This is a genomic window from Streptomyces sp. NPDC057702, from assembly GCF_042799315.1.
Classification (GTDB): Bacteria; Actinomycetota; Actinomycetes; order Streptomycetales; family Streptomycetaceae; genus Streptomyces.
The window spans coordinates 1-57,671 of the sequence record NZ_JBHVJC010000024.1 but is presented as its reverse complement, the minus strand read 5'-3'; the positions used below and the strand labels follow the sequence as shown (position 1 = coordinate 57,671).

Sequence of the window (57,671 nt, the reverse complement as noted above, 5' to 3'; positions counted from 1 at the left end):
CATCAGGTGGTGGGGGTCGGCACGGGGGGGCCGGCCACTCCCCGGCCCTGAGGTCCTCCCGCCTCGGGGTGGACGGCATCACCACGGTCGAGGTGGACCCGGGGTGTCGGCCCGCGCGGACGCCGCGCCGCGAGCGGCCGGCTCTCGACACGGGCCGTCACCGTGGGCGGCCCTCTCGGCCACCCCGCCGCGCACCGTACGGCCGCGTCACCGCCCTCCGCACGGACCCGCGCTCGGGCGGGCCGCCCGGACCCGCGCCGAGGGTGACGTGGCCCCGGCGGCGAGGCGCCCCGTACGGCTGCCGGTGACCGCGTGCCCGGGCGGGGTCCGACTCAGTCGGCGGCACGGGCGGGACGGGCCGTCCACACCTGGGTCATCAGGACGGCACCCGCGCCGAACAGCGCCACCCCGAGGGGCACATGGAGGGCGACATCACCGTTGCCACCGGCCACGAACTGGACACTGGTCAGCACGAGGAGCACGAGGGTGACGACCAGGTACCGCACGGTCCGGCGGTCCGCCCGCCAGACCAGGACGGCGGCGAGCGTCTGGAGTACCAGCGCGGCGGTGACGAGGGGGCCCGTGGCGTGGTGCAGGCTCTTGCCGTCCGCGCTGGACATGAGTTGACCCGCGGTGATGCCCTGCACCAGCAGACTGGTGGCCAGGAACGCCGTGGTCGCCTTCATCAGGCCGAAGAACCGGGGGGCCCGGCCCGGCCCCGGGCGGGCCGGGGCGGGCGGCGTGGTCGGTGATGACATGGACTGCTCCGTGAGAACTCGTGCGTACGGGGTGGGCGAGGCGGTGGCGGTCCCGCGGGGCCTTCGGCCGCCGAGCCACGGGTGCCCGGCGGCCGGGGCCCGCGACGCGGCTACCCGGGCTGGGCGTCGAGCCACTCCCGGAAGGTGGGGCCCGCCAGTCGGGCGTGCGGGCCGGGCAGGAAGGCGCCGGCCGCCGCGAGCTCCGCGTCGGGCAGGCCGGCACCGTCCACCTCGACGACCTTGACGCCGCGCCGCGCGCCGAGGAGCCCGACCGCCTCGGACATCAGCTCCCTGCGCGGCCCGGCGATCTCGGGAATCGGCGTTCCGGGCTCGGCCTGGGCGGGCACGTCCGGGTCGATGGCCAGGTCGACCAGCGTCTCGGCCACGGTGCGACAGGCCACGAGCTGGGTGGGCAGGGCCGGGGCGTAGGCGACGTCGCCCTGCCGCCAGTCCAGGAGCTGGCCGACGAACTCGTGGAACTGCGCGGCCCGTAGGAGGCGCGCGGGCAGCGGGCCGGACAGGTGGGCCTCCTCGTGCGCCTGCTGGGCGACGACGAACCCGGCGGTGGCCCGGTCGGCGCCGATGATGGACACGGCGGCGATCCGGGCGACCCCCGCCCGCCGGCCGACCTCGTGCAGGTTGCGGGTTGCGGTGCGGAAGAAGTCCGTGGCCGCCGCCTGGTCCGAGGCGTGCCAGGACGCGACGTCGAGGACGACGTCGACTCCGTCGAGCGCCTCCGCCAGTCCCTGACCGGTGATGATGTCCACACCGGTGGACCGGGACATGGGCACGGCCCGGTGTCCCCGTTCCGTGAGGACCTCGACGACGTGGCGTCCCAGTCGCCCGGTCGCTCCCGCGACGGCGAAGGTGTGGGTGGGTGTGTTCATGTGCTGGGCCTCTCTTCTGGCGGGGTGGCACGTACGGGTCGGCGTGAGGGGTACGGGGGCGGGCCGCTCCCGTGGACCGGGGGCGGCGCCAGCCGTCGGGCCGCGCCCCACCGGATCGCGGGCCGGCCGGCGCGGGCGGCGTCCGCCACCCCCGGACTCGACGTCCCGACGCACACGAGACGTCGCCGCCGAGCCGTCCGTAACGGTCGCGATCATGTGACGTAGGCCACCGGGAAGGCGTGTTACGCGAGCGGGCTGGCCGGCGTCTCGTGCGAGGAAGCGGGCTGAGTACGCACAGACAGGAGCCCCCTATGGAAGAGCGCGACGAACGGACCGCGAGCCCGGGCGCGTCACCGGACCACGCCGACCGGACACGGTCGGTGGACACCGCCACCGAGGTGTTCGTCGCCCACCGCAACCTGCTGTTCACCGTCGCCTACGAGATGCTCGGTTCGGCCGCCGACGCCGAGGACGTCCTCCAGGAGACCTGGCTGCGCTGGGTGGGTGTGGACCCGGCCACCGTGCGCGAGCGGCGCGCGTACCTGGTGCGGATCGTCACCCGGCAGTCGCTGGACCGGATGCGCGCGCTCGGCCGGCGCAAGGAGTCCTACGTCGGCCCGTGGCTGCCCGAACCGCTGCTCACCACGCCGGACGTCGCCGACGACGTGGAACTGGCCGACAGCGTCTCGATGGCGATGCTGCTCGTGTTGGAGACGCTCGCGCCGGTCGAGCGGGCGGTGTTCGTGTTGCGCGAGGTGTTCGACCTCGGATACGAGGAGATCGCCGAGGCCGTCGGCCGGAGCCCGGCGGCGGTGCGCCAACTCGCCTACCGGGCCCGGGCGCACGTCGCCGCGCGACGCCCGCGCGGCGCCGTGTCCCCGGCCCAGACCCGGGCCGCCCTCGGGGCCTTCCAACGCGCCGTGGAGACCGGTGAGCTGCAGGACCTGATCGACGTGCTCGCCCCGGGCGTGGTCGCCCTCAGCGACGGGGGCGGGGTCCGGCACGCCCTGCCACGCCCCATCGTGGGCGCCGACAAGGTGGCCCGCCTGTTGGCCGGCGGCTGGTGGCGCCGCGACGCGACACGGTCGGTCGAGCTGGTCCAGATCAACGGCGGCCCCGGCCTCCTGGTCCGGGTCGACGGGCGGATCGACGGCGTGGTGGCGGTCCGCGTCGAGGACGGCTACGTCACCGGGGCCTACCACGTCCGCAACCCCGAGAAGCTGTCGCGGGTGGCGCGGGAGACCACGGTCAGTCGCTGAGCCCCCGGCGCGGGGCGGCCCGGCGTCGTCCGCCACCAGGAGCCGGGGCGGCACCCCACGGCGGCGGGCCGGCGCCCGCCCGCGAGCGCCGCCCCGCCCGCGACACCACCCCCACCGGCGCGCCTCAGCCGCCCCGGCCCGGCCGCGTGCCACCATCCCCGCCGACCGGGCCACTCGGCTCGCCCCGGCCGACCATCAGCGCCGGAGCGACACCCACGGCGGCGCCGAGTCCCACCGCCAGGGCCGCGTCCGTGCCACACGCCTCCTCGGCGGTGACCCAGCGGCGGCGGTGCTGGCAGCCGCGCTCATGGGCGCACGGGCACGGTGGCACCTCGACGGCGTCGGCGTCCGTGCACCAGCCCCCGTCCACCAGCAGAACGGTCTCGGCGGGCAGGCCGGGCGCGGCCGGGCGTTCGTCCAAGGCCAGGACGCGGCGCACGTTCGGCAACACGATGCCCAGCGCGTCCGCGACGCGCGCCGCGGCCGCCGACACCGGCTCCCCCGGCCGTACGACCACGCCGGGCGGCTCCCACCGGGTCGCGTCGTCCGAGAGCTGCACCTGGAGGACGTACGGCAGGCCGGCCGTGGTCACGTCGCCCGGGTCGCTCTCGACGCGCGGCTTCCACAGCAGCAGCACCACGCGCAGCCGGTGCGCCGCGCTCACGCCGGGCCCCCGTGGTCGTCCCACAGGCGCCGCAGGCCGAGGCCGCACGCGTCGGGTGTCTGGCCGTTGGTGGTCATCACGCCCGAGTGCGCCTCCCCGTCCGACCAGAAGTAGCCGCCGGGCCCGGCGAGGGCGTCCAGCGCGACCTGGACGTGGCGGCTGTTGGCCCGCAGGTCGCCGCGTTCCATCGCCTCCCGGTCGAACAGGGAGTTCTCGTAGGCGTGTTGGAAGTCCCAGTCCAGCGCGGGCCGCCACACGCAGGCCGGATCGGACAGGTCCACGTCGGCGAGGAAGAACCGCAGCACGGCACCGGAGGCGGTCCGCACCTCGTGGTGGCCGGTCAGCACGTACCGCAGGTACGCGCCGCTCACCGGTCCGCCTCCACGCGGTGGCGCGGGCACCGGCACGGACCCCAGTCGGCGGACAGGAGTTGGGCCAGCAACCCACGGTCGGCGAAGGCGTCCGGTTCGACACGGACGGTGGTGACGGGCGTGAGCGGGGTCGGCTCGCCGCCTGGGCGCAGGCGGTAGACCCGGAGGGTCATCGTGTGGGGCATGGTGTCGGGTCCTTGACGTATCGGTCGACTGCTGCGCTCAGACAACTGCGGCATGCCTCGGTGCGGACCGGACTCTTTGAGGGCAGTAACCAACCAGTACCCGGACAGTTTTACTCACCAGTGGGGTGCGACGGAGCTGCCGTCGGCGTACACCGAGCACATGGGGGCGTCTGTTGGCCAGGACACGGAACCGGACGTTGGAAGCGCTACTGCGCGAGTACGGCTACACTCGCGATTCACTCGCGGCCGAGGTGAACCGGGTCGCTGAGCAGGTACTAGGCAAGCCGTCCGCCTGCACTGACAGACACGTGCGACGATGGCTAAGTGGCCAAGTGCGCTGGCCGTGGACGCGCTACCTTCTCCCTCTCCAAGAGATTTTCGGCCGCCCTCCAGAGGCCCTCGGCTTCGTCCCACGCAGCGCGTCCTCGGCCGCGCCCGCGCCGCCACAGCAACGCCTCTCTAAAGGCAGGGAGAACGGCCCCGAAGGCCAGCGTTCGTTCCTGGCCGACTCCGTCGTCGCTGTCTTGGGCCTGGACCAGCTTCCCGAGCACGGTCGGATCGGCGCAAGCGACATCGCTCGTATCGATAGCGCCCTCGCCCGGCTTGACAGCCACTTCAACGGCCTTGGGGGTGGTGCTGTCAGCGAGGCGGCAAGCGAACTCCTTATCCGGCTCCGTCGTACCGCCGCAGACTGCACCTACAGCTCCCGGATCGAAGCCGAGCTATACCGAACGATGAGCGCCGCCGCAGCCTGTGGCGGCTGGTCCTCGCACGACTGCGGCCGTCCCGAACGGGCCGCCCGCCTGCGTCACGATGCGCTCCAGGCCGCGCTGCTCTCGCGCGACCCCGCCGCAGTGACTCGGGCCTGGTCCGATCTCGCTGTCCAGGCCGAGCAGGAGCAACGCCCACGCGAGGCCGCCCGGATTGTCCAAACCGCGTTGGACGAGCGCCACCTGCGCCACGCACCCCAGCTCGCCGCGCTGCTGCACGCGCGACTCGCCGACTACCTCGCCGCTGATGACCCACGCGGCATGGGCCGTCACTTAGCTGCCGCCGACCGTGCCTACGATCGCGTCTCCGCTGCTGACGCAGCAAGCTGGCTGGCCTTCCTCACCCCCGCCGAGCTGCGCGGTCTAGGCGCTCTCGCGCACCAGAGCGCAGGCCAGTACGGACGCGCCGAGGCACTCACCGCCGAGGCAAGAGGCCTGCTGGGCAGCGGGTTTCCACGCAATCACGCGTACTACACGGTGCTACTGGGCGAGCTGCAACTCGCCCAGGGCAAACGAGATGCCGCCAAGGCCACCGCAGCGACGCTGCACTCCGCGCCCATCGACAGTGTCCGTATCACTAGTCGGCTCCACCAGCTGACCGCCGCGCTCGGCCAACCGCCAGGAGACATGCGATGAACGCCGCGCCGGCGATCCAGCACCACACCGCCGACCGCGCCGCGACCATCCGTGAGGAACTGCTCGACCTGCACGACGCGGTGTACGAGGGCAGCGGCGACCCTCTCGCCGCCCGGGACGCGTTCGCACCCTTCCTCGACCACTGGCTCGCCGCGCGCGACTTCGTCTGCACCGTGGCCCGCACTCCGAACGGCACGTTGGTCGGCTACGCCTACGGCGCTCCCCTCACGGCCCATACGAGTTGGTGGGACGGGGTCACCCCGCCCCTGGACACAGCGGCGACCGCCGAGAACGGCACACGCACCTTCGCGCTGTCCGAGCTGCTGGTCGGCAGGCGATGGCGCGGCACCGGCACCGCACGGCGCCTGCACGACGCGCTACTTCACGGCCGACCCGAGAGCCGGGTCACCCTGCTGACCCCCGCCGACCACGCGAAGGTCGTCGACCTGTACGAGAGTTGGGGATACCAGCGCGTGGGCGCGTGCGTCCCGTTCCCGGGAGCGCCCCGGCTGGCCGCCATGCTGCGGGAGCTGTCCGGCCCTACGCCCGCGCCCGCGTAGCGACGGGCGCGCCCGCGCCGCCGGGCGACTCGGCATCACGGTCTACGCTGGGATCTACGGCCACCGCGTGATCCTCGGTCGTCACCCACCGGCGATCGATGGTGGCCGCCCCCGTTTCCACAGCGCTCTCACCGCAGGCCGGGCCAGGAGGACACATGCGACACGGCGAAGTCTGGTGGGTCGAGTTCGACGAGCGACGGCCGGTCGTGCTGCTGTCGGGGGACGAGACGTCCGGGCTCCGGGCGATGCAGGTCGTCGCTCCGGCGGGCGTCGACATCAGCGGTCTGGCCATCGAGGTGACCGTGGGCGCCACGGAGGGACTGCCCTTCGACGGCGTGCTGCGGTTCGCGTTCCCGCGTCCGGGCCTCACCCCGTGCACGTGGCTGACCACCCTGTCCCGGGACGACCTGATCGAGCGGGCGGGCGTGCTGTCCGCCGCGAAGCTCAGCGAGATCGAGGACGCCCTCCGTGTCGCCGAACAGCCACGGGAGTGGACCGAGACGACAGCCGCGAAGCTCAGCGAGATGAGGGATGCCCTCCGCCTCGGTGGACCGGAGTAGCCGGACCCGGGGCGAACGCCACCGCCGGTGTGGGCGATCCCGTTACGATCACCACCGCCGGCCCTGTCCCCGGCGCCCCCACCAGCGGGGTCACGGTCTGCGGACGCGGCCACCACTGCCGTGTCGGAGCCGGTTGCGGAGGTGGCCGGCCGTTCCGGGGTGATGCGCCGGCCGACCCGGGGTGATGCGCCGGCCGTCCCGGGGCGATGTGCCGGACGTTTCGTCACCGCAGCCGGGTGCGTGGGGCGCGGCGCGGCTGCGGGGTGCCGGCGACAACCTGGCCGGCATCGCCCCCTTCCGTCGGCGGAGCGCACTACTGTGCCGGGGTACGCGGCCGACGGAGTGTGGGGAAGCGCGATGGACGAGGAGTCGCTGTCGGACTGGGCGGAGCGCCGGGACGCGAGGGTCGGGCGCCTTCGGGCGGTCCCGTTGGTGTCCGGTGGCAAGCCGAAGGGCTCGCACCTCAACCCGGACGCGCCCCGCGTCATCCAGCGGTGGAACGGCCACACATGGGAGCCCCACCTGATGGCGGCGAACCTCGCCGAGGCCCGGCAGCTCCTCTACCCGCCGGACTCGTCCCCGCCGGCGGCGCCCCCTCCGCCTCCGCTCGGCACGGGTCGGGGCAGGCACCGTAAGCCCGACCCCGACGGGTGAGGCCCCCGCCGCTCGGGCGAGCCGCCCCCGCACACCGGCGCCCCGCCGCGCGGCCGGGCGCGGGCTCATGCCGCCCTCGCTGGAGGTGAGTTGCCCGGCGGCGCGTAGCCAGGGGTTCGACTGCCGCGCGCGGGTTCCGGGGCCGGGCCCCGCACGCTGCCCGGGGGGTAACCCGACCATCGATCCGGATGATCACCCCAGCGCGCGGGCGCGTACCCGGCGGGCACAGTGGAGGCACGAGGCAGCGGGGCAGGAGACCGTGCGGCACCACACACCGCGGCCATGGCTTTCACACTGAGGACGTAGACGTGACGAAGCACAAGCGCGCGCTGGTCGGGGCACTCACACTCGCCGTGGCGATCGGGGTGGCGGGGGCCGCGCTGCCGGCCAGCGCCGCCACGACCAGCACGGCGCGCGCCACGGAGCGCGCGGCGGCCGACCACACCGGGGTGCGGGAGTACCTCCAGCGCTTGACCAGCGTCGACGGCGTACCCGGCGCACTGGCCGAGGTGCGGGACCGGCGCGGCAGCACGGTGTTGACCAGCGGCGTCGCGAACGTGACCAGCCGGGCCCCGGTGCATCGCGACAGCAGGTTCCGGATCGGCAGCATGACCAAGATGTTCACGGCGACCACCGTGCTGCAACTGGTGGAAGAGCGCCGCGTCGCACTGGACGCCCCGGTGGAGCGCTACCTGCCCGGCGTCGTCCGGGGGAACGGCAACGACGGGCGGAAGATCACCGTCCGCCAGCTGCTCCAGCACACCAGCCGGCTGCCCGACTTCCTCGACTACCTCAAGCCGCAGGACATCGTGGCCAACCCGCTGGTCCGCCACGACCCCCGCGACCTGGTGGCCCTCGCGCTCCAGCACCCCCCGGTGGTCAAGCCGGACACCGACTGGGACTACTCCAACACGAACTACCTGCTCGCCGGCATGATCATCGAGAGGGTGACCGGCCACACGTACGCCGACGAGGTCCGCGAGCGCATCATCAAACCCCTGCACCTGCACGAGACCTCCGTACCGAGCAGGACCACGATCCCGGGCCCGCACCCGCGCGGGTACGCGCAACCCGGCAAGGACGCGCCGCTGTTGGACATCACGGAGATCGACCCCTCCATCGGCGGCGCGGCCGGCGGAATGATCTCCAGCGGCACCGACCTCAACACGTTCCTGAAGGCCCTCCTGGGCGGCAAGCTGCTGGAACCGGCCGAACTCCGGGAGATGAAGCGCACCCAGCCCACCGGCGGCAGCGACGACCGCGCGTACGGCCTCGGCCTGGAGAGCAGGTCCCTACCGGGCGGCGGCGGCCTCTACTGGGGACACTCCGGTGACTTCCTGGGCTTCGAGACGATGGCCGGCGCCACGGTCGACGGCCGACAGGCGACGGTCATGGCGAACCTCGGCCCGGGGAGCTCGGACGCCCAGAGCGACGACATCAAGGCGGCCATCGAGACAGCACTGACCGGGGCCCGCCCCTCGACCCGCCCGTAGGCACGGCTCGCGTCCGCGAGCCCCCGCCACCACCGAACGCGCCGGGGCGCGACCCCGAACGAGGGTCGCGCCCCGATCACCGCGCCGCCACCACCCAAGCCAGGCCCCACGACACGCCCACCCCACACGGGCGCGTCCCCACCCCGCCCCGGCCCCACCCCCACCCGGCCACGGCGGGCCCGGCCGCGCGGCCCCCTGGTCTCACCCGGGGGCAGGGCGGCGAGGTGCGAGAGGTCAGCTCGCCGGGCCCGACCGCTTCCCGGCACGCCGGTACCAGGCGGCGATGGAACGCTTGTAACCGTCGGGCATCGTCAGCTCGGGCACCTCGTCGGCCGTGAACAGGCCGACCTCCTGGTGTTCGTGGCTCAGGACGGGCTCGGTGTCAGGCGTCAGGACGTCGCAGCCGTAGGTCACGATGACGACGCGGCGCTCCGGCAGGGTCGTGGGAAGCGGCTGGTAGATCCATACGTCCAGCAGCGGGCCGACCCGCACACTCCATCCCGCCTCCTCGCTGATCTCCCGGGCGACCGTGGCCTCGGGCGTGGGGTCGTCAGGCTCCAGTCGGCCGCCGGGCAGTTCCCATTCCGCGCGGTCGTTCCTGAGCAGCAGGACCCTGCCCCGTCCGTCGAGCGTGACGCCCTTGACAGAGACGGGCCAGGTGGGGGGCGTGTAGGCCATCGCGGTGCCTTCGCATATCGCAGCGGGTCGTCAGCGCCGGGACGCTAGCACGCCGTCACACGGCCCCTGGCTCGTCTCAGCCTGCCAGGCCGGGCGGCCAGCTGTCGCTCCGCCACCCCGCCGCACGCTGGCGCCGTGGCCGTGCCGCGCCCCCACAACGCCCCCCGCACGACCCGGATTCGGGGGCGTACGGGGGGCGGGGGGCGTGTCGGGGCGGAGGTGGTGCGGGGCGGCGCGTTGGGCCGTGGTGGGCGGACGCGCTGACGCGAGGGGGCTGAGCCCGTCGTCACCGGGTGGCGAGCGGTCCCGGCGCGGTGGTGGTGGCCAGCCGGTCCGTGGCGCCCGCGTGGGCCGCGCGGGGCTTGGGGAGGGTGCAGCCGGGGAGGTTCAGGTCGACCTTGTTGCCGGCCCCGACGCAGCGGGTGATCTGGTAGGTCTGCTGCGCGTAGCCGATGCCACGGCGGACGGTGACCTGGCCGTTCTCGTCCACCTCGCACGGGTTGTTCATCGTGCAGCGCTGGCCGGACTCGTTGATGGTGTTGTTGACGGCCACGACCTTGCCGCTGGTGGCGTCGATGACCGGCGAGCCGGACGTACCGCCGATGACGTTGCACGGCGAGGTGTAGCGGACCGAGTCCTTCCAGGTCCAGCTCCCCTCCTTGAGCTGCGGCACGAAGCCGTTCACGTTGCAGGTGTAGGTGCGCTTCCAGTAGCCGGAGACGACCTTGATGCTGGAGCCGCTGGTGGGCCGCTCGGCGGACAGGGCCAGCGCGTTGACGTTGTAGCGCTGCTTGATCTGCGCGTAGGTGGCGTTGACCTGGTACAGCGCCGCGTCCGTGTCGGTCATCGTGCCGTAGGCGAGCTTGGTGGCCCGCACCGTTCCCGCCGTGCCCGCGCTCGCGTTCAGCAGGGTGAAGCTCCGGCTGGAGGGCTGGTCCACGAACACCTGTCCCGCGCCCGGCATGCCGCCTTCCAGGCAGTGGCCGTTGGTCAGCACCAGGGCCGGGTCCTGGTCGGTGGAGCTGGGCAACTTCACGATCGAGCCCGAGCAGTTGCTGAGCGCCACCGTGCCCTCGTACGTCACGGCCTTGACCTTCGGCGACGTCACGCCGGCGGTGGTTCTGTCGGCGTCGGCCGCGCCCGTGTCGTGGGCGGCGGCGGAGGTGGCGGCGAGGCCGGTGACCAGCGAGCCGCTCAGAGCGAGGGCCGAGAGCGCGCCTATGACGGTTCGGTTCACGTGGGGGAGTCCTTCCCTCCGGATGTGCAGCGGATTTGTCATGCGCATTCTGAGCGCATCAACCCCTCTGGGCAATCAAGGAATCGGAAACCCCAAAAAATGGCGGGTTCACACCAGCTCCACATGTTGACCCGGGCATGCCAGAACCCAAGACTGTCCCCGGCACCCGCGCCGTACGCCGCGGCGGGCCCCGTGCCCACCCGAACCCCCGGAGGCACGGCCTTCGCACGTCGCACCTACTGGACTCACCCCCACCAGGAGATCGCATGCGACTTCGAACCAGGGGCAGGCGGACCACCGTCATCGCCGCCCTGCTCACCCTCGCCCTGTCCGCGCCGTTGGCGGCCAACGCCGACGACACGGGCTCCGGCGCCCGCGACGCCACCCCCACCACCGCCGAGTCCGCCGACACCGCCCGACAGTACGACGTCAGCGGCCCGAAGACCGTGGCCCAGCGCTCGGAGATCGCCGCCACCGGGGCCGCCATCGACGCGGTCCGCGAGGACGCGGTGACCATCACCGCGACCCCGGCCGAACTGCGGCGGGTCCGCGCGCTCGGGTACGAGGTCACGGCGCTGGCCGGGCCGCCCGCGCGCACCGGCGACCGGGAGGCCACCCCGCGCGACTTCCCACCGGCCGACTCGCGCTACCACAACTACGCCGAGGCCACGGCCGAGATCAACGACCGGGTCGCCAAGAACGCGAACATCATGAGCAAGCGCGTCATCGGCAAGTCCTACGAGGGCCGGGACATCGTCGCGATCAAGATCAGCGACAACGTCGGCACCGACGAGGACGAGCCGGAGGTGCTGTTCACCGCGCACCAGCACGCGCGCGAGCACCTGACCGTGGAGATGGCGCTGTACCTGCTGCGCGAGTTCGGCGACAAGTACGCCAGCGACGCGCGGCTCAAGAAGCTCATCGACAGCCGCGAGATCTGGATCGTGCCGGACGTCAACCCGGACGGCGGCGAGTACGACATCGCCACCGGCTCGTACCGCAGCTGGCGCAAGAACCGGCAGCCGGGCGCCGGCGCCACGGGCACCGACCTGAACCGCAACTGGAACTTCAAGTGGGGCTGCTGTGGCGGCTCCTCCGGCAGCCCGACCTCCGACACCTACCGTGGCCCGCGCGCCGAGTCCGGCCCCGAGGTCAAGGTCGTCGCCGACTTCGTCCGCAGCCGGGTCGTCGGCGGCAAGCAGCAGATCAAGTCGAACATCGACTTCCACACCTACAGCCAGCTCATCCTGTGGCCCTACGGCTACACCACCGCGGACACCGCGGCCGGCCTGACCCAGGACGACCGGGACGCGTTCGCCACGATCGGCCGCAAGATGGCCGGCACCAACGGGTACACGCCCGAGCAGTCCAGCGACCTGTACGTCACCGACGGGTCGATCGGTGACTGGCTGTGGGGCAACCAGAAGATCTTCAGCTACACCTTCGAGATGTACCCGGGCCCCGGTGGCGGTGGCGGCGGCTTCTACCCGCCCGACGAGGTCATCGAGCGCGAGACCAGCCGCAACCGCGAGGCCGTGCTGATCCTGCTGGAGAACTCCGACTGCATGTACCGCTCCATCGGCAAGGAGCAGCAGTACTGCGCCACGAGCTGACGCACCGCGCCCGGCCGTGACCGGGGCGCCGGCACGCCCCGTACGAGGGGTGTCGCCGGCGGGCTCCGTACGACGTCGGGCGTCCGTGCGCCCGGGCGAGACCCCGGGTGGCGGCCGCCGGGTGGGTGGCCGCCCCATCCGGCGACCGCCACCGGCCGCCGGCCCCCCGGGTCGGCCCCGGGCGGTCGGGTCGCGGCGGCGCCTCGACCGCCCGTACGCCCACAGCACGACCCCGTACACCCACAGCGCGACCCCGCGCACCCGGCCGGCCCCCACCCCGACCGACAGCCCGCCTCGCCCATCCGGCCCGACTCACCCGACCCACGCGGCTGGCTGGCTGGCGCAACGCGGGTTCCTGGCCCCGGTGTTCGGCTTCGCGTCGAGCGCCGGGGCCGGTGCGTTGGACCGGGGCGACGGCGCGGGGCGGGCCCGTCACCGGGCGGGTCAGGGGGCGGCGGCCCGCGCCCAGCGGTGGGCCAGCCGCGCGAAGGCGGCCCGGAGTTCGGGCGGGCCGACGACCTCGACATCCGCGTCGAACTGGCCGACCGCGCAGGCCAGGGCGGTCCAGGACCAGGAGCCGAGGACGAGGCGACAGCGGCCCGGGCCCTCCTCCGCCACCAGGGCGTCGACCGCGTACGGGGCGACGTCGGCGGCGGGCAGGTCGAGCAGCACCTCACCGCGACAGGGCCAGTCGGACCCACCGGCCGCGCCCCGGAAGCGCCCCGCGACGAACCCGGCCACGTCTCCCCCGGGCAGCTCGCGCGGGGTGAACCGGGGACCGGTGGGCACACGCGGGATGAGGCGGTCCACGCGGAACGTACGCCAGTCGGCACGGTCCAGGTCCCAGGCCAACAGGTACCAGCGCCCGCCCCAGGTGACCAGGTGGTGGGGCTGCGCCCGCCGCCGCGCGGGGTCGGTGCCGCCACCCGGCGGCGGGGCGTAGTCGAAGCGCAGCTCCTCGCGGGCACGGACGGCCTCGCCCAGGGTCGCGAGCACGCGGGCGTCCACCGGCCCGTGCTGAGGGGGCCTCGGGCCGGCCGGGGTGACCCGCAGGGTGTCGACGCGGTGGCGCAGCCGCGCGGGCATGAGCTGGCGCACCGTGTGCAGGGCGCGCGCGGCGGCCTCGCCGACGCCGGGCCCGGTGGCGGCCCGCAGGGCCACGGCGAGCGCGACGGCCTGGTCGTCGTCGAAGAGGAGCGGGGGCAGTCGCGATCCGGCGTCGAGCCGGTAGCCGCCGTCGGGGCCCAGCGTCGCCGCGACCGGGTAGCCGAGTTCGCGCAGCCGGTCCACGTCGCGGCGCACGGTGCGCGTGCTGACCGCGAGCCGCTCGGCCAGTTCCGCGCCCGGCCAGTCGCGGCGGGCCTGGAGCAGGGACAGGAGCGCCAGCAGGCGCGCGGAGGTCTTCGGCACGTCCCCATCCTGCCGGTGGTGGCGGACACACCCTGTCCGCCACCCCTGGAACGGTCGTCCCCGAGCCCGGGACGCGGCGGCCCCACCCGGCCACCGCGCCCGCCGACCGACGCGACGTACCGCGTCCCCGTGCGCCGGCCGGCGCCCACGGGGCGGGCCCGGCGCTCGACCAGGAACCGACGGCAGGGAGCCGACCGTGACCCTCACGACCACCGCCCATCTCACCTTCCGTGGCGACGCCCGCCGGGCGCTCGACTTCTACCGGTCCGTCTTCGGCGGGCACACCACCGCCGTCACGTACGCGGACGCCGGCGCCGCCTCGGGGGCGGCCGAGGCCGACTGGCTGATGTGGGGCGAGGTCGTCACCGACGACGGTTTCCACGTCATGGCCTACGACGTGCCCTCGCACCTGCCCTGGGAGCGGGGCGAGAACTCCTTTCTCGTCTCGGTGCGCGGTGCCGACGTGGCGGAGGTCGGCGACCGGTGGCAGCGGTTGGCGGCCGGCGCGAGCGTGCTGCGCCCGCTGGAGCCGGCGCCGTGGGCCACGGCGTACGGCATGCTGCGGGACCGGTTCGGCGTGACCTGGGTGCTGGACGTCGTGGGAGGGTGAGCGCACGCCTCGGGGGCGGGCGCGGGGCCGGGGCCACCGGCCCACGGGGTACGCGCCCGCCCCCGCCGGGGCGCCGGGCTAGATCACCAGGCTGAGCAGGGCCGCCATCACGAAGCCGACCACCGAGAGGACCGTCTCCAGGACCGTCCAGGACTTGAGGGTGTCGCGCTCGGAGATGCCGAAGTACTTGGCCACCATCCAGAACCCGCCGTCGTTGACGTGCGAGGCGAAGATGGAGCCCGCCGAGATCGCCATGATCACCAGGGCGAGGTGGGCCTGCGAGTAGTCGCCGTCGGCCAGCAGGGGCGAGACGATGCCGGCGGTGGTGACGATGGCCACCGTCGCCGAGCCCTGCGCGACCCGCAGCACCACCGAGATCAGCCAGGCCAGCACGATGACCGGCAGGCCGGCGCTGTCGAAGGCGTCGGCCAGCGCCTGGGCGACGCCGCTGCCCTTGAGCACGGCACCGAACACGCCGCCCGCGCCGACCACCAGCAGGATGTTGCCGACCGGCTTGAGCGAGGCGGTCGAGACGGTCTCCAGCGACTTGCGCGACCAGCCGCGCCGCAGCCCCAGCACGTAGTAGGCCAGCAGCAGCGCGATGGTCAGCGCCACGAAGGGGTGGCCGAAGAACTCCACGACCGAGCGGCCCGTGCTGGGGTCGAAGGCGATGGAGGAGAACGTCGCGCACAGGATGAGCAGCAGCGGGGTGCCGATGATGGCGAGCACCGTACCGACCGAGACGGGTGCCTCGGCGGCGCCCGAACCCTCCGCGCCGCCCTGGCCGTCGGCGCCGCCGGCGCCCTTGGCCGCCCCGCCCTTGCCGGCCGTGCCGCCGCTGACACGCCGCTCGGCCTCGACGGCGGCCCGGGCCTCCTCGGCGGCCTCGACCATGTCCTGCGGGACGGGGACGAAGACGCGGTGTCCGATCCACGCGGCGTACGCCCAGGCGGCGAGCACCGCGGGTATCCCGCAGACCACGCCCATCAGGATGACCCAGCCCAGGTCGACGTCGAGCAGCCCGGCCGCGGCCACCGGTCCCGGGTGCGGCGGCAGGAACGCGTGCGTCATGGACAGGCCGGCCAGCAGCGGCATGCAGTACAGCAGGATGGACTTGCCGCTGCGCTTGGCGGCGGCGTAGACGATCGGCGCGAGCACGAAGATGCCGACGTCGAAGAAGACCGGGATGCCGAAGATCAGGCCGGTCAGGCCCATCGCCAGCGGGGCCCGGCGCTCGCCGAAGAGGGTGAGCAGCCGCGTGCTGAGGGCCTCGGCGCCGCCGGAGACCTCCAGGATCGCGCCGAGCATGGTGCCCAGCCCGATGATGATGGCGATGTGGCCGAGGATGCCGCCCATGCCGGACTCGATGAGCGAGACGGCGTCGGACTTCTGCACGGTGCCGAAGAGTTCGGTGACCGAGAGGCCGGCGGCCAGGCCCACCGCGATGGAGACCGCGAGCAGCGCCACGAACGGCTGCAACCGCACCTTGATGATCAGGAAGAGCAGGAGGGCGATGCCCAGGGCGGCGACGGTCAGCAGGCCGGCGGTGCCGTCGATGAGCAGCAGGAGGCCACCGGTGTGCGGTGGCGTCTCGGCCGCGGGGGCCGCTGCGAGCAACATGGGAACTCCGTTGTTTCCAGGGGTCGGTGGGTAGGGCGGACCACGGCACGGCGGCTGCGCGGCACGTGCCGGGAACGGTGGGACGGGGGACGGGGAACGCGAGGTGTGGGGCATCACGTGCCGTGGGGTGGAGCGGTGAGGTGGTGCGCGGCGGCCGGAGCGGCGACGCGCGGGTGGCGGTGCGGTACGGAGGGCGCCGGGGCGCGCCGCGCGGGCGCTCGACGGCGGACGCGGAGCCGCCGGTCGGACGCCGCCGGGTGCCGCGCTCACCGGCGCGGGGCGGGGGTGCCTACGGGTACGCGGCGGACCCGCCAGGCGCGGCGTACGCGGGGGCTCGCGGCTGGGCGGGCCGTCCGGGTAGGTGGTCCCGTACGGGGCGAAGTCCCTTGCCCCACAGGGGAGTTGTGCGGCTGCGCCGCGCCCGCGCGCGTCGTCCGGTGGCGCGTGGGGTGCGGCTGGGGTGCGGGGTGGGGCGCGGCGGTGGTGGTGCCTCGCCGCCCGCGTGCGCTCCGGGTGCCGGGGCCGGTCGGGCGGTGGCGGCGGAGCCTGGTGGGCGCGCACGCCCGGGGCGAGTGGGCGGTCGCGTACGGGCGCGGGGCCCGGGGTGGCCGTGGGCGGCCCCGCCCCGGGTGGTGGTGGGGCGGGCCGGGGCGGCGGGCCCTGCGGCGGGGGTGGTGCCGGAGGGCCCGCAGCGCCGGGATCAGCCCAGTACGGCGAGCGCGTCGATCTCGATGAGCAGCCCGGCCGGCAGGCCGACGTAGACCGTCGTGCGGGCGGCCGGGGCCTCCGTGAGGTCCGCGAAGTACTCGTTGTAGATCTCGTTCATCTCGGCGAACTGGTCCACGTCGGTGAGGTAGACGCGCAGCATCAGCACGTCCTCCCAGCGCGCGCCGCCCTCCTCCAGGATGGCCTTGACGTTGGCCAGCGTCTGGAGGGTCTGCTCGCGCAGCGTCGGCCCGGCCGGCGTCGGGGCCTGCCCGGGGACGGCGGGCAGGAAGCCGACCTGGCCCGCGACCTGGAGGATGTTGCCCTTGCGCACGCCGTGCGAGAACTTGGCCGGCGGCGCGGTGTGGGTGGCGGGGGTGATGGCCGTCTTCTGGAGCTTGTCGCTCATGTGAGGGTTCCTCTGCTTCCGGGCTTGCGCACGGGCGGGCGGCCGACGGGCCGGGCCCGTCCGGCGGTCCGCCCTGCGGGTCTGGTCGGTGGTGCGGGTGGTGCCTGGTGGCGCTGGCGCGCCGGCCGACGCCCCGGGCGACGCTGGGTGGTGCGGTCGCGTCGCCGGGTGGCGCCGGATGGATTCCGGTGGTTCGGGTGGTGCCGGTAGGTCAGGGTCTGGGACGCGGTAAGGCGTTGGCGTACGGACTCGGGGCGCGTGGTGTCGCGTCCGGGCGCCCGTCGGACGTCCTCGCGCACGGGCGCGGGTCGGCCGGCCCGGCGTGCGCTCCCGGCCGGCTCGGCCCGGTGTGCGCGCGAGGCGTCGGCGGTGTGCGGCGGGGGGCGTTCACTGGTGGCGTCCGGAGTACTCGCGGGTGATGGCGTCGGCGGTGGTGCGCACCAGCGGGAGCAGGGTCAGCAACTCCTCGGCGGTGACCACGACGTTGGGCGCCGAGACCGAGCACGCGGCGACCACCCGCCCGTCGGCGCCCCGGATCGGCGCGCCCACACAGTTGATGGACTCCTCGTGGCCGCCCAGGTCACTGGCCCAGCCCTGCTCGCGCACCTTGGCCAGTTCGGCCAGGAAGGCGGCCGGGCCGGGGGTCGAACGGGAGGTGTAGAGCGGGTAGTCCAGCCGTTCGGCGATGACCCGCCGCTCGGGCTCGGGCAGGTCGGCCAGGAGCAGCTTGGCCACGGCGGCCACGGTGATCGCCACCGGTTTGCCGATCCGCGAGTACATCCGTACCGGGTAGCGGCTCTCCACCTTGTCGATGTAGAGCACCTCGTTCTCCTCGTACACCGCCAGGTGCACGGTGTGTCCGCACTTCTCGTTGAGTGAGACCAGGTGGCGGTGGGCGATCTCGCGCACGTCCAGGTTCTCGACGGCCTCCTGCGCGAGCGCGAACAGCCGCGCCCCGAGCCGGTAGCGCTGGTCCTGCTGGCGGTAGACCATGCCGTGTTCGTGCAGCGTGCGCAGCAGTCGCAGGGCGGTGGACTTGTGGACGCCGAGCCGGCCCGCGACCTGCTCCAGGTTGGCCGGGCCCTCCGCGAGCAACGGCAGGATGCTCAGCGCACGGTCGACGGTCTGACTCATCGGTTGGGTACCTCCGCGTTGGTTCCCCCTACGGTAGGTACCTCCGGGCCGGTGGTGTCCCCCGCCCAGCCGGCGGACAGGCGCAACGCGCCCCAGGCGTCCGCGTCGAGCGCGGCCAGCCGGTCCGCCCGGGCCCGGCTCGGCGGGCTGCCGAGGTCGCCGGGGACGGTGAGGGCGGCGGCGGCCATCAGGTGGCCGTGTCGCACGCGGGCGAAGACCGGCAGGCCGCGCAGGGTCGCCGAGAGGAAGCCGGCGGCGAAGGCGTCACCGGCGCCGACGGGCGCCACCACGTCCACGCGCAGCGCGGGCGCGTACGTCACGGTGTCCCCCGCGAGCCCCCGGGCACCCGGCGCGGGCGCGGCCCCGGCTCCACCGGCCGGGTCGGGCCCGCCCGCCGCGAGCGCCTCACCCATCGCGTCCGGGTCGGACCTCGGGGCGGGCGTCGTGGCGGGCGCGGGTGTGTCGCCCTCGCGGGCGAAGACCGTGACGCCGTCCGCGCCGTGCTTGACCACGAGGACGGCGGGCTCGGGCAGCGCGGCCCGGATGGCGGTGGGACCGCCGAGGCCCCAGGCCGCCTCCGCCTCGTCCTCGCCGACGAAGACCAGGTCACAGCCGCGCGCGAGGTCGGCGAGCACCTCGGGGCCCACCTGGTCGGCGCCGGCGCGGGCCCGCCAGAGGCCGACGCGGTAGTTGACGTCGAAGGAGAGCAGCGGGCGGCCGGCGGCCGGCGCGGTGAGCTCGCGCATCAGGGCCAGGCAGTCGGCGGAGAGCGCGGCGGTGATGCCCGACAGGTGCAGCACCCGCCCGCTCCACAGCGTCGCCCGGTCGAAGGCGCCGGGCGCCATCGCGGCGGCGGCCGAGCCCGCGCGGTAGTAGACGACCTCGGAGCCGCCGGCGGGCGCGGCGGCGGCTACCGCGCGCTCCCCCGCCGTGCGGAAGTAGATGCCGGTGGGCCGGAGCGCGTCGTACTGGACCGCCGAGGTGTCCACGCCGGTCGCCGCGATGGCCGCGACCAGGTGGTCGCCGAAGCCGTCCGCGCCGACCCGGCTCACCCAGCGCGCGGGGTGGCCCGCGCGGGCCAGCGAGCAGGCGACGTTGGACTCGGCGCCACCGATCCCCCGGTCGAAGGTGGGGACGTCGGCGAGTCGGCCCGGCCGGCGGGGAACGAAGGTGACCATGGACTCGCCGAGGCACACGACATCGACGTCCGGGCTGCTCGGGGCTGCGGTCACGATCGCTCTCGCTCCTGTCACGCGGTCTTCTACCGGCTCTGCGGGTCCGCCCGGGGCCGGGGCCCGGGCGGGCGGGGCGCCCAGGTCGCGGCCGGTCGTCTCGCGACCGGCCCCGCACGGAGCCCCGCACGCCCGCCGGGACCCGGTTCGCGCCCCGCGCGCCGGGGTCGGGACCGGCGGGGGGCCGTCCCGGGTTTCGGCGGACGGTTCGCACCGTTGACCCGGTGCTTGCCGGGATGTTAGACAGCAGTAAGCGATATACGCAATGGATGTTGCAGTATATGCAACAAGATCTTTGGGGGGCTCCATGGCCACCGAGAACACCAGGGGTGCGGACCCACGGACCGTACCGACGACGCGCCCCGACGCCGGGACGCACCCCGAAGCCGCGCGCCCGGCACCGCACCAGCGGCCGGCGGCCGCCGCCGAGGGCGCGCGCCACGCCACACCCGACAACGCCGCCCCGACCGCGCACGCCGGCGCCACCCCGCCCACGGACGGGGGCACCGAGGGCGCCGCGTACGGCCACCCCGCGCCCACCTCGCCCGCCGCCGACGCCGCGGCCGGCCGGCTGCGGCGGGTGCGCGAGGCGGTGGCGCCGCTGGCCGGCGAGCGGGTGGACCACCGGTTCAAGGGGCTGCCGCCGGACGCCGACGGCACCACCGTGGGCGACCTCGCCGCCGAGCGCAGGTCGCTGTTCACCGGCGGCTTCACCACCCCCGTCCTCGCCCTGTCGGCCGACTCCCTCGCGCACAACCTCGCGCTCATGGAGACCTACGCCGACCGCCACCAGCTCGCCTTCGCGCCGCACGGCAAGACGTCGATGGCGCCCCAGCTCTTCGAGCGGCAACTGGCCCACGGCGCCTGGGGCATCACCGCCGCCCTCCCCTCACACGTCCGCGTCTACCGCGCCTTCGGCATCCAGCGGATCTTCCTGGCCAACGAGGTCGTGGACGCGGCCTCGCTGCGCTGGCTGGCCGGCGAGCTCACCGCCGACCCGGACTTCCGCCTCATCTGCTACGTGGACTCGGTGCGCGGCGTGCGCCTGATGGACCAGGCGCTGCGCGCGGCCGGCGCCGCCCGTCCCGTCGACGTGGTGGTGGAACTGGGCGCCGGCCCGGGGGCGCGCACCGGCGCGCGCAGCGCCGCCGAATGCGAGCTGATCGCGGACGCGGTCGCCGAGGTGGGCACCCTGCGCCTGGTCGGCGTCGCCGGCTACGAGGGCGAGGTGCCCCAGGCGGACGACGCGTCCGTACGCGCCTGGCTGCGTCAACTGGTCGCGCTGCTGGCCGAGTTCGACCGGGCCGGGCGTTTCGGGGCCGACCCGGCGGAGATCGTGGTCAGCGCGGGCGGCAGCGCGTGGTTCGACGCGGTGGCCGAGGTCTTCGCCGAGGTGCCGCCGCTGTCGGGCCCGGTGCTCAAGCTGCTGCGCTCGGGGGCGTACGTCTCGCACGACGACGGCCACTACCGCGAACTGACCCCCTTCAACCGGGTCCCGGAAGAAGGCGCGCTGCACTCCGCGTTCCGGCTGTGGGCCCAGGTGATCTCGCGGCCCAACGCCGAGCAGGCGTTCCTGAACGCGGGCAAGCGCGACGCCGCCTACGACCTGCACCTGCCGGTGCCGCAGGTGGTGCGCGACGGGGAGAGCGGCGAGCTGCGACCGGCCGACGGGGTCACCCTGACCGGCCTGTCCGACCAGCACGGCTGGCTACGCACCGAGCCGGGCACCCGCCTGGAGGTGGGCGACTGGGTGGGTCTCGGCCTGTCCCACCCCTGCACCTCCTTCGACAAGTGGCAGCTCATCCCGCTGGTCGAGGCCGACGGCACGGTCAGCGACCTGGTCCGCACCTTCTTCTAGGCCCGCTCGCGGGCCCGCCCCACCGGGCCCGCCACCAGCGCCCCCGTGGCCCGCCACCAGCAGCCCCCGCGCGTCGCGACCAGCAACCCCCGTGGCCCGGCCGCCCGCACCTACCGGGTGGCCGTCACCCACCGCCCACCGCGCCGACCCCGCGCGCGGACCGCCCCGATCCCCCACCCACCACCACCCCACCCCGCCCGCGAGGAGCCCCCATGGACCTGGTCATCCGCGACGTCCGCGTCATCGACGGCACCGGGGGTGCCTCCTACCGGGCGGACGTCGCCCTCGACGCGGGGCGCGTCGCCGCGATCCACCGCGCCAGCGACGGCGGGCCGCGCCCCAGCGCGCGCGCCACCCTGGACGCGCACGGCCTGGCCCTGTCCCCGGGCTTCATCGACATGCACGCCCACAGCGACCTGGCCCTGCTGCGCGACCCCGCGCACGAGGCCAAGACCGCGCAGGGGGTGACCCTGGAGGTCCTCGGGCAGGACGGCCTGTCGTACGCGCCGGTGGACGAGGCCACCCTGGCCCAGGTGCGCGCCCAGATCGCCGGCTGGAACGGCGGCGGGCCCGGCACCGACGACGTCGACTTCACCTGGCGGACCGTCGGCGAGTACCTGGACCGGCTGGACAGCGGCTTCGACGGGCAGGGCATCGCGGTCAACGCGGCCTACCTCATCCCGCAGGGCACCGTGCGGATGCTCGCCGTCGGCTGGGACGACCGGCCGGCCAGCGCCGCCGAACAGACCCGGATGCGCGAACTGGTCGCCACCGGCCTGGCCGAGGGCGCCGTGGGAATGTCCTCCGGGCTCACCTACACGCCGGGCATGTACGCCTCCGACGCCGAGCTGACCGAGCTGTGCCGGGTGGTCGCCGCGTACGGGGGCTACTACTGCCCGCACCACCGCTCCTACGGGGCGGGCGCGCTCCAGGCGTACGCGGAGATGGTCACCCTCACCCGGGAGGCGGGCTGCGCCCTGCACCTGGCGCACGCCACCATGAACTTCGGCGTCAACGAGGGCCGCGCACCCGAGCTGCTGGCCCTGCTCGACCGGGCCCTGTCCGACGGCGCCGACATCAGCCTGGACACCTATCCCTACACCCCCGGCGCCACCACGCTGGTCGCGATGTTGCCGAGCTGGGCCAGCGAGGGCGGGCCCGCCGCGACCCTGGAGCGGCTGCGCGACGCGGAGGTCACCGCGCGCATCCGGCACGTGATGGAGGTCGAGGGCGCCGACGGCTGTCACGGTGTGCCCATGGACTGGCGCACCATCGAGATCTCCGGCGTCACCCGTCCGGAGCTGGCCCCCTACGTCGGAAAGACCGTCGCGGACAGCGCCGCCGAGCGCGGCGAGGAGCCGTTCACCACGGCCCGCCGGCTGCTGCTGGAGGACGGGCTGGGCACCACGATCCTCCAGCACGTCGGCCACGAGGAGAACGTCCGGACGATCATGCGCCACCCCGTCCACACCGGCGGCAGCGACGGCATCCTCCAGGGCGACAAGCCCCACCCCCGGGCGTACGGCACCTTCCCGCACTACCTGGGGCGGTACGCGCGCGAGCTCGGCGTGCTCCCGTTGGAGGAGTGCGTGGCGCATCTCACCTCGCGCCCCGCGGCCCGTCTCAGGCTCCCCGACCGGGGCCTGGTCCAGCCCGGATACCGCGCCGACCTGGTGCTCTTCGATCCGGACACGGTCGCCGCCGGTTCGACATTCGAAGCCCCGCGCACCCTTCCGACCGGCATTCCGCATGTGTTGATCGATGGCCGCTTCGTCATCCAAGACGGCCGCCGGACCGACGTCCTCGCGGGCCGCTCCGTGCGGCGCACCCCCACCACCTGACGGGGCCCCACCACGCGCCCGCTCCCCCGCCCGAACGTGGTGAGAAACACCGAGCGGGTCCCGAAATGCGCCCGTATGGTGGCCCGCATGCAGGTGATCCAGTCAACCAAGCTCGCAAACGTCTGCTACGAGATTCGTGGCCCGGTCCTTGAGGAGGCCATGCGGCTTGAGGCGGCAGGGCATCGCGTCCTCAAGCTCAACACCGGGAATCCGGCGCTCTTCGGCTTCGAGTGCCCGCCGGAGATCCTGGAGGACATGCTGCGCTCCCTCGGCACCTCGCACGGGTACGGCGACGCCAAGGGTCTGCCGGCCGCCCGCCGCGCGATCGTGCAGCACTACGAGACGCGGGGTATCGACCTCGACGTGGAGGACGTCTACCTGGGCAACGGCGTCTCCGAGCTCATCCAGATGGCCATGCAGGCCCTGCTGGACGACGGCGACGAGGTGCTGGTGCCGGCGCCGGACTACCCGCTGTGGACGGCCGCCGTCTCGCTGTCGGGCGGCACGGCCGTGCACTACCGGTGTGACGAGCAGGCGGACTGGATGCCCGACCTGGCCGACATCGAGGCCAAGATCACCGACCGCACCAAGGCACTGGTCGTGATCAACCCGAACAACCCCACGGGCGCCGTCTACGACGACGAGATGCTCCGTGGCCTGACCGACATCGCCCGCCGGCACCAGCTCATGGTCTGCTCCGACGAGATCTACGACAAGATCGTCTACGACGGCGTGACCCACACGCCGACCGCGGCCATCGCCCCCGACCTGCTCACCCTCACCTTCAACGGCCTCTCCAAGAACTACCGCGTCGCCGGCTACCGCAGCGGCTGGATGACGGTCTGCGGCCCCAAGGCCCACGCGGCCAGCTACATCGAGGGCCTGACCATCCTGGCCAACATGCGCCTGTGCGCCAACATGCCCGCCCAACACGCGGTGGCCGCCGCCCTCGGCGGCCGACAGACCGTCAACGAACTGGTCCGCCCCGGCGGCAGACTGCTCGAACAACGCGACGTGGCGTACGAGACGCTCACCCAGATCCCGGGCGTGACCTGCGTCAAGCCCAAGGGCGCGCTGTACGCCTTCCCCCGGCTCGACCCCAAGGTCTACAAGATCAAGGACGACCGGCAGATGGTGCTCGACCTGCTGCGGGCCGAGCAGATCATGATCGTGCACGGTACGGGCTTCAACTGGCCCGAACCCGACCACTTCCGCCTGGTCACACTGCCCAACGCGAAGGACCTGGCCGACGCGGTCGCCCGCATCGGCGACTTCCTCGCCGGCTACGCCCAGCCGTGACCGACGCCGGGCCGCGACCGACCCCGGTCCGGCCCCGGCCCGGCCGGCCCACACCGGCGTAGCCACCGACGACGCGGCCCCGGCGCGGCCCACCGACACCGACGCGCGCCCACCCGAGGCCACCCGCGCCCGCCCCACACGGCCCGTGACCAACCCCGCTGACGCACGGGTCGGTTGACGTACTGCGATACCCCCTTCACCCCCCATTCACCGAGCGCGGCCCGGAATGTGGGTTTCCGGAGCGATGCTTCACCCCTGGCTTACGCACCGCACACCGGGCGGTGCCACGGGGGGAGTGAGGCGCGTGAAACGCATCCTCGGCATCGTGTTGGCGTTCGTCCTGATCGGCGGCGTCATCACGGCGGTCGTCCTGGGACGGGACGACGACTCCGAGGCGAGCGACACGACGACGATTCGGGGCGTCATCGGGTCGGAGAAGGCCGAGTTCTTCGACGACCCCACGGTGCGCGAGGCCCTCGCCGACCAGGGATTCGTCGTGGAGACCGAGTCCTCCGGCTCCTGGGACATGCAGGGCCTGGACCTCAAGGGCGAGGACTTCGCCTTCCCCGGCAGCTCCGCCCCCGCCGACGCGCTGCGCCGCGCGCACGCCTCCAGCGGCGCGCCGCTGCGCCCCTTCTACTCGCCGCTGGTGGTCCTCGCCCGCCGCCCCGCCGCCGAGACGCTCGCCGGCGCCGGCTATGTCAAGCTCACCGGCCCGGTCGGCCGCGAGGGCAGCGGCACCCTGCGCATGGAACGGTTCCTGGACGCGGTCAAGAAGGACACCGTCTGGCAGGACCTACGGGGCAGCGGCGAGTACGCCGAGCTCAAGGGGCGCCTGAGCATCACCAGCACCGACCCGCTCGCCTCCAACTCCGGCGCCCTCTACCTGGCCACCGCCGCCTACGTCGCCGCCGGCAACCGGCTGGTCAGCGACGACAAGGGGATCGCGGCCGTCCTCCCGCTCACCCGCAAGCTGATGGCCGACCAGGGCCGCCAACAGGTCAACAGCGACGCCCCGTTCAACGACTTCACCACCGGCGTCGGCACCCCGCTGGTGCTGGCCTACGAGTCGCAGATCGCCTCGCTCCTCCTCCGTGGCGACACCGTCGAGGACCTCGTGGTGCTCTACCCCGACACCACCGTCTTCAGCGACCACTCGCTGGTGCCGCTGACCGACCGGGGCCGGAAGTTCGGCGAACTGCTGCAACGCGACCCCAAGCTGCGCCAACTCGCCGTCCGGCACGGGTTCCGGCCCTCCGGTGACGTCTCCGAGTTCGCCGCCGCGACCGCCAAACACGGCGCGCACCTGCGCCAGAAGCTCACCGGAACGGTCCAGCAGGCCCCGGTTCCCACCGCCGAGGTGATGCGCGAGATCGCCCGCCGTTCCCGTGCCGAGAAGTGAGGGACGCCCCGTCATGCAGCCACTGTCACCGCCCGACCCGCGCCTGGAATCCCCGCTGGTCCTGACCCCGCCCGAGCCGGTGGCGGCCGTCCCCCGGGAGTCCGCCATCGGCCTGGTGCCCCTCGGGGACTCCGTGGCCGCCGAGATGGCGGCACGGGCCACCGAGTACGTCGACTCGCTCGCCGACCTCGACGCCCGCTCCCCCGAGTTCGCCGGCCGCGTCAACGAGATCACCGAACTCGGCGCCGGCGAGATCCGCTCCGCCGCCGGGCAGTCCAACCGCATGCTGGAGCGCACCGTACGCGCCCTGTCCGACGGCAGGGGCGGCCCCGGCGGCCAGGGCGGCGACGCCCAGGGCCGGGTCTCCAGCAGCCTGGTCGAGCTGCGCCGCACGGTGGAGGACCTCGACCCGCGCGAGCGCCCCGGCCGGGGCGCGCAGCGCCTGCTGGCCAAGCTGCCCGGCGGCAACAAGCTGCGCGACCACGTCGCCCGGTACGCCTCCGCCCAGGGCACCCTCAACAGGATCGTCGGCAGCCTGCGGTCAGGCCAGGACGAACTGCGCCGCGACAACGCCTCGCTGCACACCGAGCGGGTCCGGCTCTGGGAGACGATGGGCAAGCTCCAGGAGTACACGGTCCTGACCGACGCGCTGGACCAGGCCGTCACCCGCCGGGTCGCCGACGCCGAGGCCACCGACCCGGGCCGGGCCGAGGCACTGCGCGCCGACGTCCTCTTCCCCGTCCGGCAAAAACACCAGGACCTGCTGACCCAGATCGCCGTCTGCGCCCAGGGCTACCTGGCCATGGACGTCGTCCGGCGCAACAACGACGAGCTGATCAAGGGCGTGGAGCGGGCCGCCACCACCACCGTCTCCGCGCTGCGGATCGCCGTCATGCTCTCCGCCGCGCTGGAGAACCAGCGCAAGGTCGTCGAGCAGGTCAACGCGCTGCGCGGGACGACCGAGGAACTGATCCGGGCCAACGCGGAGATGCTCGCCACCCAGAGCGGGGAGATCCAGCGCATCGCGGCCGACCCGGCGGTGGGCGCGGAGACGCTGCGCGGGGCGTTCCAGCAGATCTACCAGACGCTGGACACGATCGACACGTACAAGGCCCGCGCGACCGACGCGATGGCCGCCACCATCGAGTCACTGACCAACGAGCTCCAACAGGCCAGCGCGCACATGGAGCGCGCCCGCACCAAGCCCGAGCTGGGCGGAGACATCCGATGAGACGCACCCGTCCCCTGACCACCCGCGCCGCGCGAGCGCGCGCCGCCGTCACCGCCGCCGTCCTCGCGCTCGCGCTGACCGCCGGCTGCTCCGGTGCGGGCGACGACGACACCGACGGCGAGGACGGCCGGCGCGGCTCCCCCGGCACCCTGCGCGTGCTGGCCAGCAGCGAACTCGCCGACCTGTCACACGTGTTGGAGGAGGCCGAGAAGGCCACCGGCGTAAAGATCGAACCGACCTGGACCGGCACCCTGGACGGCGCGCAGACCGTCGCGTCCGGCCGGGCCGACGGCAGGTACGACGCGGTCTGGCTGGCCTCCAACGACTACCTGCGGCTGCTCACCGGCGAGCACAAGAAGATCAGGACGGAGACCCCCATCGTCTCCTCTCCGGTGGCGCTCGGCGTGCGCGCCGCCGCCGTCAGCCGGCTGGGCTGGAACCCCCAGCAGGTGACCTGGGCCGACGTGCACCGCGCGGTCACCGACGGCAAGCTCACCTACGGCATGACCGACCCGGTCCGCTCCAACTCCGGCTACTCCGCGCTGATCGCCCTCACCTCGGCGCTGTCCCAGGCCCAGTCCGCGCTGACCGACGCCGACGTGCGGGCCGCCTCGCCCAAGCTGCGGGAGTTCTTCGCCGGACAGAAGCTGACCTCGGGCTCCTCGGGCTGGCTCGCGGAGGCGTTCGCCCGCCGCGCCAGTCAGCGGCCCCAGGTCGACGCGCTGATCAACTACGAGTCCGTGCTGCTCTCGCTCCAGCACGGCAAGCTGCTCAGCCACGACGGGCGGCGGGGCTCCGAGGCCGACGGGAACAGCGGCGAGGCCGTCAAGGGCATCTCCGACCTGACCGTCATCCGCCCCACCGACGGCGTGGTCACCGCGGACTACCCGCTCAGCCTGCTCACCTCGGCCGACCAGAACGCCCGCGACGCCTACGCCACCCTCTCCCGACACCTGCGCTCCCCCGCCGCCCAGCGGGCGCTGACCACGGAGACCTTCCGCCGCCCCACGGTCTCCTCGGTGCCGCCCGCGCCCGGCATCGCCCGCCAGCCGCGCCGCGAACTGCCCTTCCCCGGCACCCGCGCGGTCGCCGACGGGCTGCTGGACTCGTACGAGAACGAGCTGCGCCGCCCCTCGCGCACGGTCTACGTGCTGGACACCTCAGGTTCGATGAACGAGGAGCGGCTCGGGCGGCTCAAGGCGGCGCTGCGCAAGCTGACCGGCTCTGACGACTCGGCCACCGGCAAGCGCTTCCGCGACCGCGAGGAGGTGACGTTGATGCCCTTCTCCGACCAGGTCAAGGAGGTCAACACGCACACCGTCCCGGAGAAGGAGCCGGCCCAGGCGCTCGACCTGATCCGCGCGGACGTGGACGGCCTGGCCGCCGGCGGCGACACGGCGATCTACAGCAGCCTGCGGGAGGCGTACCGGCACCTGGGGCAGCGGGCGTCCAGGACCGGCGACGACCGGTTCACCTCGATCGTGCTGATGACGGACGGCGAGAACACGACCGGGGACGGGGCGCGGCAGTTCGAGGCGTTCTACCGGGGCCTGTCCGACCCGCAGAAGACCATCCCCGTCTTCCCGATCCTCTTCGGCGACTCGGACCGGGTCGAGCTCGAACACATCGCGGACCTCACCGGCGGCCAGCTCTTCGACGCGGTACAGGGCTCGTTGGACGGGGCGTTCGAGGAGATCCGTGGCTACCAGTGAGGGCGCCGGCCACCGCCCGGCCGCCCTGCGTTACCTGGAGTCCCGCAAGAACCTGGCGGGCTGCGCGCTCGGCCTGGCGGGGCTTGGGCTGTACGCGGCGGGGGTGGCCGGCGCGTACTGGCCGGTCGTGGTCGCCGGCCTGTACGGGGCCGGAGCCCTGCTCGCCCCGCCCGAGCGCGTCGCCTCGCCGGCCTTCCCCGGGCCGGGCGAGCAGGTGGAGGCACTGCGCGCGGACCTGGAGACGCTGCGGGCCTACCTGTCGGGCGTACGCACCCGTGACCGGCTGCCCGACGCCGCCGAGCGGCGACTCGACGACCTGGTCGAGCTGTTGTCCGCGCTGCTGGACCCGGAGCGGGGCGCGGGCGAGGCGCTGGCCGGCGACGGCGAGACGCTGCACCGGCTGACCCGCGTCATCCGCCAGGACACCCCGGAGAGCGTGGACGCCTACCTGCGCACCCGCTGGTGGTCCCGCCTGACGCCCGGCAGCCCGTCCCCGGACGAGGAACTGGGCCGCCAGCTGGGCCTGTTGGTGGACGAGGCGTCGAAGGTGGCCACCGAACTCCGCGACGCGCAGGCGTGGCGCCAGCGGGCTCTGACCCGCTACTACCAGGACCGGGCCACCCCGGACCTCCCCGGCACCACCGACCGGGACCGGCCCCGCGACCCGGCCGAGGCGACCGGCACGACGGGGGCGGTCGACGTGACCGGGACGGTCGATGTGACCGGGGCGGTCGATGCGACCGAGGCGACCAGCGCGACGGGGGTGACCGGTGCGGCCGGCGGGTCCGGTGCGGGTGGCGCGCGGCGCGGGCCGGTGGCCGGGGACCCGCGCGCGGGGGAACCCTTTGCCGAGGGCGCGCGCGAGACGCGGCCCGACGAGGGGGCACGGTAGCGCGGGCGGCGCGGGGTGCGGGGTGCGGGAGCGCGGAAGGCGCGGGAGCGCGAGGCCCGTAGCGCGGGCGGCGGGAGCGCGGAGGGCGCGGCAGCCCCGGCGGCGGTAGCGCGTGGCGGGCCCGGAGGCGAGCCCGAGCCGGGGTGCGGCGCACGCGAGGTGGCGTCCGCGCGGGGGGGCCGGCGGCGGGCGCCGGGGGTTTCGCCCGGGGACGCCCTCGCGCGCGAGGGCGTCCCCCTGTCTCAGCCGAGCCGTTCCACCAGCGCCCGGTACTCGTCCCACAGCTCCTTCGGGGTGTGGTCCCCGAAGGTGTTCAGGTGCTCGGGCACCAGGGCCGCCTCCTCACGCCATACCTCGCGGTCGACGGTGAGCAGGAAGTCCAGGTCCTCGGCGGACAGGTCGAGCCCGTCGGTGTCCAGCGCGTCCGGCGTCGGGAGGATGCCGATGGGGGTCTCGACGCCCTCGGCCCGGCCCTCCAGCCGCTCCACGATCCACTTGAGCACGCGGCTGTTCTCGCCGAAGCCCGGCCACACGAACCGGCCCGCCGCGTCCTTGCGGAACCAGTTCACGTAGTAGATCTTCGGCAGCTTGGCCTGGTCGGCGTCGCGGCCGACGCGGACCCAGTGCCCCATGTAGTCGCCCATGTTGTAGCCGCAGAAGGGCAGCATGGCGAACGGGTCCCGACGCAGCTCACCGACCTTGCCCTCGGCCGCCGCCGTCTTCTCGGAGGCGACGTTGGCGCCGAGGAAGACGCCGTGCTGCCAGGAGAGCGACTCGGTGACCAGCGGTACGGCGCTGGCCCGGCGACCGCCGAAGAGGATGGCCGAGATCGGCACGCCCTTCGGGTCCTCCCACTCCGGCGCGATGATCGGGCACTGCCCGGCCGGCACGGTGAAGCGGGCGTTGGGGTGCGCGGCCGGCGTCCCGCTCTCCGGCGTCCAGTCGTTGCCCTTCCAGTCGGTCAGGTGCGCGGGGGCCTCCTCGGTCATGCCCTCCCACCACACGTCGCCGTCGTCGGTGAGCGCGACGTTGGTGAAGACCGAGTTGCCCCACAGGGTCTTCATCGCGTTGGCGTTGGTGTGCTCGCCGGTGCCCGGCGCGACGCCGAAGAACCCGGCCTCCGGGTTGATCGCGTAGAGTTGGCCGTCCTCGCCGAAACGCATCCACGCGATGTCGTCGCCGATGGTCTCCACCGTCCACCCCGGGACGGTGGGCTCCAGCATGGCCAGGTTGGTCTTGCCGCAGGCCGAGGGGAACGCGGCGGCCACGTACTTCGCCTCGCCCCGGGGCGGGGTCAGCTTCAGGATCAGCATGTGCTCGGCGAGCCAGCCCTCGTCGCGGGCCATGACGGAGGCGATACGCAGCGCGTAGCACTTCTTGCCGAGCAGCGCGTTGCCGCCGTAGCCCGAACCGTACGACCAGATCTCGCGGCTCTCGGGGAAGTGCGAGATGTACTTCGTGGAGTTGCACGGCCACGGCACGTCGGCCTGACCCGGCTCCAGCGGGGCGCCCAGGGTGTGCACGGCCCGGACGAAGAACCCGTCGTCGCCCAGCTCGTCCAGGACGGGCTGGCCCATGCGCGTCATGGTGCGCATGGAGACGGCGACGTACGCGGAGTCGGTGATCTCGACGCCGATGGCGGACAGCGGCGAGCCGAGCGGGCCCATGCAGAACGGCACCACGTACATGGTGCGCCCGCGCATCGAACCTCGGAAGACGCCCTGTTCCCCGGCGAAGACCTCACGCATCTCGTCGGGGTGCTTCCAGTGGTTCGTCGGCCCCGCGTCCTCCTCGCGCGTCGAGCAGATGAAGGTGCGATCCTCGACCCGGGCCACGTCGGTGGGGTCGGAGGCGGCGTAGTACGAGTGCGGTCGCTTGATCGGGTCGAGCTTCCTGAACGTGCCCTTGGCGACGAGCTCCTCGGCCAGTCGCTCGTACTCGGCCTGCGAGCCGTCGCACCACACGATCTCGGCGGGCTCGGTCAGGGCGGCGATCTCGTGCACCCAGGAGACCAGTTCCTGGTGGTTCGTGGGGAGGGTGTTCTGAGCCACGGGGCTGAGAGCCCCGGAGGATTCAGCGCTGCGCGCCACGATCGCTCCGTTCCGCCGGAGCCCGACCGCTCCGGCGTCAAATTGAGGGTTTTGGGCGGACACAGACGTACACATCCGCTACGGATGCGCACATCCGCATATCCAGTGATGGAGACAGCTACCCCTTGGGGGCTGCGACCCGGATGCTCAGCTCATCCGGTGCCGACCGCGCTCATTTGATCATCCGACCCGTTCGCCCATCTGTCCAGAGGGCGCCTCCGTGACCATCACCACTCGACACCGGGACGTAACCTACGGTGGCGTAGGTAGCATGACGACATGACTGCCGCAGTGCCCGACGTCGTCGAGACCGCCAGCGAGCGGGAGACGGCGACGCTCCCGCCCCTGAAACCACGACTGCGCGGCTGGCTGCACGCCGGCATGTTCCCCGCGGTGCTGATCTCCGGCGTACTGCTCACCGCACTCGCCGACAGCGGTCGCGGGCGGCTGGCCTGCGCCATCTACACGTTGACGGCCTGCCTGCTGTTCGGCGTGAGCGCGCTCTACCACCGCGGCACCTGGGGCCCGCGCACCGAGGGCGTCCTACGCCGCCTCGACCACGCCAACATCTTCCTGATCATCGCCGGCACCTACACGCCGCTGACCCTGCTGCTCATCGAGGGCGGTCGCCAGCAGGTGCTGCTGTGGGGCATCTGGGCGGCGGCGCTGGCCGGCATCGCCTTCCGGGTCTTCTGGGTCGGCGCCCCGCGCTGGCTCTACACCCCCTGCTACATCGCCATGGGCTGGGCCGCCGTCTTCTTCCTGCCCGACTTCCTGCGCACCGGCGGCATCGCCGTCCTGGTCTGCGTCATCGTCGGCGGCGTCCTGTACAGCGCGGGCGGCGTGATCTACGGGATCAAGCGCCCCAACCCCTCGCCCCGCTGGTTCGGCTTCCACGAGGTCTTCCACTCGCTCACGCTCGCGGCCTTCGTCGTGCACTACGTCGGCATCTCGCTCGTCGCCTACCAGCACGGATAGCCCTCGCCCCACCCGCCCGAAGAGGCCGCGCCCCACCGAGGGGCGCGGCCTCTTCGGCGTACCCGCGCCGTAGCACCGGAGGGTGACGTACGGCGCGCGGGGGTGTACGCGGCGCGAGGGCGTACGCGATGCGAGGGCGTACGCGGTCGCGGGCCCCGCGCGGGGGCGGCGCTCACCTGAGCGGCGCGCGACGCCGCCTCACGCCGCGTCACGCCGCGTCACGCCGCCTCACAAAACCCTCACCAGGCGCAGATTGACAGCCAAAACTTTTTGAGAGTTACTTTCATTTGACTCTAACCCTCGGAGGCTGTCGTGACCGACCAACCCGATCCCCGTCGCTGGTGGGCCCTGGGCGCGCTGGTCGCCTGCATGCTCGTGCTCGGCTTCGACATGACGATCCTCAACGTGGCGCTGCCGACCATGGCGTCCCAGCTCGGCGCCGACACCGGGCAGCAGCAGTGGATCGCCGACTCGTACATCGTGGTGTTCGCGGCGACGATGCTGCCGGCCGGACTGCTCGGCGACCGCTTCGGCCGCCGGAGGATGCTCATCGCCGGACTGGCCGTCTTCCTCGTCGGCTCCCTGATCGGCACCGTCGTGGACACCCCGGGCTGGGTGATCGCGGCCCGCACCGTGATGGGCCTGGGCGCGGCCCTGATCATGCCGCTCGCGATCTCCGTCGTACCGACCCTGTTCAGCGAGGGCGAGCGGACCAAGGCCATCGGCGCCATCTCCGCCGCGTCCGCGCTCGGCATGCCGCTGGGCCCGATCATCGGCGGCTGGCTGCTCGATCACTTCTGGTGGGGTTCGGTCTTCTTCGTGAACGTGCCGCTGGTCGCGATCGGCATCGTCTCCTGCGCCCTGCTGCTGCCCGAGACCCGCGACCCCGCCGCACCCCCCGTGGACCTCGCCAGCACCGTGCTCGCCGCCTCCGGACTCGGCCTGCTGGTCTTCGGCGTCATCGAGGGCCCCGAGCGGGGCTGGAGCGATCCGCTGGTGCTGCTCACCCTGTTCAGCTCGGTGGCGCTGGTCGTGGGGCTGACCCTGCGCGAGCGGCGGCGGACGCGCCCCATGCTCGACCTCGGGCTGCTCGGCCAGCGGGGCTTCCTGTGGAACGCGGTCACCGCGACGCTGGTGACCCTGGTCCTGTCCGGACTGCTGTTCATCCTGCCCCAGTACCTCCAGGCCGTCCTCGGACACGACGCGCTCGGCACCGGCGTACGCCTGCTGCCGATGATGGCCGGACTCGTCGTCGCCGGCCGCACGGCCGGCCCCCTCGTCCAGCGGTTCGGCCCGCGCGTGGTCGTCCCCGCCGGACTGACCACGCTGGCCGGCGCGGCCTTCCTCGGCGCCACCACCGAGGTCGGCGACGGGTACGGGCACACCGCGCTGTGGCTGGTCATCGTCGGTTTCGGGTTCGGCTTCGCGATCGTGCCCGCCATGGACGCCGCCCTGGGCGCCCTCCCCCGCGACCGGGCCGGCAGCGGCTCCGGACTGCTCATGACGCTGCGGCAGTTCGGCGGCGCGATCGGCGTGGCCCTGCTCGGCAGCCTGCTCGCCGGCGCGTACGGCGACCGCCTGCGGACCGACGGCCTGCCGTCCGAGGCCGCCGACGCCGCCGGCGACTCGGTCGTCGCCGCCCACCTGGTCGCCGACGCCCTGCGCGACCCGCACCTGGCCGAGTCCGCGAACGCCGCGTACATCCACGGCATGGACGTCGTCCTGCTGGTCTGTGGCGCGACGGCCCTGGTCACCGCCCTGCTCAGCGCCCGCTTCCTGCCCGACTCGCGCACCGCTCCGGCCGCCGGCCCGGCCGCCGGCCCGGACCCGCGCCCGGCTGGCCTGCCCGCCCAGCCGGGCCCGGCCGACGTCCCGTCCGGGGCGCCGGGCGACACACCCGGCCCACGGCCCACTTCGGCGGCCCCACCGTCGTCCGTGGCCGGCGCCACGGACGATGACCGACAATAGGCGGCATGGCCTCAGCACGTACGACCTCCGCCGCGGCACCCGGGGCGGCCCCCGTCCTCGGCGCCGGGCGCGAGCGCAAGCTCGGGCTCCGCGAACGGAAGAAGATCCAGACCCGGCAGGCGATCCGGCACGCCGCCTACCGGCTCTTCGCCGAGCAGGGGTACGACGCCACTCCCGTCGACCAGATCGCCGAGGCGGCCGAGGTCTCCCCCAGCACCGTCTTCCGGTACTTCCCCACCAAGGAAGACATCGTTCTCACCGACGAGTACGACCCCGTCCTCGAGGAGGCCCTACGGGCCCGCCCGGTGGACGAGCACCCGGTGGAGTCCATCCGCCAGGTCCTGGCCGCCGCGTTGCGCGACCTCCTCCGTACCGACAGCGACAGCCTCGTCCTGCGCACCACCCTGATCCGCGACGTCCCCGCGATCCGTGGCCGCATGGCCGAGACCCAGTCGGAGTCCAGCCAGATCATCCGCTCCGTCCTCGCCGAACGCACCGGCAAGCCCGCCGACGACCTGGAACTGCGGGTCATCACCGCCGCCGTCACCGCCGCCCTGCACGAGTCGGTCATGCACTGGGTCGACACCGGCCAGACCGCCGACCTGGAAGAACTCCTGGACACCACGCTGGACCTCCTCGTCCGCGGCCTCACCCTCACCCCATCCGACGGGCCCCCGCCCGAGCGGGGACGCTAACGCGAGCACGGACGCCGCGCGTTGGCGGGGCCGCCGCGCGCGGCGCGGCGGGGGCCGGCGGCGGGAGTGCGGGTCGGTGGCCGGCGGGGGCCCGACGGGACGGGTGGGCCACGGTGACCGCCGGCCGACCGGCCTCCGCGCACCCGCCGACCGACCCGTCCCGCCGCTCTCCCGCTACAGCTCCACGATGACCGTGCCGATATGGCGGCCCTCGATCAGCTCCGCCAGCGCGCCCGGCGCCCGCTCCAGTCCGGTGAGTCGCACGTGCGGGAACGTGATCGCGCCGTCGGCTATGGCCCGGCCTATCTCGTGGGTCCAGCCCGGCACCTCGTCCAGGTGGTCGAGGAGGGTGATGCCGCGCAGTTCGATGCTGTTGGCCAGCAGGTGCAGGGTGTCGATCTCGACCGGCGCCCGGGTGCCGTCGCCCCCGAGCTGCCCGGACAGCGCGCCCACGATCGCGAACCTGGCCTTGCGGTTGGCCACCGCGAGCGCCGCCAGCAACTGCTCGCCGCCCACGTTGTCGAACATCACGTCCACCCCCTCGGGGGCCAGCTCCCGCAACTGGTCCTCGATCGGTCCGGCGCCCCTGATCACGGCGGCGTCGTAACCGAGTTCGCCCGTGAGGTAGTCCGCCTTGCGCCGGGAACCGGTGCTGCCGATGACCCGGCCCGCCCCGTGTAACCGGGCGATCTGCCCGGCCAGGCACCCCACGCCGCCGGCCGCCCCGCTGACGAACACCGTGTCGCCCGGCCGCACCTCGCACGCGCGCACCACACCGGCCCACGCGGTGAAGACCTGGGAGAGGTGGACGGCCGGGTCGGGCAGCGCCGCCAGGTCCAGCGGCGACGCGGACGCGGCGTCCACGACCGCGTACTCCCGCCAGGAGTCGTGGTGGCGCACCAGCGTGCCCGGCGCGAACCCGCTCCCCTCGGGAAGACCCGGCGCGGCGACGACCTCCCCGATCACCGGCCCCCACAGCGGCTGGTTCAGCTCGTACGCCGGCATCGGCAGATCAGCATCGGTCATCAACGTACGCATGACGGCGACCACGGTCATATACCGGTTGCGTACGAGCAGTTGGCCCGGCCCCGGCCGGGGGACCGGCGTCTCCACGATGGTGAAGTGCTCCTCGCTCAGCGCGGCCGTGGGCCGCTGGACGAGGCGCACCTCGCGGTGCGTCGCGGGTACGTCCACGGGCGAACCCGTGGCGTTGTCAGTGGTCATGGTGCTCCTTGGCACACGGGGCCACGCGCCGGGTCACCGCGCGCGGCCTACGGACATCACCCGGCCACGCTATGCCGCACCCGCACCCACCCAGCTCAACTGACGTCAGTGCGCGCTCACTTGCTACCCCGCCCCTTCCTCACACCCCCGTCAGGACCTCGCCGTCGCACCCTCGCCCGCACCCGGCCGCGACTCCCCTCACACCTCCTCGCCCGCGCCACGCAGCGCCGCTTCGAGGAGCTCCGGGTCGGTGGTCGGGGCGGCACAGGTGAAGTCGCGGCACACGTACGCCGCCGGGCGGCCGTCCACCAGCGGGCGGTTGGCCAGCAACGGCACCTCGTCGCCGCCCGGTTCGCCGACCGCGACCACCACTCCGGGCGCCGTGCCCAGCAGCGCGGCCCGGTGCAGCGCGCGCGTCGCCGGGTCGTCGGGGTGCCCGATGACGGCCACCTCGCGCGGCCCGTCCAGGAGGGCCTCGCCGGCGGCCAGCCCCCAGCCGATGAAGCGGGGGGCTCGCGCGGCGAGCGCCGTCACCACGCCCAGGGCTCGTTCGGCGGCCTCCCGGTGCCTACCGCTGCCGGTGGCGGCGGCGTAGCTGACGAGGGCGCCGGCGGCGGCTGTCCACCCGGAGGGCGCGGCGTTGTCCGTGGGGTCCTGTGGTCGCCTGATCAGCGATTCCGCGTCGTCGGACGTGTCGAAGAGGGTCCCGTCCGCACCCGTGAAGTGCCGCAGCACCGTGTCGAGCAGCAGACCGGCGAACTCCACCCACACGCCCTCGCCGGTCACCGCCGACAGCGTGAGGAAGCCCTCGGCGACGTCCGCGTAGTCCTCCAGGACGCCCGCGCTGGCGCCGGGCACTCCGTCGCGCGAGGTGCGGACCAGCCGCCCGTGGTAGTCCAGGTGGACGCGGACCAGCAGGTCGGCCGCCTCGACCGCCGCCGCCGTCAGGTCGGGCCGCTCGAAGTACGCCCCGGCCTCGGCGAGCGCGGCGATCGCCAGACCGTTCCAGGCGGCGACGATCTTGTCGTCCCGCTCGGGGCGCGGTCGCTCCTCGCGGGCGGTACGCAGCCGCTCCCGCACGGAGGCCAGCGTCCCCGCGTCCAGCAGGGGCCGCCCGTCGGGCAACCGCAACACGGAGGCGCCCTCCTCGAACGTCCCCTCCTCGGTCACCCCGAAGTACCCGGCCGCCAGCTCCCCGTCGGCGTCGCCGAGCACCTCGCGCAACTGACGCGGCGTCCACACGTAGAACGCGCCCTCGGCGTGCCCGGCGCTCTCCTCCCCGGGATCCGGGTCCGCGCCGCTGGCCACCGGGCTGTCGGCGTCGAGCGCCGACGCGAAGCCGCCCTGGTCGGTACGGAGCTCGCGCAGCAGGAAGTCGGCGGTCTCCAGGGCGACCCGACGCGCGAGATCCGAACCGGTGGCGCGCCACAGATGGGCGTACACGCGGCACAGCAGCGCGTTGTCGTACAGCATCTTCTCGAAATGCGGCACGATCCACTCGGCGTCCACGGAGTACCGCGCGAATCCGCCGCCGAGCTGGTCGTAGATTCCGCCCCGAGCCATCGCCTCACAGGTGGCCTGCGCCATCTGGAGCGCCGCTGTCGACCCCGTCCGCGCGTGGTGCCGGAGCAGGAACTCAAGCACCATCGACGGCGGAAACTTGGGCGCGCCGCCGAACCCACCCCGCACCGCGTCGAATTCCCGCGTCAGCCCGATCAGCGCCGCGTGCGATTCCCCGTCACCCGGAGGCCGCGGGGCGTCATAGGCGAGAGAACGCCCGGCCAGGTCCCGCACGATCCGCCCGGCCACCTCGCCCACCTCGGCCCGCCGATCCGCCCACGCACTGACCACCCCTTCGAGCACCTGCCGAAACCCGGGCATGCCGTGCCGAGGCGCGGGCGGAAAGTAGGTGCCGAAGTAGAACGGCTCGGCCTCCGGCGTGAGAAACACCGTCATCGGCCACCCGCCCTGCCCGGTGGCGGCCTGCACCGCCTCCATGTACACGGCATCGATATCGGGCCGCTCCTCCCGATCCACCTTGACCGAGACGAAGTGCTCGTTCAGATAAGCGGCCACCGCCTCGTCCTCGAACGACTCGTGCGCCATGACGTGGCACCAGTGGCACGCGGAGTAGCCGACCGACAGCAGAACGGGTACATCGCGCCGTTCTGCTTCCTCGAACGCCTCAGGTCCCCACGGCCACCAGTCGACCGGATTGTCAGCGTGCTGCAGCAGATAAGGCGAGGTCACACCAGCCAACCGGTTCATGCGACCCAGCCTCTCACGCCGACACGGCCCTACCGGTTCAGCCCGCGAGCCCCCGCCCTACTTGGCCGATTTGCACTCATGCGCCATCACATGGTGAATGCGTATCGCCCCTTTTGCACCCCGGTCATCCTGTGGACGCTAAAGGCTCCACCTCGGCCCAAAGCCGGTGTCCGACTGGGAGCGGGCAGTACGCTGAGTCGAGCAGCACCGCATCCTCGAAGGAGGTACACCATGACCGCCGAGATGGTGGCGCCCGCGTGGATGCACACGCAGATCAGCGCGGAGCAGTACGACTCCTGGTCCGAGGAGCAGTGCGCCGGCATCGAGATCGTGGACGGGATGGTCGTCGTGAGCCCGAGCGCCTCCAAGCGCCACAACCGGCTGGCCCGCATCCTGGCCAACGCCCTGGACGCCGCCGCGGGCCCGGACTGGAACGCTGATACGGACTTCGACGTCCGCCTGCAGGACGTTCCCCTCACCAACCGCCGCCCTGACGTCATCGTCTATCGGGCGGAGACCATCGACCTCACGCCCACCCGCCCCGAGCACGTGCTCCTGGTCGTCGAGGTGGTGTCGCCCGGCTCGGAGACCACCGACCGGATCGTGAAGGTCGACCAGTACGCCAAGGCCGGCATCCCCTTCTACTGGCGGGTTGAGCAGGCCGCCACCGGGGTTCCGCTCGTGTACACCTACGTCCTCGACCCCGCCACCAAGGCTTACCGGGACGGCGAAATGTTCACCGGCGCGATCAAGGCTGCTGCTCCCTTCTCCGTCGCTGTCGATCTGGGAGCCGTCTGACAGCGCTGGAAGATTCCTCATGCCTGAGCACAAGGGAAAGCGCAAATTCCGGGAGCACCTGGATGCTCTCTTCGCTGCCGCTGGCTCCCCTAAGCCAGCCGCCATCTGCTCTGCCAGCAGGGACCGCCTTGGGCGAAGTTCTCTGTCCGTACAGCGCATCAGCGATTGGCGAAGCGGGAAGCACACACCGACAAATAAGCTCTTCCGAGAGTTTCTCAGGGCGGTCGACAGCTTGGCTCGGCAGCGAAACACCGCTCTCCCTGCCGCACTCGCCGACCCGGCAGTTTGGGATCGCCTACTGCGCGCGGCGCGAGCAAAGACACCCACTCCGGCGCAGGGAGAATCGCGCCAGGTCACGGTAGGCGCCGTCCGGATCCCGATCCGCCCTGTGGCTGAGTCCGATCCTCTGGAACTGGGCGTACACCGAACAAGTCGCCTTGAGGGCGCTCCTCCACTGCCGACCTATGTACCACGGGACGCAGACAGGACAGTCTCGGCTCAGCTGGCAGAAGCAAGGGAGACTGGAGGTTTCGTCTTGTTGGTCGGCGAGTCCACAGCCGGAAAATCTCGGTGCGCTTTCGAGGCTGTACGACGCGAACTGTCCGATCACTGGATCGTTGCCCCACCTGCAGCCAGCGACCTGAGCCCCGTGCTAGCGCATGTATCCCTACCGAGGTCCGGCCACCGGAGGTGGGTGCTCTGGCTGGACGACCTCGACCGCTTCCTCCTCCCCGGCGGCCTCGATCAAGGCGTGTTGTCCGCGCTTATAGAGCAACGGGTTGTGGTCATGGCCACGATGCGTTCCGAGGTGTACGGCAATTACAGTGAGCGCGCGTTGCGAGGCATGGACGCTGACGTGGCATCTGTGCGCCGTCTTGGATCCCGGGTCTTGAACCTCATCGAGCCCCTCGTACTGGACCGGCAGTGGTCCGAGACGGAAATGGGTAGGCTCCACGCACACCTGGCGAACCCAAACTCCGACAGCCGCCTGGCTGACGCAGCCCACCACCACGGCGTTCACGGCGTCGCGGAATATCTGGCAGCCGGACCGAAGCTGCTCGAGGAATTTCTGACGACTCGACGCCAGCCGAAAGGCCATCCCCGTGGCGCTGCCCTGGTTCAGGCGGCGATCGATCTTGCGCGGGCAGGTATCTCCACCCCTCTGCCCGCCGAGACCCTGCTGGATTTGTCCACGTGCTATCTCAGTGCCGGGGACGCCTCACGCCTCCAAGCTGAGAGCCCCGAGCAGGCTCTAGTGTGGGCAACCGAGACCCAGTTCGGTGTGGCAGGAATGCTCGTTGCCACGGATACCACCGAGGCTTGGCGGCCATTCGACTACCTCGTGGACGCCGTTGCCAGTGCCGTCGAAGCTACGGCCATCCCCGACGAGGTTTGGGAAGCTGCGGTCACGCACGCGAATGGCGGTAGCGAGCTGCTACCTGTCGGACGGTCTGCCTTCCGCTTCGGTCGTCTGGTGCTCGCCGAGCGCTGCTTCTCTCCGCTGGCGGCCCGAGGTAACCACGTCGCAATGCACGACCTTGGGTTCGTACAACGCGAAAGACGGCCGGAACGCACCTGGCCCTCGTGGTACCGGACCGTATCTGAGACAGGAACTCCGTTGCAGGCACGCGCCCTTGGCGCCCTCCACGAAATTGAAGGGCGATGGGACGAAGCAGCAGCCTGCTACGAGAGGGCCGCCGGTCAGGGAGATGCTCTTGCCATGCGACTCCGGGGTGTAATCGCTCAGCGGCACAGGCAAAACGACGAAGCTCATAATTGGTACGTCCGCGCTGCAGAAGGCGGAGATGCGGTTGCAATCGCGTTCTTCAATCAACCGGGAATCTACCGGCCCGAAATGGGACACGAGCTGGGTTCGGAAACCTGGGACCCGAACGTCGAATGGGATGAGGAGGACGAAGAGCCGTGGCAGATGACGGCCCGCACATCACGCATCCTCAGCTGCAATCTGGAGATCCTCGCCGATATGGCTCACGCCGAGTTGAACGAACTGGGTGATCAGCCAATCTCTCCGAACAGCTTCGGGATCTTCTTTGCACTTTTACCAGCCTCCACATGGAACCAGCCACGATATTGGCGGCGCAGGGTGCTAAGAGCCCTGGATGATCTCAACGAGGACATCACTATCGGCCGCTCTCCCCAACCACGCTGCGCGGCGGAGGAACTGGCGCTCCACTTCGCTCTTGAAAGCGCTTCGGCGATGACATGCGATGAGCCGGATCTGGTGGTTGAGTTCACACAAGGGCTCCCCGAACAGCAGGGCGACTACGACTGGGACGTTTGTTCGGATCTGCTCTTCCAGGACCACGATGTGCTTTTCCTCTACGACCCGATGATGCAAGGACTGGAGCACCCCGACAACCCGCTCAACCAACGTATGGGCATTGGAGACCTGCGGCCAGAAGGATGGTTCGAGGAGTTCGGAAACGTGTCACCTCGCGACCCATCCCGAGGATTCACACATTGACGTGATCCCGCTGAATCGCTTACAGCGTGCCGATCCTTAGCGATGGATCATGATCGAGCATTACGTCATCATGGGCTAGATAATCGTTCGATATCAAGTGGACATTCTCCCAGCAACTGCCTTCCGGAACCTACGACGTCGGCAACGGTATGACGGCCGGAACGCGCCGAATGGAATTGCCTGAAAATCCCCACCAATACGGCTTGGGTGGAAGGCACCCAAGCCGTCTGCATACCCGTTCCGCCAGAAGGCCAAGGACTACGTCTCCGAGCAGCTGCTCCAGGGTGGATCCGGTCCCGCTACATCGACTGACTAGGGTCCGGTGAACTCCACCCTTGTAGCAGCTCACCAGCATGCCGCCGGGCATCGAGAGAGGGTCTCCACGGCCTGGCGCTCGGCTGCTTTCCGGAGAATCGACCGCCAGGATGTACCTGGCCTACGGCGCGCTGGGCCGTTGGCCCTCCTGGGTGTCGCAGTCCGGAACACCAACGACTGCATGCGGTTCACGCGGCGATGGACGCGAGAGGGGCCTTGGGCGCGGCTGAAGCACCAAGGGCTGCACCCTCCGGAGCAGTCCGGACCTGGCTGCGACACCAGGGATCCCGCGCATGTTCCCGAGCGGGCTGACCAAATCCGCAAGCGGCTCCGGCGCGGCAGCAAAGGCGGCCGTCCGCCTCAGCCTCGACAAAGGAACCGACTTTACAGGCAGCCGCCGCTGTCCCTTCGACCCAGATGTGAACACCAGGCATGACGACAACTCCTGGTAGACGATCCGGACCGGAAGTCCGGACATTGTCGGCTCGACCAGGGACTTTGAGCGTCTTGGCACGCAACGCGCCTCGGAATCCAGGCACCGCGCAGCCTTGTATGAGGTCAGCGCACCGGGCGGTGCGCCGTCGACCCGAAAGGATTCACATCGTGACCGTGGCACTGCTGTCTACCGTGATCTGCGCTGGTGCACTCACTCTCCAGCGCGCCATCTACCCCCTGGCCCTTCTGGTCGGTTTCTTGTGCGCGCTACGCGGCCTTGGTGCCCCCGAGCGGGTCTTGACCTTCCGTACCTTCGCCCGAGCAGTTGCCGACGTGGGCAGCCACCCCACACGCAGTTCGACGTGATCACCCCTCCGCTCCTCTTCCGCTCACCCACATTGATGAGACGTTGAAGTGACGGGCGCGAGGTCAGATGTAGCAGCGCCAAGGAACCTCACCGTCAGGAAAGTCGGTTCACTCGACCGGTCGGCGGCACCACTCTGTGGAACTGCAACACCCCGTGAGCCAGTGCGCTTCCGCGCTGTCTGCTGCCAGAAGACCATGGGTTCGCCGTACTCGTTCCGTCCGCCATGTCAGCCCAGCAGCCGCCCCCTTGACGTTCCCACGCCAGCATTCACGGCCATATGCCCAACGCGCCGACTCTGAGGCACCTTCGGCATCCTGCTCCCACCCCTTTGCGCTGCGGGGCCAGGCTAGAACAAGCAGCAACGCACTAGCACTACTAGGTACGGACAGCATGTCCAGGCGCGACCACCCCCGGTACGAGGAGGCTTGTGCGTCTATCTCGGCAAACCTGCGATCACGGTTCCATGCCCACCACTCCGCGCTCAGAAAGAAACGAGGTTGACGGGCGGGCAGGTCATCTCAAACAGGCCTGTCGCGAGGAGGGGTGTTCGGCGTGCTGGAGGAGGTACGGGGAGGTGGTCTGCGCAAGTCGGTTGGCCATACACCCCATCCTCGCGCACCGGTCCCCGCGACGCGGCTGCGCCACGGGGCGGGGCACGAAGGGGCAGGCGGGGCGGGCCTGGCCAGGCACCGGGAGAGCGGGGACGCGCACGGCGAGGCGTGGTCGTGTGGGGAGCTCGCGGTGATCGACGCCGGCAACGGCAGGGCTGGCAGGCGCTGGAGCTCGTGGACGAGGCGGCGAGCCTGTTCCGGGGGTACGGGGAGCGCCACGGACCGGACGCCGCCAGCGGCGGGCCCGCGCCGTGGGCGAGGGGCGAGGGGCGGCGCACGACAGGAGGTGGTGGGTGCGGGGCGGCACGAGGGAGCGGGCCGCGCTGTGGCGCGTCCGTGTCGGTGGACGGCGCGACCGTGCCCGGTGAGGGGCGGCGGGCACGCGGAGAGCCGGGGGGCCGTCGGTGGCCGGGGGCTTCGCGGCAGGGGTGGCGTGGCGAGGGTGGCCGGCTCGGGGGGCGGCGGCCTCGCCGTGTGCTCGGCGCTGGGGTCGGTCAGCGGCCTGGGCGTGTGCTCGGCGCCGGGGTGGGCCGGAGTCAGGCGCGGGCGGGCGACCTCGGCGTACGGCCGTCGTGGGCGACGCGGGACGCGGTGGATCGCGGGTGGGGCGGGGTGGGGGCGACGGAGAAGGCGATCACGGTGAGCGCGCCCCGCTCGCCGCTGGAACACCCTCGTGTCCGCTGGGCGACGGCGCGCTCACCATCGTCCTCTATCGGCTTGACTCTGCGCCTTTGCGCTGGTCAGAGCCTTTTTCCGCGGCGATGGGCGCTTCCTCGAAGTCGACCATCTTCATGTGCTTGTTCATGGATTTCATCAGCATCCACACGGCGACGCCGATGACCGCGAAGACGATGAAGCCGAGTACGCCAGGGGTGACCTTGTTGTTGTCCACTTCCTTGGCGAGCTCGAACACCGGAGACGCGTGGGTCAGGGCGAGGGTGCTAGTCGCGGTCATCATGCCGTCAATTGTTGCGGATGCCCGCGAAGAGGTCGTCCTCGGGGAGGGATGTCGCCACGTGGGACTTGGCGAGCTCGTACTCCTCCGTGGGCCAGACCTCCTTCTGGATCTCCATCGGGACCCGGAACCAGCCACCGTCGGGGTCGATCTGGGTACGGTGGGCGATCAGCGCCTTGTCCCGGATCTCGAAGAACTCGCCGCAGGGTACGTAGGTGGTCAGTTCGCGCTCGCGCTTCTGGAACTCCTTCCAGCGCTCCAGCCAGTCCCCGTACGGCGACTCCAGGCCACGCGCCAGGAGGGCCTCGTGCAGCGCGACGGTGCGCGGGCGGTTGAAGCCCTGGTTGTAGTAGAGCTTCAGGGGCTGCCAGGGCTCGCCCGCCTCCGGGTACCGGGAGGGGTCGCCCGCCGCCTCGAACGCCACCATGCTGATCTTGTGGGTCATGATGTGGTCCGGGTGCGGATAGCCGCCGTTCTCGTCGTAGGTGGTGATCACCTGCGGCTTGAACGAACGGATGAGCCTGACCAGCGTGCCGGCCGCCTCGTCGACGTCCTGGAGCGCGAAGCAGCCCTCGGGCAGCGGGGGCAGCGGGTCGCCCTCGGGCAGCCCGGAGTCCACGAAACCGAGCCACTCCTGCTTGACGCCCAGGATCTCGCGCGCCTCGTCCATCTCCTTGGCGCGCACCTCGTGGATGTTCGCCTCGATATAGGGGTCGCCCTGGAGCTTCGGGTTGAGGATGGAGCCGCGCTCACCACCCGTGCAGGTGGCGACCAGCACGTCCACCCCCTCGGATACGTACTTGGCCATGGTGGCCGCGCCCTTGCTCGACTCGTCGTCGGGGTGAGCGTGAACGGCCATCATTCGTAGCTGCTCAGTCAAGACTCGATCCTCAGTCCTTGGTCAAAGAAGACGCCTCCTATAGTGACCCAAGCTGGCCGGGAATAATTCCGAGATTTCCAACCGGCGGCCTGACCAGGAGGAATGATCATGGCAACGGTGCGCGACGCACGGCCGGACGGGCGCTACGGACGCTCCGCTGACGAGCGCGCGGACCGGAAGTTGAAGATCGTCGGGGCGGTGCTCGGGGCCGGGTTGCTCGGTGTGGTGGCCTGGTTCGGGTTCAGTTACGTCTCCGAGCAGGACGTCAACGGCCGGGTGATCGCGTTCAAGGCGGTGTCGGACCAGGCCATCGAGGTTCACCTGGAAGTGCGCAAGGACCGGGACAGCACGGGGGTGTGCACCGTGCGTTCGCAGGCCGAGGACGGTTCCGAGGTCGGCCGCAAGGACTTCCGGTTCGAGCAGCGGCAGGAGCAGGTGGACGAGGTGATCACGCTGCGTACGACGAAGCGGGCGACCACCGCGACCGTGGTCGACTGCGAGGCGACCGACAGCTGACCCGTCGCCCGAGCCGACACCGCGTGGTCGCGGTGCGCTCGGAGCCGGACCGCGAGCGGACCCGACGGCGTACGGGGCGGTGCGCTCAGGGCGGGGCCACGCGTGAGACGTCACCGCGCACGGGGCGGGGCGGCGTACGGGTTCGGGCGCGGTGACGGGTACGTGGTGCGGGCGCGGGGCGCCGTACGGGGGCGGCCGTGTGGGGACGGGGTCGCGCGGGGGTCGGCGCGGCGGGCCGGCGTGCGGTCGACGGGCGACCTCACCCACCCACGCGCCCGGGGAGAGCCCGCTTCCGCGCTGGTCAGGGGCCTCTCAGCAGGTCAGACGCACCCCGACCGTCCCCCTTTCTGACGTGTTTCCTACACATTCAGGCCCTTCACTCCTCCCCGTTTCCCTGCGGAATTGTTAGGCTCGTGGTTTCGCCCACCTTTGAAGGTGCACCCTTTGGAGGAGGGCGTTCATTTGTATCCCCCCAGCACCGACGAGGAGCACCTGTGACCCAGACCAGCGACAACGTCACCTGGCTGACCCAGGAGGCGTACAACCAGCTCAAGGCCGAGCTGGAGTACCTGTCGGGTCCCGCACGTGTCGAGATCGCGAAGAAGATCGAGGCCGCCCGCGAAGAGGGTGACCTGCGGGAGAACGGCGGGTACCACGCCGCCAAGGAAGAGCAGGGCAAGCAGGAGCTCCGCGTACGCCAGCTCACTCAGCTCCTGCAGCAGGCGAAGGTGGGTGAGGCCCCCGCGGACGACGGCGTGGTCGAGCCCGGCATGGTCGTCACCATCGCCTTCGACGGCGACCCCGACGACACGCTGACCTTCCTGATGGCCTCGCGCGAGTACGCGAGCGCGGACATCGAGACGTACTCGCCCCAGTCCCCCCTCGGCACGGGCGTGACCGGCAAGAAGGTGGGCGACGAGGCGCAGTACGAGCTGCCCAACGGTCGCACCGCGTCCGTGAAGATCCTCGCGGCCAAGCCCTACCAGGGCTGAGCCACCGCGACGGGCCCGCGCACCGGGAGTACCGGGCCGGGCCCCGAGGGCCACAGCCACGGACCGAACAGGCCCGGCGCCCCCACCCGTGGCGGCCCTGACGACGAAGCCCCCGACTGTTGGTGTCGGGGGCTCGGTCGTTCCCGGCCCGGACGCGGCGGGGCCGGGAGCGTGGCGGGGTCAGGCCGTCGCCGAGCGGTACTTGCGGACGGCCAGGGTCCGGAAGAGCGCGATGATCGCGATCGACCACAGCACCGAGGCCCACACCGGGTGTTCCATCGGCCAGGCGTCCGAGGGCAGTCCGTCCGGGTTGCCGAACAGCTGGCGACAGGCGAGCACGGTGGCGCTGAACGGGTTCCAGTCCGCCACGTGCTGGAGGAAGGTCGGCATGTTGTCCGTCGGCACGAAGGCGTTCGACACGAACGTGAGCGGGAACAGCCAGATCAGGCCACCGGAGGTGGCGGCCTCCGGGGTGCGTACGGACAGGCCGATCAGCGCGCCGATCCACGAGAAGGCGTAGCCGAGGAGGAGCAACAGACCGATCGCGGCGAGGGCCTTGGGTATGCCGTGGTGCGCCCGCCAGCCGATGATCAGCGCGACGACGACCAGCACGACGACCGTGAGCGTGGTCTGGACGAGGTCGGCGAGGGTGCGTCCGGTCAGGACCGCGCCGCGCGACATGGGCAGCGAGCGGAACCGGTCGACCAGGCCCTTGTGCATGTCCTCCGCGATGCCGGCGCCCGCGCCCGCCGTGGCGAACGTGACGGTCTGCGCGAAGATGCCCGCCATCAGGTACTCGCGGTAGTCGGCGGCGTCGTTGCCGGGCTCACCGGGCACGGGGATCGCGCCGCCGAAGACGTACGCGAACAGCACGACGAACATCACCGGCTGGATCAGCCCGAACAGGACGATCTCCGGAATCCGGATCATGCGGATCAGGTTGCGCTTGGCGACGACCAGGGAGTCGCGTGCCGACTGGACCAATCCGCCGTGGGCGCGTGGCGGCACGGCCTTGCGGATGGTGGTGGGGGTCGTGGTGCTCACTTCGTACCCTCCTCGGCCACGGGGCTCGCCTCGGGCCCGTTGGCTGGTTCCGACTCGGCCGCGTGGCCGGTCAGCGAGATGAAGACGTCATCGAGCGTGGGGCGGCGCAGGCCGATGTCGTCGATCTCGATGCCGCGGGCGTCCAGTTCGCGGATGACCTCGGCCAGCAGTTTGGCGCCGCCGGTCACCGGGACGGTGATCCTGCGGGTGTGGTTCTCGACGCTGGTGTCGCCCTTGCCGAAGCCGCGCAGCACGCCGGTGGCCTCCTCGACGCGCTGCCGGTCGTGGACGACGACCTCGACGCGCTCGCCGCCGGTCTGGGCCTTGAGTTCGTCGGAGGTGCCGCGCGCGATGACCCGGCCGTGGTCCACGACGCAGATGTCGTGCGCCAGTTGGTCGGCCTCCTCCAGGTACTGCGTGGTCAGCAGTAGGGTGGTGCCACCGGCCACCAGGTCCTGCATGATGCCCCACAGGGCCTGCCGGTTGCGGGGGTCGAGCCCGGTGGTCGGCTCGTCCATGAACATCACGGGCGGGCTGACGACGAGGGCGGCGGCCAGGTCCAGGCGCCGGCGCATGCCGCCCGAGTAGGTCTTGGCGGTACGGTCGGCGGCCTCGCTGAGGTTGAAGCGCTCCAGCAGTTCGGCCGCGCGCGCCTTCGCCTCGCGGGCGCTCAACTGGTAGAGCTGGCCGACCATGACGAGGTTCTCGCGGCCCGTCAGGTACTCGTCGACGGCGGCGAACTGGCCGGAGAGGCCGATCACGTGCCGTACGTCGTTGGGGTGCTTGAGCACGTCGATGCCCGCGACGACGGCCCGGCCGCTGTCGGGGCGCAACAGGGTGGTGAGCACGCGGACGGCGGTGGTCTTGCCCGCGCCGTTGGGGCCGAGCAGGCCGAGCACGGTTCCTTCGGGGACGTCGAGGTCGACGCCGTCCAGAGCCCTGACCTTGCCGAAGGTCTTGACCAGTCCTTCGGCGTAGATGGCGCCTGGCATGAGGTTCTCCCAGGGTGGCTGGTTCGTGGGTCGGTGACGGTGGTTGCGGGCGCGGGCCGGCGGCACGCGCGGCGCGGGTGGCCGTCCGCACCCGAGTCGACCTGCCGACATGGCCGGCCCATGACACGCGTGACGCGCCCGGTGTGCCGCGAGGGAGGTCGAGCGCTCACCGTTATAGCGATACGCGATATATCGCGTCAACCCTTGCGACAGTGTCGCGTTGAAGGCCCACGCTACGTCCGCCACGGCCGCCACGCACGCCGTACCGCGTCGGGCGGTCCCGCCGCCGGGCGGGCGGGCACCCCGCCCGGCCCCGCGCGACGCCCCGCCGACCCCGCTCCCGGCCGTACGCTCGCGCGCACCGTCGCCCGTGCCGTCGCCACCTCGCGCACCGACCGTCATCCGGGCCGGGTTCCCCCCTCGCGCGACGATTCACCTCCCGCCTCACACACCACGCCGCACCACCCCCGCGCCACGCGACGCGGGCCCCGCGCGACCACCCCGGCCCGGCGCGGCCCCACGCGACGCGGACCCCTCCAACGCCACCCCGGCCCCACGCGACCCCACGCGGCGCCGCGCGACACGGCCCGCTAGGCCCGCACCCTGTAGCCCGCCGCGCGGAGTGCCGTCGCGACCTCGGCGCAGTGGTCGGGGCCCTTCGTCTCCAGGTGCAGTTCCACCTCCACCTCGGTGAGCCCGAGCCGTGGATCGGTGCGTACGTGGCTCACGTCGAGCACGTTGGCGTCCGCCGTCGACAGCACCCGCAGGAGCGAGGCGAGGGCGCCGGGATGGTCGGTCAGGCGCACCCGCAGCGAGAGGTAGCGGCCCGCGGCGGCCATGCCGTGCCGCAGGATTCGCTGGAGCAGCAGCGGGTCCACGTTGCCGCCGGACAACACCGCCACCACCGGCCCCGTGAACGACTGCGGCTCGGCGAGCAGGGCGGCGACGGGACTCGCGCCGGCCGGTTCCACCACGAGCTTGGCCCGCTCCAGGCAGAGCAGGACGGCGCTGGAGAGCGCGTCCTCGGAGACCGTACGGATCTCGTCGACGAGTTCGCCGACGATGCGCAGCGTCGTCTCGCCGGGGCGGCCCACCCTGATGCCGTCGGCCATCGTGGCGGGCGCGGCCAGCGCGACCGGGTGCCCGGCCGCGAGCGAGGGCGGGAACGCGGCGGCCCCCTCGGCCTGCACACCCACGATCCGCACGTCCGGGCGTAGCGACTTCACGGCGACCGCGATGCCCGCCGCGAGCCCGCCACCGCCGATGCCGACGACGATCGTCCGTACCTCCGGGCACTGTTCCAGGATCTCCAGGCCCACCGTGCCCTGGCCGGCGATGATGTCGGGGTGGTCGAAGGGGTGGATGAAGACCGCGCCGCTCTCGCGCGCGTACGCGCGCGCCGCGCGCATCGTCTCGTCCACGACGGCGCCGCTCGTGCGCACCCGGGCCCCGTAGTCCCGGGTCGCCGCGATCTTGGGGAGCGGCGCGCCCTCGGGCATGAACACGGTCGAGCGCACGTCGAGGAGCGAGGCGGCGAGCGCGACGCCCTGCGCGTGGTTGCCGGCGCTGGCCGCGACCACTCCGGCGGCCCGCTGGGCCGGGGAGAGGCCGGCGATACGCACGTATCCGCCCCGGACCTTGAAGGACCCGGTGCGCTGGAGGTTCTCGCACTTGAGGTGGACCGGCGCGGCCAGCAGCTCGGTCAGGAACCGGCTGCCCTCAAGCGCGGTGACCCGGGCGACGCCGGACAGGGTCCGCCGCGCCTCGCGTACGGCCGCCAGAGTGACGGCACGGGCCACGGGGGGAGCGTCGGCCGCGTCCGCGCGGGCCACGTCCGCGCCGTGCGGCCCGCCCGCGACACCGGGAACGACACCGACATCGGCCCCATCCGGAGCGCCGGCCCCCTCCGAATCACCGGCCCCACCCGGAGCGTCGGCCCCGGTCGGACCGCCCGCCTCACCCGCGTCGTCGGCCTCACCCGCGCCGGGGGCGTGGGCGTGTTCGGGGCGCTCGGCGGGGGAGGGCGCATCGGTGGGCCCGTCCCCGCCGGCGGCGCGTACGGCCATGGTTCCAGTCTTCCAGCGTCGCCCCGTTCCCGCCGTCGCTGGCCACCCCACCCGGCACAGTGAGCCCCCTTCGCACTGCTTTACGCAGGGCAGGTACGAGGGGCGCCGGGGCCGCGTACTCTGTCCCCCATCCTTCAGACCACCGCACGAAGTGAGCCCCAGGCCATGCCCACCCATTCGGACATGACGACTGCGACTGCGGCCCGGGGGACAACCCCCGGGCCAGCGCCGGAGGAGACCGGCGTCCTCGACTCTCTCCAACACCAGGTGGCGGTCTTCGCCCGACGCGCGGAACAGACCCGTCTCGGCGGCGTCGGACAGGCCCGCAACTCGATGGACCGCGCCGCCTATCTCCTACTCAACCGGCTTGACCAGGAAGGAGAGATGGGCGTCAAGAAGCTGGCGCTCAGCATGGGCATCGACTCGTCCACCGTCACCCGACAGGTCGCGCCCCTCGTCGACACCGGCATGGTCAAGCGCACCTCACACCCCGAGGACGGCCGCGCCGTCGTCCTCCAACTCTCGCCACGCGGCAAGGCCCGCCTGGAAGAGGTGCGTTCGTCCCGCCGTGAGTTGATGGCGATCGCGACCGAGGACTGGACGACGGACGAACGCGACCAGTTCTGCACGCTGTTGACCCGTTTCAACGCCGCGCTCTCGGTGATCCACACCGCACCGCAGTTGGCGACGCCCTCCTGATCAGCCCGCGTACCGGCCAGTGCCGGGGCTTGGACCGACCGACGCCCTGACCTTCGGGTCCGTGGCCTGCGGCCCACCTCACCCCGAGGGTCGTACGGCGTGCGTCGGCACCCCCACCGGGGGAGCCGCCATCCGGTCTCCTCCGCTCCGCGCCCCCCGGCGAACCACCGGCCACGCTCGACCGCGCGCCGGCACCGTGACGGCCTACGCCTCGGCCGCGCCCACGCCGCCCCCACCGCGCGTCCGGCCCTCGTTCGGCTGTACCGCCCGCGCCTCGCCCACCTCGTTCGGGTTCCCCGGGTCGTCCGGGCCCGCTCGTACGGCACGGCGACGCCCGGTCACGCGGCGCCGGTACGTCGTCGGCGCCGCCCGGCACGGTGGGCAGCGCGTCGCGCCGGGGTCGCGTGCCACGGCCGACGAGTCACCACCTCGGTCAACAAGACCGCGCCCATGCTCTTGGCATATGCCATGGTCTCATTCGCCGGACGCCTGTTGGCCGTTGTCTCACGATGCGAGCGACCACGGAAGAGACCTCGCCCACACCGGCGTTCCCACCCGTCCCCGTCGGCCACCACGGGTACGCCTCCCACCCGCGCGGGGCCGGTCGCGGTGCCCCGCTACGCCCGACCGGCGCCGGCCGGGCCCGCGACGGAGCCCACCGGGTCGCCACCGGGCCCTTGACCGGGCGGCCCGGCTGGCGTGTCCTGAAGAGGTCGTGTTCTCGCGAACACGGGAGGCATCGTGGGCAGACGTCGAGCGGCGCGGGACGCGCGCCGGGCCCGGGAGTTCGAGGCGTTCGTCGCGGGCGCGGGCGGTCGGCTGCTGCACGCGGCCACGCTGCTCACGGCCGAGCCACCCCAGGACCGCGCCGTGGCCGAACGCCTGCTGACGGCCGCGCTGGCGGACACGTACGCGCGGTGGGACCAACTCCGAGGCGAGGACCCCTACGCGCGCACCCGTCAGGAACTGGCCACCCGCTTCGCGCACACGGCCTGGCGGCACCGCCACCCCGACTCCCCCGCGCGCGGCCCGCTGGCCGCGCTGACGCCGCAGGAGCGGCTGGTACTGGTGTTGCGGCTGCATGAGGGCGTGGCCGAGGAGGTGGTCGCGGCGGCGCTCGGGTTGCCCGCCGACCGGGTGCGCGCGATCTGCGCCCGCGCCGTCGCGGCCGTACGCGCAACGCCCCGCTCCCCCGCCCCCGACCAGCGGCCCGACCACGAACCCGACCCTCGGGCCGTCGACCCCGGCGCTCCCACCGCGAACGCCACGGACGGCACAGACGGCACGGGTGTCGCGGACGCCACCGGCGGCACGCGGCCGACCGGGAGCGCGGGCGGCGGGTGGGCGCCGTGAGCCGGTGGGACCGCAAGGAGGACGAGGTGCGGCATCTGTTGGAGACGCAACCACAGCCCCCGGTGCCGTGGGACCTGGCCGCGCGGGCGGCGGCGCGCGGCCGACGGGCGCTGCGCCGCCGACAGGTCGGGTACCTGGTGGTGTGGACCGTGCTGCTGGCCGGGCTGTTCGCCGTCACCGTATGGGCGGCGGTCACCGAGCCGTGGGCCACCCCGCCCCGCTCGACGACCCCGTCCTTCGACGGCCGGTAGCCCACACCGGGCGCCACCGACACCGAAAGGGGGGCGCGACCGACACCAGCGGGCCGGCTCCGCCACGCCCCACCACGACGGCCCCGCACGACCGCCGCGCCCGCGCCCGCGCCCGCGCCCGCCGGAACGATGCCCCCTACGTCGGTCGGAGCCCCGCCCCGTACCGCCGCCGGACAGCGCCCCGTACGCCGCGCGCACGGCGCCCCGTACGCCGCCGGAGCACACCGGCATACGCCCCCGTCGCCCCGGCGGGCGGGCGGCGACGGGGCGGTCCGCTTCCCGGCGGTCGCGCGCCCGGGCGGCGGCCGATCGGCCGGGCGGGCCGGGCGCGCGGGAGGGGTTAGCCCAGGGCCTGGTTGAGGTCCGCGATCAGGTCGTCGGCGGACTCGATGCCCACCGAGAGGCGGATCAGGTCGGCGGGGACCTCCAGGGCGGAACCGGCCGCCGAGGCGTGCGTCATCCGGCCCGGGTGCTCGATCAGCGACTCGACGCCGCCCAGCGACTCGCCCAGGGTGAACAGCTCGGCCCGGTCGCAGATGTCGATCGCGGCCTGCTCGCCGCCGGCGGCGCGGAAGGAGACCATGCCGCCGAAGGAACGCATCTGCTTGGCCGCGATCTCGTGCCCCGGGTGCTCCGGCAGACCCGGGTAGTAGACCTGGGCGACCTTCGGGTGGGAGGTGAGCAGTTCGGCCACCCGGGTGGCGTTCTCGCTGTGTCGGTCCATGCGCACGGCCAGCGTCTTGGTGCCGCGCATGACCAGCCAGGCGTCGAACGGGCCGGCGACCGCGCCCATCGCGTTCTGGTGGTACGCCAGTTCCTCGCCCAGGCCGCTGTCGGCGGTGACGAGCGCGCCGCCGACGACGTCCGAGTGGCCGCCCATGTACTTGGTGGTCGAGTGGACGACGATGTCGGCGCCGAGCGCCAGCGGCTGCTGGAGGTAGGGGCTGGCGAAGGTGTTGTCCACGACCAGCCGGACGCCGGCGGTGCGGGCGATGTCGGCGATGACCGCGATGTCGGTGATGCCGAGCAGCGGGTTGGTGGGGGTCTCGACCCAGATCAGCTTGGTGTTCGGGCGGATCTCGGCGCGTACCGACTCCGGGGCGGAGGTGTCGGCGACCGACCACTGCACCCCCCAGCGCTCGATGACCTTGGAGATCAGCCGGAACGTGCCGCCGTAGGCGTCGTTCGGGATGACGATGTGGTCACCGGGCACGAGCAGGGCGCGCAGCAGCGTGTCCTCGGCCGCGAGCCCGGAGGCGAAGGCCAGGCCCCGGCTGCCGCCCTCCAGCGCCGCCAGGTTCTCCTCCAGCGCGGTGCGGGTCGGGTTGGCGGACCGGCTGTACTCGTAGCCGCCGCGCAGCCCGCCCACCCCGTCCTGCTTGTAGGTGGACACCTGGTAGATGGGCGGGACGACAGCGCCGGTGGCCGGGTCCGCGGCCTGCCCCGCGTGGATGGCGAGCGTCTCGAAGCTCTGGGAGGTGTGCTGGTGAGGGTGCTGGTCAGTCATGGGCCCGAGGGTAGTGCTCCCCACCCGGCCCGCGCCGCCCGCGCGGGTGAACGGCGCGCTTAGGCTGTAGGGCGAAGGCCGTTTCGCGGGTCCGTGCCGCCCACGGGGCGCCGCCGGCGTACGCCCCGTACGGCGCCGGACGCTCCCCGGGGACGTGGCGCGGGCGGCGGTCGGGACAGCGCGACGGGCCGTGCCGGTTTCGGTGCGGCTCCCACGACAGCACACGGGACAGCATCATGGAGTTTCTGTTCATCCTCATGGGCCTGCTCATGGTCGGCGCGGTGATCGTGCCGATGCTGCGCCGACGGCGCGGCGGCCGGGACGCGGTGGCCGGCGCCCAGCGGGCCACCGACCCCGGGGAGTACGGCTTCCTGCCCGTGGAGCGGCTCGACGTACGGCTGCCGGGGCGCGACGACGAGCTGGCCGAGACGCTGGCCGAGGTGGCGCGCGACCAGGACTGGCGGCCGGCCTCCCGGCTGCTCGCGCACACCGACGCCACCTCGGAGCTGCGCTGGCAGCGGGTGCAGACGCTGGCCGGGGCGGCCGTGCACGAGCTCGCGAGCACGCCGGGGCAGGGCGGTGTCTGGCTGCGCACCTGGCGGGTCGAGGCGCCCAAGGACCCGGGCGGCGCGGCGGTGCACGCGGAGTTCCTGGTGCGCCAGGCGCTGCGGGACTCCGGTTCCGAGGACTTCACGATGATCCTGGAGGAGGCGCGCACGGTCTGCGGGGAGGCTGCCCTGCTGGCCCCCGGCGACCCCGTCCCCTACCTCGTCGAGCTGGGCATCGCCCGTGGCCTCGGCTACCGGCAGGCGGACTTCGAGGAGCTGTGGGCCAAGGTCCGCGACCGGTCCCCGGCGCACATGGGCGCGCACCTGGCCGCGCTGCACTACTGGTGCGAGAAGTGGCACGGCTCCAAGGACCTCGCGGACGCCTTCGCGCGACAGGCGGCCGGCACGGCCCCGGACCGGAGCCTGCTGCCCGCGCTGCCCCTGTTCGCGGTCTTCGAGCACCTCCCGGAGGCCAACCTGGTGCAGGGCCTGTACCGGAGCGTCGTGGTCAGCCAGGCCATCGAGGGCGCCCAGTTCGCGCTGCGGCAGGCGCCGGCGGACCACCCGGTGGCCCCGCACGTACGCCATCTGCTGATCTGGTTCCTGGTCCGCGCGGAGCGGTACGCGGAGGCCATCGTCCAGCTACGGCTGGTGGACGGCCACGTCGGCGCGATCCCGTGGTCGTACGGCCCGGACCCGGCCGTGGCGTACGCCAGCTACCGCGCGATGGCGGTCACCGGCTGGGAGGGCGCGGGCGGCACGCCCGCTACGCTGCCCCAGTAGGCGGCCGCGACGCCGACACGCGCCCCGTGCCCGCGCCTGGCGCCGCCACGCCCGCCCGCGACCGACCCCCGTGGCCGGCCGCACCCGCCCGTCACCGCCTCCGTGCCCCGTGCCCCGCCGCCCGGTCCGCACGCGGTCTCCGTGTCCGTCCGTGTCCGCTTCGTGTTCGCTCGTCTCGCCGTGCGACGGAATGGATACGGGGCGCGAGGCGTTATGTCACTGGCCGATCGTCCGCTCGTCTGGAGAGACCATGCTGTTCAGTCGTTTCAAGAACCAGCTCCCGTCCGCCGAAGAGACGCTTAAGGGCCGTCCCGAGCGGCCGTACACCGTCCCCGAGCGCCACACGGTGCTCGGTAACGCACTGCTCGGCCCCTACCCGGAGGGCCTGGTCGTCGCCGACTTCGGGCTCGGCTGCTTCTGGGGTGCCGAGCGCAAGTTCTGGCAGACGCCGGGCGTGTGGACCACGGTCGTCGGCTACCAGGGCGGGCAGACGGTCAACCCCACCTACGAGGAGGTGTGCAGCGGCATGACCGGGCACACCGAGGTCGTGCGGGTCGTCTTCGACCCCACGAAGGTCTCGTACGAGGAGCTGCTCCGGGTCTTCTGGGAGGGCCACGACCCCACCCAGGGCTACCGCCAGGGCAACGACGTGGGCACGCAGTACCGCTCGGCGATCTACGCCCACTCCGACGAGCAGGCGTCCGCCGCGCTGGACACCCGCGACACCTACCAGTCGGTGCTCTCCGAGGCCGGATACGGCGAGATCACCACCGAGATCCTGGTCGCCGGCCCGTTCTACCCGGCCGAGGACTACCACCAGCAGTACCTCGACAAGATCCCCAACGGCTACTGCGGCATCGGCGGCACGGGCGTCTCCTGCCCGATCGGCGTGGCCCGGTTGGCCTAGGCGCCACCGACTCCACGACGGCGCCGCGCACGAGCGCCGTCGCCACGGACCACGGGCCGGGCGCCGCGACGGCCGAGAGCACACCGCGCGCCCGGCCCGCACGCATGCCCCGCCCGCATCGGCCGGGGCGGTTCGGCGGGAGAGCGCGCGCCGAGCGCGGGCGCGAGGTGTCGGCCGGGGCGGGCCCGCAGGGGCCCGCGGGGGACGCCGGCCAGCCCGCACTCGCAGGGCAGTGGTTGGGAGCTGAGGGGCAGGGGCCACGGA

The 57,671-nt window shown here is 72.8% G+C and carries 48 protein-coding genes; 27 read left to right on the top strand and 21 right to left on the bottom strand.

What is annotated here, in order from left to right; all coding sequences use genetic code 11:
* Positions 1-332 precede the first annotated feature (332 nt).
* On the bottom strand, positions 333-758 hold the full coding sequence (locus ACFVFR_RS19555; RefSeq protein ID WP_383703245.1) for a hypothetical protein: 426 nt from the start codon (positions 756-758) through the stop codon (positions 333-335).
* Positions 759-868: 110 nt separating this feature from the next.
* Complete coding sequence (locus tag ACFVFR_RS19550) at positions 869-1,645, bottom strand: SDR family oxidoreductase (protein ID WP_383703243.1); 777 nt, start codon at positions 1,643-1,645, stop codon at positions 869-871.
* A 311-nt stretch (positions 1,646-1,956) separates the two neighbouring features.
* Here ACFVFR_RS19550 and ACFVFR_RS19545 point away from each other — a divergent pair, with 311 nt between their 5' ends.
* Positions 1,957-2,904 (top strand): RNA polymerase sigma-70 factor, encoded by a 948-nt coding sequence (locus ACFVFR_RS19545; RefSeq protein WP_383703241.1) that lies wholly within the window; start codon positions 1,957-1,959, stop codon positions 2,902-2,904.
* A 124-nt stretch (positions 2,905-3,028) separates the two neighbouring features.
* On the opposite strand, the gene ACFVFR_RS19540 is transcribed toward ACFVFR_RS19545, so the two are convergent.
* The 3 genes from ACFVFR_RS19540 to ACFVFR_RS19530 are packed head-to-tail and all read right to left on the bottom strand — an operon-like array spanning position 3,029 to position 4,124.
* On the bottom strand, positions 3,029-3,568 hold the full coding sequence (locus tag ACFVFR_RS19540) for a hypothetical protein (RefSeq protein WP_383703239.1): 540 nt from the start codon (positions 3,566-3,568) through the stop codon (positions 3,029-3,031).
* A complete protein-coding gene (locus tag ACFVFR_RS19535; RefSeq protein ID WP_383703236.1) occupies positions 3,565-3,939 on the bottom strand; it encodes a hypothetical protein in 375 nt (124 codons plus the stop codon). Before ACFVFR_RS19535 ends, ACFVFR_RS19540 begins: the two co-directional genes overlap by 4 nt.
* Complete coding sequence (locus tag ACFVFR_RS19530) at positions 3,936-4,124, bottom strand: hypothetical protein (protein WP_383703234.1); 189 nt, start codon at positions 4,122-4,124, stop codon at positions 3,936-3,938. The genes ACFVFR_RS19535 and ACFVFR_RS19530 overlap by 4 nt, the downstream gene beginning before the upstream one ends.
* A gap of 197 nt (positions 4,125-4,321) precedes the next feature.
* Here ACFVFR_RS19530 and ACFVFR_RS19525 point away from each other — a divergent pair, with 197 nt between their 5' ends.
* The 5 genes from ACFVFR_RS19525 to ACFVFR_RS19505 all read left to right on the top strand — a co-directional run bounded on the left by ACFVFR_RS19525 (position 4,322) and on the right by ACFVFR_RS19505 (position 8,797).
* Positions 4,322-5,530, top strand: a complete 1,209-nt coding sequence (locus ACFVFR_RS19525; RefSeq protein ID WP_383703231.1) for a hypothetical protein — start codon at positions 4,322-4,324, stop codon at positions 5,528-5,530.
* Positions 5,527-6,090 carry a GNAT family N-acetyltransferase gene (locus ACFVFR_RS19520; protein WP_383703228.1) on the top strand — a complete coding sequence of 188 codons (564 nt, stop codon included), beginning with the start codon at positions 5,527-5,529 and terminating at the stop codon, positions 6,088-6,090. Before ACFVFR_RS19525 ends, ACFVFR_RS19520 begins: the two co-directional genes overlap by 4 nt.
* Before the next feature lie 155 nt (positions 6,091-6,245).
* Positions 6,246-6,650 (top strand): type II toxin-antitoxin system PemK/MazF family toxin, encoded by a 405-nt coding sequence (locus ACFVFR_RS19515; RefSeq protein ID WP_383703225.1) that lies wholly within the window; start codon positions 6,246-6,248, stop codon positions 6,648-6,650.
* Positions 6,651-7,007: 357 nt separating this feature from the next.
* Positions 7,008-7,304: a DUF6087 family protein gene (locus tag ACFVFR_RS19510; RefSeq protein ID WP_383703222.1), complete on the top strand. Its 297-nt coding sequence runs from the start codon at positions 7,008-7,010 to the stop codon at positions 7,302-7,304.
* Positions 7,305-7,612: 308 nt separating this feature from the next.
* Positions 7,613-8,797 carry a serine hydrolase domain-containing protein gene (locus ACFVFR_RS19505; protein ID WP_383703219.1) on the top strand — a complete coding sequence of 395 codons (1,185 nt, stop codon included), beginning with the start codon at positions 7,613-7,615 and terminating at the stop codon, positions 8,795-8,797.
* 234 nt (positions 8,798-9,031) lie between these two features.
* Here ACFVFR_RS19505 and ACFVFR_RS19500 read toward each other — a convergent pair whose 3' ends face one another.
* Both ACFVFR_RS19500 and ACFVFR_RS19495 read right to left on the bottom strand, forming a co-directional pair.
* Positions 9,032-9,475: an NUDIX domain-containing protein gene (locus ACFVFR_RS19500; RefSeq protein WP_383703216.1), complete on the bottom strand. Its 444-nt coding sequence runs from the start codon at positions 9,473-9,475 to the stop codon at positions 9,032-9,034.
* A 286-nt stretch (positions 9,476-9,761) separates the two neighbouring features.
* Complete coding sequence (locus tag ACFVFR_RS19495) at positions 9,762-10,712, bottom strand: serine protease (RefSeq protein WP_383703213.1); 951 nt, start codon at positions 10,710-10,712, stop codon at positions 9,762-9,764.
* A 266-nt stretch (positions 10,713-10,978) separates the two neighbouring features.
* Here ACFVFR_RS19495 and ACFVFR_RS19490 point away from each other — a divergent pair, with 266 nt between their 5' ends.
* Entirely contained in the window at positions 10,979-12,325 is a 1,347-nt protein-coding gene (locus ACFVFR_RS19490; protein WP_383703210.1) for a M14 family metallopeptidase, read from the top strand.
* Between the two features lie 444 nt (positions 12,326-12,769).
* Here the strand turns inward: ACFVFR_RS19490 and ACFVFR_RS19485 are convergent, their stop codons facing one another.
* Positions 12,770-13,735: a helix-turn-helix transcriptional regulator gene (locus ACFVFR_RS19485; protein WP_383703207.1), complete on the bottom strand. Its 966-nt coding sequence runs from the start codon at positions 13,733-13,735 to the stop codon at positions 12,770-12,772.
* A 196-nt stretch (positions 13,736-13,931) separates the two neighbouring features.
* Here ACFVFR_RS19485 and ACFVFR_RS19480 point away from each other — a divergent pair, with 196 nt between their 5' ends.
* Positions 13,932-14,345, top strand: a complete 414-nt coding sequence (locus ACFVFR_RS19480; RefSeq protein ID WP_383703204.1) for a VOC family protein — start codon at positions 13,932-13,934, stop codon at positions 14,343-14,345.
* 78 nt (positions 14,346-14,423) lie between these two features.
* Here ACFVFR_RS19480 and ACFVFR_RS19475 read toward each other — a convergent pair whose 3' ends face one another.
* The 4 genes from ACFVFR_RS19475 to ACFVFR_RS19460 all read right to left on the bottom strand — a co-directional run bounded on the left by ACFVFR_RS19475 (position 14,424) and on the right by ACFVFR_RS19460 (position 19,445).
* Positions 14,424-15,965: a GntP family permease gene (locus ACFVFR_RS19475; protein ID WP_383703201.1), complete on the bottom strand. Its 1,542-nt coding sequence runs from the start codon at positions 15,963-15,965 to the stop codon at positions 14,424-14,426.
* 700 nt (positions 15,966-16,665) lie between these two features.
* Positions 16,666-17,079 carry a RidA family protein gene (locus ACFVFR_RS19470; RefSeq protein ID WP_383703198.1) on the bottom strand — a complete coding sequence of 138 codons (414 nt, stop codon included), beginning with the start codon at positions 17,077-17,079 and terminating at the stop codon, positions 16,666-16,668.
* Positions 17,080-17,466: 387 nt separating this feature from the next.
* On the bottom strand, positions 17,467-18,213 hold the full coding sequence (locus tag ACFVFR_RS19465) for an IclR family transcriptional regulator (protein ID WP_383703195.1): 747 nt from the start codon (positions 18,211-18,213) through the stop codon (positions 17,467-17,469).
* Positions 18,210-19,445: a sugar kinase gene (locus ACFVFR_RS19460; RefSeq protein WP_383703193.1), complete on the bottom strand. Its 1,236-nt coding sequence runs from the start codon at positions 19,443-19,445 to the stop codon at positions 18,210-18,212. Before ACFVFR_RS19460 ends, ACFVFR_RS19465 begins: the two co-directional genes overlap by 4 nt.
* Before the next feature lie 592 nt (positions 19,446-20,037).
* Between ACFVFR_RS19460 and ACFVFR_RS19455 the strand changes: the two genes are divergently transcribed.
* The 7 genes from ACFVFR_RS19455 (at position 20,038) to ACFVFR_RS19425 (ending at position 29,680) form a co-directional block, all read left to right on the top strand.
* Positions 20,038-21,303, top strand: a complete 1,266-nt coding sequence (locus ACFVFR_RS19455) for an amino acid deaminase (protein WP_383703383.1) — start codon at positions 20,038-20,040, stop codon at positions 21,301-21,303.
* A 212-nt stretch (positions 21,304-21,515) separates the two neighbouring features.
* The gene (locus tag ACFVFR_RS19450) at positions 21,516-23,144 is read left to right on the top strand and encodes an amidohydrolase family protein (protein ID WP_383703190.1); all 1,629 of its coding nucleotides are present in this window, start codon (positions 21,516-21,518) and stop codon (positions 23,142-23,144) included.
* Positions 23,145-23,231: 87 nt separating this feature from the next.
* Positions 23,232-24,443, top strand: coding sequence for a pyridoxal phosphate-dependent aminotransferase (locus ACFVFR_RS19445; protein ID WP_383703187.1), 1,212 nt, complete (start codon positions 23,232-23,234; stop codon positions 24,441-24,443).
* Between the two features lie 304 nt (positions 24,444-24,747).
* Positions 24,748-25,845, top strand: coding sequence for a hypothetical protein (locus ACFVFR_RS19440; RefSeq protein ID WP_383703185.1), 1,098 nt, complete (start codon positions 24,748-24,750; stop codon positions 25,843-25,845).
* A gap of 13 nt (positions 25,846-25,858) precedes the next feature.
* Positions 25,859-27,076: a toxic anion resistance protein gene (locus ACFVFR_RS19435; RefSeq protein WP_383703183.1), complete on the top strand. Its 1,218-nt coding sequence runs from the start codon at positions 25,859-25,861 to the stop codon at positions 27,074-27,076.
* Positions 27,073-28,788: a substrate-binding domain-containing protein gene (locus ACFVFR_RS19430; protein ID WP_383703181.1), complete on the top strand. Its 1,716-nt coding sequence runs from the start codon at positions 27,073-27,075 to the stop codon at positions 28,786-28,788. The genes ACFVFR_RS19435 and ACFVFR_RS19430 overlap by 4 nt, the downstream gene beginning before the upstream one ends.
* On the top strand, positions 28,775-29,680 hold the full coding sequence (locus ACFVFR_RS19425; protein ID WP_383703179.1) for a hypothetical protein: 906 nt from the start codon (positions 28,775-28,777) through the stop codon (positions 29,678-29,680). Before ACFVFR_RS19430 ends, ACFVFR_RS19425 begins: the two co-directional genes overlap by 14 nt.
* A 242-nt stretch (positions 29,681-29,922) precedes the next feature.
* Here ACFVFR_RS19425 and ACFVFR_RS19420 read toward each other — a convergent pair whose 3' ends face one another.
* Entirely contained in the window at positions 29,923-31,731 is a 1,809-nt protein-coding gene (locus ACFVFR_RS19420; RefSeq protein ID WP_383703177.1) for a phosphoenolpyruvate carboxykinase (GTP), read from the bottom strand.
* 318 nt (positions 31,732-32,049) lie between these two features.
* Between ACFVFR_RS19420 and ACFVFR_RS19415 the strand changes: the two genes are divergently transcribed.
* From ACFVFR_RS19415 to ACFVFR_RS19405, 3 genes are all read left to right on the top strand, one after another.
* Positions 32,050-32,748, top strand: a complete 699-nt coding sequence (locus ACFVFR_RS19415) for a hemolysin III family protein (protein WP_383703175.1) — start codon at positions 32,050-32,052, stop codon at positions 32,746-32,748.
* A gap of 312 nt (positions 32,749-33,060) precedes the next feature.
* On the top strand, positions 33,061-34,716 hold the full coding sequence (locus tag ACFVFR_RS19410) for an MFS transporter (protein WP_383703173.1): 1,656 nt from the start codon (positions 33,061-33,063) through the stop codon (positions 34,714-34,716).
* Between the two features lie 5 nt (positions 34,717-34,721).
* Positions 34,722-35,411, top strand: a complete 690-nt coding sequence (locus ACFVFR_RS19405; protein ID WP_383703171.1) for a TetR/AcrR family transcriptional regulator — start codon at positions 34,722-34,724, stop codon at positions 35,409-35,411.
* Between the two features lie 174 nt (positions 35,412-35,585).
* On the opposite strand, the gene ACFVFR_RS19400 is transcribed toward ACFVFR_RS19405, so the two are convergent.
* Positions 35,586-36,635 carry an MDR family NADP-dependent oxidoreductase gene (locus ACFVFR_RS19400; RefSeq protein WP_383703169.1) on the bottom strand — a complete coding sequence of 350 codons (1,050 nt, stop codon included), beginning with the start codon at positions 36,633-36,635 and terminating at the stop codon, positions 35,586-35,588.
* Between the two features lie 198 nt (positions 36,636-36,833).
* Positions 36,834-38,903 carry a thioredoxin domain-containing protein gene (locus tag ACFVFR_RS19395; RefSeq protein WP_383703167.1) on the bottom strand — a complete coding sequence of 690 codons (2,070 nt, stop codon included), beginning with the start codon at positions 38,901-38,903 and terminating at the stop codon, positions 36,834-36,836.
* Positions 38,904-39,134: 231 nt separating this feature from the next.
* On the opposite strand from ACFVFR_RS19395, the gene ACFVFR_RS19390 reads away from it, so the two are divergent.
* Entirely contained in the window at positions 39,135-39,701 is a 567-nt protein-coding gene (locus ACFVFR_RS19390; RefSeq protein ID WP_383703165.1) for a Uma2 family endonuclease, read from the top strand.
* A gap of 694 nt (positions 39,702-40,395) precedes the next feature.
* Complete coding sequence (locus ACFVFR_RS19385) at positions 40,396-42,186, top strand: hypothetical protein (protein WP_383703163.1); 1,791 nt, start codon at positions 40,396-40,398, stop codon at positions 42,184-42,186.
* Between the two features lie 2,437 nt (positions 42,187-44,623).
* On the opposite strand, the gene ACFVFR_RS19380 is transcribed toward ACFVFR_RS19385, so the two are convergent.
* Together ACFVFR_RS19380 and mca are read right to left on the bottom strand one after the other, a co-directional pair.
* Positions 44,624-44,872 (bottom strand): hypothetical protein, encoded by a 249-nt coding sequence (locus tag ACFVFR_RS19380; protein WP_383703161.1) that lies wholly within the window; start codon positions 44,870-44,872, stop codon positions 44,624-44,626.
* 4 nt (positions 44,873-44,876) lie between these two features.
* Positions 44,877-45,749: a mycothiol conjugate amidase Mca gene (gene mca, locus ACFVFR_RS19375; RefSeq protein WP_383703159.1), complete on the bottom strand. Its 873-nt coding sequence runs from the start codon at positions 45,747-45,749 to the stop codon at positions 44,877-44,879.
* A 108-nt stretch (positions 45,750-45,857) separates the two neighbouring features.
* Here mca and ACFVFR_RS19370 point away from each other — a divergent pair, with 108 nt between their 5' ends.
* Together ACFVFR_RS19370 and greA are read left to right on the top strand one after the other, a co-directional pair.
* Positions 45,858-46,265, top strand: a complete 408-nt coding sequence (locus ACFVFR_RS19370; protein WP_383703157.1) for a DUF4307 domain-containing protein — start codon at positions 45,858-45,860, stop codon at positions 46,263-46,265.
* Between the two features lie 494 nt (positions 46,266-46,759).
* Positions 46,760-47,257: a transcription elongation factor GreA gene (gene greA, locus ACFVFR_RS19365; protein WP_383703155.1), complete on the top strand. Its 498-nt coding sequence runs from the start codon at positions 46,760-46,762 to the stop codon at positions 47,255-47,257.
* Positions 47,258-47,437: 180 nt separating this feature from the next.
* Here greA and ACFVFR_RS19360 read toward each other — a convergent pair whose 3' ends face one another.
* The 3 genes from ACFVFR_RS19360 to ilvA all read right to left on the bottom strand — a co-directional run bounded on the left by ACFVFR_RS19360 (position 47,438) and on the right by ilvA (position 51,092).
* On the bottom strand, positions 47,438-48,301 hold the full coding sequence (locus tag ACFVFR_RS19360; RefSeq protein WP_383703153.1) for an ABC transporter permease: 864 nt from the start codon (positions 48,299-48,301) through the stop codon (positions 47,438-47,440).
* A complete protein-coding gene (locus tag ACFVFR_RS19355) occupies positions 48,298-49,293 on the bottom strand; it encodes an ATP-binding cassette domain-containing protein (protein ID WP_383703151.1) in 996 nt (331 codons plus the stop codon). Before ACFVFR_RS19355 ends, ACFVFR_RS19360 begins: the two co-directional genes overlap by 4 nt.
* 590 nt (positions 49,294-49,883) lie before the next feature.
* Positions 49,884-51,092, bottom strand: coding sequence for a threonine ammonia-lyase (gene ilvA / locus ACFVFR_RS19350; RefSeq protein WP_383703149.1), 1,209 nt, complete (start codon positions 51,090-51,092; stop codon positions 49,884-49,886).
* Positions 51,093-51,524: 432 nt separating this feature from the next.
* Here ilvA and ACFVFR_RS19345 point away from each other — a divergent pair, with 432 nt between their 5' ends.
* From ACFVFR_RS19345 to ACFVFR_RS19335, 3 genes are all read left to right on the top strand, one after another.
* Positions 51,525-52,058 carry a MarR family winged helix-turn-helix transcriptional regulator gene (locus ACFVFR_RS19345; protein WP_383703147.1) on the top strand — a complete coding sequence of 178 codons (534 nt, stop codon included), beginning with the start codon at positions 51,525-51,527 and terminating at the stop codon, positions 52,056-52,058.
* Positions 52,059-52,799: 741 nt separating this feature from the next.
* Complete coding sequence (locus ACFVFR_RS19340; protein WP_383703145.1) at positions 52,800-53,411, top strand: sigma factor-like helix-turn-helix DNA-binding protein; 612 nt, start codon at positions 52,800-52,802, stop codon at positions 53,409-53,411.
* Positions 53,408-53,662, top strand: a complete 255-nt coding sequence (locus ACFVFR_RS19335) for a hypothetical protein (RefSeq protein ID WP_383703143.1) — start codon at positions 53,408-53,410, stop codon at positions 53,660-53,662. Before ACFVFR_RS19340 ends, ACFVFR_RS19335 begins: the two co-directional genes overlap by 4 nt.
* A 340-nt stretch (positions 53,663-54,002) precedes the next feature.
* Here the strand turns inward: ACFVFR_RS19335 and ACFVFR_RS19330 are convergent, their stop codons facing one another.
* A complete protein-coding gene (locus tag ACFVFR_RS19330; RefSeq protein ID WP_383703141.1) occupies positions 54,003-55,169 on the bottom strand; it encodes a cystathionine gamma-synthase in 1,167 nt (388 codons plus the stop codon).
* A 236-nt stretch (positions 55,170-55,405) separates the two neighbouring features.
* Here ACFVFR_RS19330 and ACFVFR_RS19325 point away from each other — a divergent pair, with 236 nt between their 5' ends.
* Both ACFVFR_RS19325 and msrA read left to right on the top strand, forming a co-directional pair.
* A complete protein-coding gene (locus ACFVFR_RS19325; RefSeq protein WP_383703139.1) occupies positions 55,406-56,500 on the top strand; it encodes a hypothetical protein in 1,095 nt (364 codons plus the stop codon).
* 250 nt (positions 56,501-56,750) lie between these two features.
* Entirely contained in the window at positions 56,751-57,407 is a 657-nt protein-coding gene (gene msrA, locus ACFVFR_RS19320) for a peptide-methionine (S)-S-oxide reductase MsrA (protein ID WP_383703137.1), read from the top strand.
* Positions 57,408-57,671 lie beyond the last annotated feature (264 nt).

Bases quoted from the DNA above. Each gene is read 5' to 3' on its own strand.
- ACFVFR_RS19555 (WP_383703245.1), bottom strand. From the start codon at position 758: ATGTCATCACCGACCACGCCGCCCGCCCCGGCCCGCCCGGGGCCGGGC.
- ACFVFR_RS19550 (WP_383703243.1), bottom strand. From the start codon at position 1,645: ATGAACACACCCACCCACACCTTCGCCGTCGCGGGAGCGACCGGGCGA.
- ACFVFR_RS19545 (WP_383703241.1), top strand. From the start codon at position 1,957: ATGGAAGAGCGCGACGAACGGACCGCGAGCCCGGGCGCGTCACCGGAC.
- ACFVFR_RS19530 (WP_383703234.1), bottom strand. From the start codon at position 4,124: ATGCCCCACACGATGACCCTCCGGGTCTACCGCCTGCGCCCAGGCGGC.
- ACFVFR_RS19520 (WP_383703228.1), top strand. From the start codon at position 5,527: ATGAACGCCGCGCCGGCGATCCAGCACCACACCGCCGACCGCGCCGCG.
- ACFVFR_RS19515 (WP_383703225.1), top strand. From the start codon at position 6,246: ATGCGACACGGCGAAGTCTGGTGGGTCGAGTTCGACGAGCGACGGCCG.
- ACFVFR_RS19510 (WP_383703222.1), top strand. From the start codon at position 7,008: ATGGACGAGGAGTCGCTGTCGGACTGGGCGGAGCGCCGGGACGCGAGG.
- ACFVFR_RS19500 (WP_383703216.1), bottom strand. From the start codon at position 9,475: ATGGCCTACACGCCCCCCACCTGGCCCGTCTCTGTCAAGGGCGTCACG.
- ACFVFR_RS19490 (WP_383703210.1), top strand. From the start codon at position 10,979: ATGCGACTTCGAACCAGGGGCAGGCGGACCACCGTCATCGCCGCCCTG.
- ACFVFR_RS19475 (WP_383703201.1), bottom strand. From the start codon at position 15,965: ATGTTGCTCGCAGCGGCCCCCGCGGCCGAGACGCCACCGCACACCGGT.
- ACFVFR_RS19470 (WP_383703198.1), bottom strand. From the start codon at position 17,079: ATGAGCGACAAGCTCCAGAAGACGGCCATCACCCCCGCCACCCACACC.
- ACFVFR_RS19465 (WP_383703195.1), bottom strand. From the start codon at position 18,213: ATGAGTCAGACCGTCGACCGTGCGCTGAGCATCCTGCCGTTGCTCGCG.
- ACFVFR_RS19450 (WP_383703190.1), top strand. From the start codon at position 21,516: ATGGACCTGGTCATCCGCGACGTCCGCGTCATCGACGGCACCGGGGGT.
- ACFVFR_RS19445 (WP_383703187.1), top strand. From the start codon at position 23,232: ATGCAGGTGATCCAGTCAACCAAGCTCGCAAACGTCTGCTACGAGATT.
- ACFVFR_RS19435 (WP_383703183.1), top strand. From the start codon at position 25,859: ATGCAGCCACTGTCACCGCCCGACCCGCGCCTGGAATCCCCGCTGGTC.
- ACFVFR_RS19430 (WP_383703181.1), top strand. From the start codon at position 27,073: ATGAGACGCACCCGTCCCCTGACCACCCGCGCCGCGCGAGCGCGCGCC.
- ACFVFR_RS19415 (WP_383703175.1), top strand. From the start codon at position 32,050: ATGACTGCCGCAGTGCCCGACGTCGTCGAGACCGCCAGCGAGCGGGAG.
- ACFVFR_RS19405 (WP_383703171.1), top strand. From the start codon at position 34,722: ATGGCCTCAGCACGTACGACCTCCGCCGCGGCACCCGGGGCGGCCCCC.
- ACFVFR_RS19400 (WP_383703169.1), bottom strand. From the start codon at position 36,635: ATGACCACTGACAACGCCACGGGTTCGCCCGTGGACGTACCCGCGACG.
- ACFVFR_RS19395 (WP_383703167.1), bottom strand. From the start codon at position 38,903: ATGAACCGGTTGGCTGGTGTGACCTCGCCTTATCTGCTGCAGCACGCT.
- ACFVFR_RS19390 (WP_383703165.1), top strand. From the start codon at position 39,135: ATGACCGCCGAGATGGTGGCGCCCGCGTGGATGCACACGCAGATCAGC.
- ACFVFR_RS19380 (WP_383703161.1), bottom strand. From the start codon at position 44,872: ATGATGACCGCGACTAGCACCCTCGCCCTGACCCACGCGTCTCCGGTG.
- ACFVFR_RS19370 (WP_383703157.1), top strand. From the start codon at position 45,858: ATGGCAACGGTGCGCGACGCACGGCCGGACGGGCGCTACGGACGCTCC.
- ACFVFR_RS19355 (WP_383703151.1), bottom strand. From the start codon at position 49,293: ATGCCAGGCGCCATCTACGCCGAAGGACTGGTCAAGACCTTCGGCAAG.
- ACFVFR_RS19345 (WP_383703147.1), top strand. From the start codon at position 51,525: ATGCCCACCCATTCGGACATGACGACTGCGACTGCGGCCCGGGGGACA.
- ACFVFR_RS19330 (WP_383703141.1), bottom strand. From the start codon at position 55,169: ATGACTGACCAGCACCCTCACCAGCACACCTCCCAGAGCTTCGAGACG.
- ACFVFR_RS19325 (WP_383703139.1), top strand. From the start codon at position 55,406: ATGGAGTTTCTGTTCATCCTCATGGGCCTGCTCATGGTCGGCGCGGTG.
- msrA (WP_383703137.1), top strand. From the start codon at position 56,751: ATGCTGTTCAGTCGTTTCAAGAACCAGCTCCCGTCCGCCGAAGAGACG.